Genomic DNA, 57671 nt, shown 5'->3' on the forward strand with positions numbered 1-57671 from the left:
CCAGCTTTTTCGCCTCCGCCCTAATATTGAGCTTGTGAATATCAGGGCTTTTTTCATATCTATAAATGAAGGAGGCGCCTTTATTGTTGCCTTTGTACTATGAAGCTTATGGTTTACGCTGGTTGAGTCAGATTCCGATGCCTGAGTTGCAGCGCGCAACTCTGACTGCTGAAACGCAGCAGGATGTCGCTGATGTACAGATCGAGTCTTTTGATCTGGCAGGGTTATGGGAGAAATGGGATGTTGGTAGCGACAACTTTGTGGCGCGAGACGGTTGTCTTTTTTTCAGAATCGAAGATACGGGTCTTTTTTTCATGGAGCATGGCAAACGAATCGTTGTCTCTCAAGTATCTGGTGCCGATCCGAAAAAAGTCAGGCTGTTTATCCTCGGGACATGCATGTCCGTGATTATGATGCAGCGTGGTATTCTTCCTCTGCACGGAAGCGCAGTTGTGATTGATGGTTGGGCCTACGCGTTCGTTGGGCATTCTGGCGCGGGAAAGTCTACCTTGTCAGCGGCACTGGCCTCACGCGGATATCCTCTTCTCACCGATGATGTGGTTGCCTTGACCTGGGATGCTGGAGGCAGAGCGATCGTATCCCCCGGATATCCCCAGCAGAAATTATGGCAGCCTAGTCTGGAAGGCTTCGGAATGAAGCAGCAGGATTATGCAACGGTGCATGCTGAAATTACGAAATACGCCATACCGGTTCAGCACTATTTTCACGAGAGGGCTGTTCCACTTGGGGGAATCTACGAACTTGTACCTGAGCCGGACCAGGAATCTGGTTCTGTGTATTTGCAGGAGGTAAGTGGTCTGGAACGTCTGCACTTGCTCTGCTCTCATACCTTTCGCGGTGGACTGGTGAATCGCCAAGGACTCGCTCAATGGTTGTTTGAAACAGCTTCAAGACTTTCAGCCAGTGTGGAGATTAACAGAATTAGCAGAACGGGGCACCATTTTACAGCATTTGAAATGGTGGATCGGATCATTAATCATATACGCAAAGGAGTGCAGATAGAAATATGACAGCAATTACACCTATCGATGCGAATGACGTCGTAATCCAGAAGGATGGCAACTTGGTCAGTGATATGGGTGGCGAAAAGGTGATGATGAGCATCAGTTCCGGGAAATATTACAATCTGGGAAGTACAGGCGGACGAATCTGGGAACTGATTGCAGAAGAGAGAACGCTGAATGAATTGATTGAGACGCTTGCTACAGAATATGACATTCAGGCAGAACAATGCCGTGATCAGGTTGTGGCTTTTTTGGAACACCTCTCACGTGAAGGTTTAATCAACATTTCGCGCGGAGTGTAGGAACATGTATCGTAAAGTGAAGTCCTATTTCTCGCTTCCAGGTACGATAAGGCGTTTGGTATGGGAAGCTTATATCCTGCTAGGATGGGCTAGAGTGCAAAAGACAAGGCCGTTTGCCAAAATTGCTCCGAGGCTTGGTACACCTATGATCGAAACACCTGTTACTGGATTGAATCGGACTCAAGTGGCGGAAATAAGAAACATATCGAAAGCCGTTATGATTGCTAGTAAATATACGTTTTGGGAAAGCCAATGTCTTGTTATGGCGATAGCTGCAATGAAAATGCTGGAACGGCGTAATATCGCGAGTACATTATATATGGGTACCGCAAGGAATAAGCAAGGACAACTGATGGCACACGCCTGGCTACGAAGTGGAAAACTGATCGTAACTGGAGCAGATACGATGGATCAATATACGGTCGTCGGCGTGTTTGGCAAACGATGTCCTGAGAAGGGATCTGGAGAGATTGTCTATGACGCATGAAACTGAACTGTATTCCACAGGGTTTCCGAAGGAGCTCAAGCTAATCTTGAGCCTGCTTAGAGATGATCTGGCAGATCTGACTTCCGAGGAGATCAAGGGCCGACTGCACGAGATGGATTGGCCACTTTTTTTACAACTTGTGGTCCATCATCGTCTGTATTCTGTTATTTATATGAAATTAAAAATGCTGGATCTGCGGTTTATTCCCGAAGCAGTTTTAGGGAGTTTGAAACAGCAGTATACGATTAATACTTTCCGTATGTTACATTTAACAGCCGAGATGGAGCAAGTGTGTGGCGCATTTCGGGAGCGTGGCATTCGCACGATTACACTGAAAGGGCCTGCTCTGGCTCATGATTTGTACGGAGATGTGTCCATGCGGACTTCGAAAGACCTGGATATTTTAATTCCAGTTCAGAATGTGGAGGAAGCAGGGCGTATTCTTGTCAACCTTGGTTACCAGTGCAAAGAAGGGGAAAGGGCGCTTACTGTTCGTAGCTGGAAGTGGCGGGAGCATCATATCTGTTATGTTCATCCGGTCAAACGTACTCAAGTGGAGATCCATTGGCGGCTTAACCCTGATTCTGGCCGGGAAACGGAGTTTGAACTGTTGTGGAAACGAAGCCGATTCAGTTCGTACACCCAGACACCTGTACGTATGCTTGAAAGAGAGGATTTATGGGTTTATTTAGTGACGCATGGTGCAAGACACGGTTGGTTCAGACTGCGGTGGTTACTGGATATCGATCAGATGATTCGTTCGATGCCGCTCGATATGAAAAAGGTAGAGCGTCGTTTGAAAGCAGAAGGACGTCTAGCCATCGGTTCCCAGACATTACATCTCGTTTCGGATCTGTTGCATACCCCGCTGGGCGATCCGTATTTATCGATTATGGCTACGCGTGAGCGTATGGGAAAGCGACTGGCGAGAGAAGGCGCGCTGTTTATGAACGAAATGTTAGACAGTCCAGAAGAGCTACACAACTATTCAACTTATTTATTCTCTCTTCGTAGTACGAGGCAAAAATGGTTTTTCTTTATTGAGCGGTTATATCCAAGTACTTGGGATGTGCATCAATTCCCGCTACCACGTTCTCTGTTTTTTCTGTATTTTCCGTTACGTCCATTTCTCTGGTTCTGGCGGCGCTTCAAAAAAAGCACGATGGCAGAGAGGGGAAAGGTATGATCGCCGAGTTAAATTATTTCATGCGAAAACTGCATCATATTTCTGGGCCTATTTTATATTGGAATCTGCTAGCTATGATCTTGATTGGTTTAATGGAAGGAATCGGCATCTACATGCTTGTTCCTATGTTAAGTTTAATTGGTGTTTTTGAGATGGGCTCTTCTGGTATACATATCCCCTGGTTAACGGAGCTACTCCACCGATTCTCGGAAAATGGTCAATTGCTACTTGTTTTACTGGCTTTTGTATTTATCCTCTCAGGACAGGCATGGATGCAGCGTCTTCAGACGATTCGCAATACCCGTATTCAGCAGCAATTCATACGAACGCTGCGCCTGGAAACCTACAGTGCACTACTTCGGGCACGGTGGTCTTTTTTTCTCCAAAAACGAAAATCCGATTTCAACCATATATTAACCACAGAACTTGCCAGGGTAAGTCAGGGAACAAGTCTAGTCCTGCAGATGGCAGCCTCGCTGATTTTTACAGCGATTCAGATTGGGCTGGCTTTCTGGTTATCCGCAAAGCTCACAACGCTTGTACTTGTCAGTGGTTTGTTGTTATTTGTATTACTAAGAAAGTTTGTTAGGCGTGCCAAACAGATTGGAGATCAGACTTCCGAATTCTCGCAGAGCTACTACTACGGGATCACGGAGCATTTCAACGGAATTAAGGATATTAAGAGCAATATGCTGGAAAGTTCGCATATCCGCTGGTTTGATCGCATATGCAGCCAAATTGAACGTAATGTGGTGCAGTTTAGTCAGTTAAATACAGGTACACAGCTCATTCATCGGGTGTCAGCGGCGATAATCATCGCGGCGTTTATTTACCTTTCTTTACAGGTGATGTCGGTGCCACCAGCCAACCTGTTATTAATTATTTTGATTTTTTCACGATTATGGCCAAGGTTTACAGCGATTCAGTCTAATCTGGAGTACATCAGTTCAATGTTGCCGGCATTTCGGATCGTGAGAGAGTTGAAGGATCAAACGGAGAAGAACTGTGAGATCCGTGAATCAAGGAAAGAGATAGGTACACCTGCTTCCCAGCCTATTGCTCCAATCGATCTGGTAAAAAGCATCGTGTGTGAGGATGTGGATTACCGTTATGAGGGAAGTGACACGTATGCATTAAAGAATGTGCAAGCATATATTCCTGCTCAAGGTATGACTGCTATTGTTGGGAAGTCGGGGGCTGGTAAAAGTACATTTGTTGATCTGATCATGGGTCTGGTGAAGCCTGAGAGTGGTCGTATCCTGATTGATGGAAAACCCTTGACTGAGGAACAGTTATTGAACTGGAGAAGTTCGATCGGGTATGTCTCACAAGATCCTTTTTTGTTCCATACCAGCATTCGTGAGAACTTACGTCTGGTTGATCCGGATGCAAGTGAAGAACAGATGTGGCGGGCACTCCAATTTTCTTCTTCCGCTTCATTTGTTCGCAAGCTTCCGCAAGGTCTGGATACCATTATAGGTGATCGTGGCATACGCCTGTCCGGTGGAGAGCGTCAGCGTCTTGTACTGGCTCGGACCATGCTTCGTAACCCTTCTGTATTAGTACTGGATGAAGCAACGAGTGCACTGGACAGTGAAAATGAACAGCAGATCCATGAAGCGCTGGAACGATTAAAAGGACATGTCACAATTATCGTCATTGCACATCGACTCTCCACGATCCGAACCGCAGACCGTGTCATTGTTTTGGAAGAAGGGCAGGTCATCCAAGAAGGCGGATATCAGCAATTATCTATGGATTCGTCAGGCACTTTCAGCAAACTGCTTCATATGCAAGCTGGTGCTGCTGGACAGTAAACCATAAGTTGTAGACTTATTAACGAAGTAAAGAGAAGCGAGTGTTACTAGAATGAAAAAAGGCGTGCCGCAGAGGGACGCCTTTCATATCTATTTCTTGAATTGAATTAATAAGTCAGAGATGAGTTGGTCTGTACAGGAAGATGTAAGGCACCGATTCGTTGCAGATGTTGCACAATTTCTTGAACAGCTTCCTCAATGTTGCATTGTTCGGTATCAATGACGAATGAAGGAGAGGTTGGGATATCGTAGGGAGCAGATATACCAGTAAAATGAGGGATTTCACCTTTGCGAGCTTTTTTGTAGAGTCCCTTGGGATCACGCCGCTCACATTCTTCAATAGAACAACGAACATAAACCTCGATGAAATCCTCCGGTTCAAACAGCTGCCTGACCATCTCCCGATCCTGTGCGTGGGGGGAGATGAATGCCGAAAGCACAAGTAGTCCCGCATCTACCATCAACTTGCTTACTTCTCCGATGCGACGCAGGTTTTCCTGCCGATCTGCAGCGGTGAAACCGAGATCCCGATTCAATCCATGCCGTACATTGTCACCATCAAGCACATAACAGCGAACACCTTGTTCATGCAGGGTTCTCTCCAGTGCAAATGCAATGGAGGATTTGCCCGCTCCGGATAAACCTGTAAACCATATCGTGCGACTGCGATGTCCGTTGTTATTCTCCCGATCCTGTCGATTTAGACTCGATGCTTGCCAAGTAATATGACGATCTTCCTTCGACATGTTATCCCACCTCTTTTCAACTAATCCTATGTATAATATTTTAACATATTTGCTAGATTATAGACCATGAAAATTATCCGTCAAAGAAGCGTGAACCGTCTGTATATCGGGTATAGATGTTATACACAGAGAGCAGGAGGACAAGATCATGAGTGACAACATTCAAAATATTCAGGTAGGGTTCATATGCCCTGATTGCGGGCAGGAAGTGAACACCTATTTTGTGCAGCAACAAGTGAACACAGTTCGCTGCGAAGGCTGCAATCGGGCTTATACACTCATGAAACCGACGATCGGAGATGAAATTTTGCTGGATTGGGAGCAGGAGGCTCTATATCATAAATTACGTGCTGAACGCTCTGAAAAGGACAATCATAACATGTCAGCACTCATCATCAAAGTGATAGAGCTTCTAACCTGGCGGGATCAAGGGGACGGTCAGACTCGTGCAATCCAGACGGTAAAAGATTGGCTGGCTACTAGCGGTAAACCTCAGACTTTACTTGAGCTTTTCCATCAACCAACGCAGTCCTCACGCGAGAATAAACGGATATAACGCTAATGATTACATAATATAGACGCTCTTGCGGCATATTACCTGAAGGTGTTTGTGACCATTAAACAAACTGAAATTTCAGGGACAGGAGCGGATAACATGAAGCGAACGGTGCTATATCTGCTGCTCGGCTTGTTCACCATTAGCATGCTGGCATCGCAGGCAGAAGCATCTCCCATTAATGGAGCATACCACTTTGGCTTTAAAAAAAGTCAGAATGGCGAACTGCCTTCCATTGATCAGGAAGGTTTCAAGTCTATTTTGGAGCATAATCATGCCATTTTCTTGGGGGATACCAAACAAAAGGAACTGTATCTGACTTTCGATAATGGGTATGAGAATGGGTTCACACCTGCAATACTGGATGTGTTGCGAGCGAAGAAGGTACCGGCAGCTTTCTTTGTTACAGGACATTATTTGAAGGATCAGCCGGATCTTGTCAAACGTATGGCTGCCGAAGGGCACATTGTCGGGAACCATTCCTGGAGTCATCCGGACATGACTCGAATTTCCAATACACAAATTAAAGAGGAACTGGAAAAAGTGAAATCTGAAGTGCGCCGTCTCACGGGGCAACAGGCTACATTTTTGCGGCCACCTCGCGGTATTTTCAACAATCGTACACTTGCTGAGAGTTATGCTCAGGGATATGTCAATGTGTTTTGGTCTGTAGCCTATAAGGATTGGGACACGAATGTACAGCGTGGTGCACAGTATGCTCATCAACAGGTGCTGAAACAGCTTCATCCGGGGGCTGTCATCTTGCTACATTCCGTTTCGAAAGACAATACGGAGGCACTTGGAGCAATCATTGATGAGGCACGCAAGCAAGGTTATGGATTCAAAAGTCTGGACGATCTGAAGACCAGAACCTATTAACGATCAAATCAAGCGGGCAAGACGAGCATGGATTAAGTTAGTTTTAGTTGAGGTCTGGGTATCAAAGAAAATAAGCTTATTTAGTTGTCATCCCCAACCCAATAAAGGACATGCCTAGCAATCTGCTGAGCATGCCCTTTATTTGTTGTTACCATTCGTCCTAATGAATCGTGTTATAGATTATTCCGGTCGTTTTGGGTCCGCAATGACTGCAAACGACGCAACCTGCCGTAGTTAATTCTACGCGCGCTCCGGTTTGCTCCTGCAGCGTCTTTTTCAGGTTTAACGCATCTTCCTCAGCCATGGTATGAACAACGATCACTAAATCCCGATCAATCTGTTCTTTATTGCTGAGCGTATTTTGCAACATTTGTTCCAGCGCCTTTTCTCGTTTACCGCGTACTTTGTAGGCGGGGGACATCTTACCATCGGTTACCCGAATGACGGGACGGATTTTAAGTAGGCTACCAATCAGATTTTGCATACCGGAGCAACGTCCGCCTTTATACAAGTATTCCAGAGTATCGATAACAAACTCTGTACGCACCGTTGGTTTCATGGCTTCAATCTGCTGCGTAATCTCGGCCAGCGTTTTTCCTTGTTCTGCTGCATACACAGCTTTCATTACCATCAAGCCAATGCCTGAGGAGAGATTTTTGGAATCCACTACAGAGATGCGCCCCTCTGGAAATTCAGAACTGGCGAGCAGAGCGTTCTGATAGGTTGAAGAAAGCTCAGAAGATAAGGAGATGTAAAAAATATCGTCGCCTTGTTCTATGTAAGGTTGAAATGCGGTCATGAAATCAGCGGGTGAAGGTGCTGCTGTTTTGGGCAGAGAACCATGGCGACTTACACGTTCGTACAATTGCTCTGGTTTGATCTCTTGTCCGTCCTTCAGGGATTCTTCACCAAACACCACATACAAAGGAATGATGCCGATTTCGTACTGCTGGATCCACTCCGGAGCCAGATCACTGGTGCTGTCCGCAAAAATTTTAATTCGTGGCATGTCAATCTCCTTTTGAATTCAAATATTTGGTCATTCATATGTTAAGTATAACGGGGCAAAGGTTAAGCCACCTAGCTTAATTATAAAGAACCGGGGCTCTCAAGGAAAGCATTACGTCAAGTATATACCGCCAAGTACAAGCACTGTGAAAAACAAAATAAGTAGTCCACTCAGAATCGTGCCAATAACGGCAAAGACTTTCTTGCGATTTTTGAGCGCTAATCCAATAATCCCAAGAATGAGGCCGATGAGATTAAAAACCAGGCAGACAAGAAAAGCCAAAGAACCTAGAACGAATGCCGGATGAATAGCGAGTTCTTCCCGGCTGATTGACGATCCGAGGAGTTCAATGGAGTTATTCAGTACAAGAGACATCAACACAAATGTTACGAGATGCCCTAGAAAACCAACCAGTCCAATAACAAAACTTGCGATCCCCGGCCCTGAATGTTTGAGAGGTATTCCATTGATTTCTGCTGATTCTGGCGGGAGTGTATAGTCATCTGAGTTTGGTGAATTGTAATTATTCATTAGGGCACGCTACCTCCTTAAAAGATATCATGATTTGTATAGAATACTGAATGTTTATTACCCTGTATAGTGTCCAGCGATTCTAGATTAGATATGCATAAGGCATTTCTTTTACTTTAGAGCTTGAATTCGCTACAATATATGGAGTAATGGCGTTCGAAACGAATCAAGGGAGAGAGTGGATATGCAACGGAGATGGATGATGCTTGGAGCCATATTAACGATGCTGTCGGTGGCTATTGGTGCATTCGGTGCACATATGCTTAAGGACAAAATTGGTGCAAGTGCAATTGCTACCTACGAAACAGGGGTACAATACCACATGATTCATGCGCTTGCTTTGCTAATTGTAGGATTAACTGCTGGGCAGCTCGGAGCATCAACGAAGCTGAAATGGGCAGCGCGTTTGCTTTTCGCGGGTATCATCATTTTTTCAGGAAGCCTCTATGTACTTAGCATCTCGGGTATCAAAATTTTAGGAGCGGTCACACCGATCGGTGGCGTAGCTTTTATTGCTGGCTGGCTGCTGTTTGCAATGGATGTCTGGCAACGGGGCAAGACCAGTCTGTAGCAGTCTTTGTTAAAGAATAATCGTATAACAAAAGCAACCTGTGCCCGAATGTTTACCGCATTCCAGATCAGGTTGCTTTTTTTGTTTGAATCTTTAAGGCTACAGTAAGAACTCATCTATTTCGTTTGTTCTGAATGTGTAAACTTGTTTTTCATCCACATGATAAATGCTAACCACATTGTTATCCCGATCAAAATTAAGTATTCGACAAGGAATGCTCTGATGCTTGCCATGTTTGTTGTTTACGACAATTCGGGTGAGACGATTTTCTTTAATTAAGGATTCAATCCAGGCATCGAACGAATTCGAATCAGCGACATGGGAAGTGTCTGCAGTAGACTTTTTCTTGTCAACTTTTGAATTTGATTCCTTGGCAACTGGTTCTTGTGGTTGTGATTTGGACGAAACCGAATCAACGATATGGTCTGACTTGTTGGAGTTTAACTGTGCGTTGGAAAATTGTGGTGAATCAAGGAAATTCTGATTAGAGTCAGTAGAAGCTGTTTTAGCCTGAGTCATAGCTTCAATGATTTGACCAAGCACAATTCCGGAGTGAATCCGAAAGTCCGCAATTTGTTCTTCTTTGTTTATGAACTCGATCAGGGACTGCAGTGCCAATGCATTTGAACGGCTCTTAATAAGTATATCGACATTAAATAAATAGCCGACGTCATCTTGATTGGATAAGGTTTGTTTCATTCATCCCAGCCCCGTTAAATAATGTGTAAGCACGTATGTACTCTAATATACTATAGCACTAATATGATGGAAATCATAGTACCAAAGACTTAGAAATCGGTTAATTTTAGAACTCAGAATGATCCTTTGTTTTCCTCATATATTCTTCTTTTTTCATCCCGTGATCAAACCCTTTGCAGGCTTCATGAACCTGACCTACAACTATAATTTAGTAATCAGGACAGGAAGAAGCAGGGGAATAGGGCATGAACATTTCATATCAGAATCGATTGAGATACGTATATAAGGTCACTTCGTCACGAATCCGCAAAGCGAATTATCATCTGAATTTAACGTACCATGACGCCTCGATAAACGGAGAACTAGCAGCAATTGGAAACCATCAGGTGTTTCGATTCATTGATCAGTTGCGTTCACAGAAAAGAATGGAAGAGCAGTGGATAGAGATTCAACATGAACTCCGACGCGTCAAAGCCTTGAAGACGACAGTTCAGCATAACTTTTCTCTTTTCACGGCAGGTGTCCACACGACGATTCACCAAGAGGCATACAATTATCGTGATCTGTTGAAGAGGAGGTGGATCGTGAGATTATGGTGACGATGGAGCCGATTGTGGTGGGAGAACACGTACTCGTTGGGGTAGAAGTGAAACTTCCCAAAACGACACTGTTAACGATTAATACATCCAAAGGGTACATCATGTGCGGCGCCCTTGATGTGGGGTTATTGAATGAGAAGCTGGGCGATCGCAAAATTGTGGCCGCACGGGCCGTGGGTGTGCGAACATTGGAGCAACTGCTTCATGCACCAATGGAATCGGTGACGACTGAGGCAGAGACTATGGGGATTACAGTAGGGATGACAGGTGTAGAAGCATTGTTAAAAATGATCTGAAGTACGTGCCGGTTTCATTCGGCACCATAGAAATAGAACAGAAAAAAGGGACGAAGTCGGAGGCATCCGTCTTGTCCCTTTTCTTTACAGACCCACAACAATGGTTGCTATATGGGTTATCTGATATATTTTTTTATTCCGCAAATAAAGCCGCGAGGTTCTCCTGGAAAGGCGCACGCACAATACCTTTTTCCGTAATAATTGCGGTAACATATTCGTTAGGGGTAACGTCAAAGGCTGGATTAAACACCTTAACGCCCTGCGGTGCAGTACGCTTCCCAAATCCTTCGGTCACTTCCTCAGCTGCACGTTCTTCGATTGGAATCAGATCGCCGGACGTTGTGGACAAGTCAATGGTTGATAATGGACTTGCTACATAAAAAGGAATATTATGCGCTTTGGCCAGTACAGCCAGGCTGTATGTACCAATTTTGTTGGCAACATCCCCGTTTGCTGCGACCCGATCCGTCCCCACAATGACAGCTTGTACCCAGCCTTTGGACATGACCATACCTGCCATGTTGTCACAGAGTAACGTTACGTCAATTCCGGCCTGTTGTAGCTCAAATGCAGTTAAACGGGCGCCTTGCAGAACGGGACGTGTCTCGTCAGCGAATACCTTCAGATGAATGCCGCGCTCTTGAGCTAGATACATCGGAGCGGTTGCCGTACCGTATTTCGCTGTCGCCAGACCTCCTGCGTTACAGTGTGTAAGTACACCCATTCCATCCTCAAATAAAGGCAGGGCATGTTCACCGATCATGCGGCATACTTCTTCGTCTTCCTTCTGAATTAACAACGCTTCTGCTTCAAGCGCATCTGTGCTTTCATCCAGACTTAGACCAGCTTCTACGACTTGGTTAGCCTTTTGCATCATGCGATCTAATGCCCAAAACAGATTAACCGCTGTTGGACGTGATGTTGCCAAATGTGCACAGACGGATTTGACATGATCCAGCCAGCCTTGGATAGCGATGCCATCATAGGCTTTGGCTCCGAGCACTACGCCGAAGGCTGCGGCAATACCAATGGCAGGTGCGCCGCGTACTTTCATGGAATGGATGGACTCCCATACTTCTTCAGGAGTGTAAAGTTTCAGCATCAGAATCGTTTCGGGCAACAGACGCTGATCGAGCATTTCAAGCTTGTCCTTTTTCCAATTGAGCGAAGACAGAGGCTGATGTTCAGGGGTTGTCATGAATGTTCCTCCGTTCAATAATGTTAGACTTTAACCGTTACGAGGGCAGAAGATACCAGATCTAGAACCTCACCGATTGTATTTACGTGCCGATTGTTCTTAATCAAGGCTTTACCAACGGCCAGTGCCTTGCGCTGTGCATGTTCACGTTCAGTAGCATCCGTAATGGTATCGATATCAGCGACGTGGGCAAGTCCTACGATGCGACGTACCATTTTAGCCCCGGCAAAACCGATCGTATCTCGAAAAAGCTGCTGTACATACAGGTTTTGATAACCTGGCGTTTTAGCCATTGGGTCAACGAGAGCGGTAGTCCACAGTGCGCGGAAACGAGTATCGAATTCAGTCCAGACATCACGTACCATGTCCAGTAACTCTGTTGCACGTTCATTCCGTGTAGACTGATCCTGATAACGGCCGGACAGCGAAACATAATGAAGAAGCAGGTTCGCCAGCACGGCGCCTACGTCAAAACCCATCGGCCCATAGAAAGCAAACTCCGGATCAATGACTTTGGTCGACTCGGAAGTTACAAAAATACTGCCTGTATGCAAGTCCCCGTGAAGAAGGGCTTGTCCATGGGTCAGGAATTTTTCCCTGAGCAGGGCGATCTCCAAATGCAGTGCTTCGTCGGTACGAAGAGCTTCCGCTTCATCTTCAATCGCTGTTTCATAGTTGTTATTTTGTGCAATCCGATACGGTTCATCAAAGATCAGGTCTTCTGTTATTTTACATTGGTCAGGGTTGACGAATCGTCCCTGCTGTTCTTTCTTCTGTTGTTGGTTCATGCCGAGGTCTGAAGTGAAGAAGAGGGTTCTCGCCATAAACTCTCCGATATGCTGAGCGAAAAGAGGGTAGGAAGCTCCGTCAATCAGACCCTTGCGCATAATAACATGGTCACTTAAGTCCTCCATGACCGTTAATGCAAGATCATCGTCATAATGATACACTTCGGGCACCATTCCAGGGCACAGACGATATTCTTCCTGCAAAATTTCACGTTCAATGCGAGCACGTACGAGGGAAAGCGGCCAGGATTCGCCAACCACTTTCGCATAAGGAAGCGCCTGTTTGATAATGATACTTTTATCGGAGTTCTGATCCGTGATATGGAAAACGAGATTCAGGTTGCCGTCACCGATCTCACGACAATCCAGATTCGCATCTGCCGTAAATGGACCCGGTAAAGTTTTGGCTAATTCGATCGCTTCTTGTGGGGTTAAAGGATGATATTGAGTCAAAGGTGCCACCTCCATATATATGAAGAAACAGGAAAACCCACTTCTTTGCTTGGTTTATGACAGTATATCGGATAAAGCACGTTTTTTGAACTTTTTTTTGAGACAAGTCTGGGTTGTGGTGATTCGAAGATCAGGCTCGCGGGTAAAAATGAATAGGCTGGACGGTTGAATAAAACCGCGCCCCATAACACTTCCGCGAAATTAGCGGGTTCTGAACTTGAACTCTCTGTCTTGCGTACAGGGGAACCTGAGATAACGTGGACAGACTACATTTTAAATTAAAGGATGGGATTGAATATGGCTACAAAAAACAAAACAGATCAAGCAAAATCCGTTGAACAAGTACTTAATCGTCAGGTGGCTAACCTGAACGTACTGTATGTCAAAATCCATAACTATCACTGGTATGTAAAAGGCCCGAACTTTTTCACACTGCATGTGAAATTTGAAGAGTTCTATAACGAAATTACAGTGCAAATGGATGAAATTGCTGAGCGTTTGCTTACACTGAAAGGCAGCCCTGCAGCAACGATGAAAGAATATCTTGAGATGGCTTCGATCCAGGAAGCTTCCGGCAAAGAAGATGCGAACGCTATGGTACAGAACCTGATTGAAGACTTCGCTACACTTTCCAATGAGTATCAGGAAGGTATTGATCTGGCCGATGCGGCTGAGGATCAGCCAACTGCTGATATGCTGACAGGCTTTAAAGCGGATTTGGAGAAACATATGTGGATGCTTCGTGCATACCTGGGCTAAACCGTTTCAGGACGGACTGAGATCCGTCTGTCTGTAACCCATTCGTGGTTGATGAGTTCATCCGTAAAGTGTTCAGTGTTGCCTGCTAAAAGTTGTCAGATAAGTGTGAAGCGTCTATACTGCTGTCAAGAGTGACAGGGGAGGACGAACACAATGTTAGACACAGGAGCGATACCGGCATTAAAAGAATGGGCTTCTGCAATTCAAGCTCTGGAAAACGGTCGCCAGATCATGGTGATGCGAAAAGGCGGGATTGTGGAGGAAACGAAACATTTTGAGTTGAAAAGTCCAGCGTTTTACCTGTATCCGGCTTATGAGCATCAGCGTAAAGAACTGATCAAGTCCTCGGATCAATCCTATGTTGAAGAGTCGCTGGCCGAATGGGCGCCTGAAGCTTCAACCGTCCGCATTACATCGTATGCTGAAGTAACGCAGGATTTGGAGATTCGAGATCAGGAGATGCTGGATCGACTTCTGGAATATCATATGTGGACAGCGGATTTTGCTGAATCCCGTTTGAAGTGGAAAAAGAAAGATCCGCTCCACGTGTTGATTTTACGTGTGTACCGTTTGCAGGAACCGATGGAAATTCCCGTATTGCCAGAATATAACGGTTGCCGTTCATGGATTTCCATTCCGAATGGTTTGGTGTCGCGCGAAATGACGCCGGTGCTGAACGTTGCGGATTTTGCCGACCAGGTACAGAAGATTAACGAGACACTCAGAATGTAATCTTTTTTATGTGCAAAAACTTGTGTAAATAAAGTGTAAAGGACTTGTCCGGAAATGGATAAGTCCTTTTTCATTTTGGTGTGCAAGCTGAACAAACTGTGAAATTTGTGATTTATATCACTGTCCGGCAAATGAAAAGTTGTTTTCTAATTTGATTCAAACAGTCATTTATTATAGAATCATAAGGAATGAAGTTTCCTGAGAAGGACAAGAATTAATAGGAAATGACTTGATAATCATTGAGAATCAGTTTAGAATTATTCTAAAGTGATTGTTGCTCTACAGCATGTGAAGAAAGTATGCCTGAGAGTGGCAAGAAGAAATTGCTTTACAGATGTATGATGAAACAGAGAAAGTCAGGGGAAGCCCTGTTCAGATATAATAGGCGCTTTTTCGTTTTCGACAGTAAACATCAATTTAATCAATGGAGGGAAACAATACACATGACTACGAATTTCGTCATTGAAGGTCTGAAAGCGACCATTGAAGGTAAAGAAATCCTGAAAGGCATCAACTTGGAAATGAAAGGTGGAGAAATCCACGCGATCATGGGACCGAACGGAACAGGTAAATCCACGTTGGCTTCTGCCTTGATGGGACACCCTAAATATGAAGTAACAGACGGTACAGTCACTCTCGATGGTGAAGATGTACTGGATATGGCTGTAGATGAGCGCGCACGTGCTGGTCTGTTCCTGGCTATGCAATACCCGAGCGAAATCGCGGGTGTAACTAACTCCGACTTCTTGCGCAGTGCAATCAACGCTCGTCGCGGTGAAGGTAACGAAATTTCCCTGATCAAGTTCATCCGTCAAATGGAAGGTAAAATGAAAGAACTCGATATGAACCCTGAGTTTGCACATCGTTACCTGAATGAAGGTTTCTCCGGTGGTGAGAAAAAACGGAATGAAATTCTGCAAATGATGCTGCTTGATCCTAAAATCGTCGTACTTGACGAGATCGACTCCGGTCTGGACATCGATGCTTTGAAGATTGTTGCAGAAGGTGTAAATGCAATGAAGAGCGAAGATCGCGGCTTCTTGATCATCACGCACTATCAACGCCTGCTTAACTACATCACTCCAGACTACGTACACGTAATGATGCAAGGTCGCATCGTGAAATCCGGTGGACCTGAGCTGGCTCAACGTCTCGAGGCTGAAGGTTATGATTGGGTAAAAGCGGAACTGGGAATTACAGACGAAACTGTAGGTCAAGAAGCGTAAGGACAAAACGGAGGAGGATAATAAATGACTACACAAACAATTCTTCCGGTTGAATCTGAAGCGCTTCGCGCCTTGTCGGAAAGTAACAATGAACCCGGCTGGTTGACTGAGCAGCGGCTCGAAGCTTTGAAGCTTGCGAGTGAGCTGGCGCTTCCCAAACTGGAAAAACAAAAAATTGAACGCTGGAGTATCAGCGAGTACGGCACATATAAGGCAGACGCAGCAATCTCTTCCCTGGAAGAAGTACCTGCATCCATCAAAGAGCTGGTTCAGGATCAAGCTGAAGGAAGCCTGGTAATCCAACGTAACTCTGGTGCAGTATATTCCAAATTGTCTGCTGATCTGGCAACACAAGGTGTCATCTTCACGGATTTGGCTACTGCTGTTCGTGAACATGCTGATCTAGTCAAGCCTTATCTGAACACAGCGGTCAAAGCCGATGAACATTCCATTGCCGCATTGCATGCAGCGTTGTGGAATGGCGGGGTGTTCCTGTACGTTCCGAAAAACGTGAACATTGAAGTTCCACTGCAAGCAGTATTGCTTACAGACGATGCTTCCGCAACATTTGCGCCTCACGTACTCGTTGTTGCCGAAGCAAACAGCTCGGTTACTTACGTGGACAACTACGTGTCTGGTGAGCTCTCTGCACCGGTATTCCATAACGGAGTTGTGGAAGTATTCGTAAAATCGGGTGCAAAAGTGCGCTTTGCAACGGTTCACCAACTGAACGTTAACGTAACGGATGTATCCTTCCGCCGTGCTGTTCTGGAAAATGACAGCTCCATTGAATGGATCGTTGGTGAAATGAACAATGGTGATACGGCAAGCAACACGATGAGTGTTTTGAAGGGGAATGGGTCCACTTCGGATTCCAAAGTGATTGCTGTGGGTTCCGGTTCACAGAAGATTAACTACACAACTGAAGCACGTCACTTCGGTAAAAATACGCCAAGCCAAATGATCACACGTGCGGTTATGCGTGAAGAGGCTTCGGCAATCATCAACGGTATCACGAAAATCGAGAAAGGCGCTACAAGAGCCGACGGACAGCAAACCGAGAAAGTATTGATGCTGAGTCCTAAAGCACGCGGAGACGCCAACCCGATCCTTCTGATTGATGAGGATGATGTAACAGCAGGTCACGCGGCTTCTGTAGGTCAAGTGAATGCGGAGCAAATCCATTACTTGATGTCTCGCGGGATTAACCGTACGGATGCGGAGCGCCTGATCATTTATGGCTTCCTTGCTCCGGTGGTGGCGGATATTCCTTTGGAAGCACTGCGTACCCAATTGCAGTCCCTGATTGAGAAGAAGCTGGGACAATGAACCCATCCATTCGCGAGCAGTTCCCGATCCTCCACCAGGAAATCAATGGACACCCGCTCGTATATCTAGACAGTGCTGCGACTTCGCAAAAGCCTCGTGCTGTGATTGACGCGGTTAAACATTATTATGAATATGAGAACTCCAATGTGCATCGCGGTGTGCATACACTCGGAAGCCGGGCAACGGACGCTTATGAAGGCGCTCGTGAGAAGGTTGCCAAGTTTATCAATGCTCGTCGCACGCAGGAGATCATCTTCACACGCGGTACAACGACAGCCCTGAATTTGGTGGCTTCGTCTTATGCTCGTGCCAACTGTAAAGAAGGCGATGAAATTGTTCTTACACAGATGGAGCATCACAGTAACCTGATCCCTTGGCAACAAGTCGCCAAGGAGACAGGGGCCACATTGAAATACATTCCGCTACAGCCAGACGGCCATATTGAGTTGTCTGATGTGGAGCAAACAATCACGAACAAAACTAAAGTTGTCGCGATTGCCTATGTATCTAATGTGATGGGACTCGTGCATCCCGTTAAACAAATCGCTGAAATCGCCCATCGCAATGGTGCAGTTATTGTTGTGGATGGCGCACAAAGCACACCGCATATGAAGGTGGATGTGCAAGATCTGGACTGTGATTTCTATGCGCTGTCTGGTCACAAAATGTGCGGACCGACCGGTATCGGTGCACTCTACGGCAAAAAGGCGCTGCTGGAGTCCATGGAACCAATTGAGTTCGGCGGTGAGATGATTAATGATGTGGGATTGTACGATTCCAATTGGAAAGAACTGCCGTGGAAATTTGAAGGCGGAACCCCGATTATTGCGGGAGCAGTAGGATTGGGCGCTGCCATTGATTTCCTTGAGCAGATCGGCATGGATGAAATTGCTCATCATGAAGGTGTACTGGCCGCTTACGCAACGGAACGCCTGTCAGAGATTGATGGACTCAGCATCTATGGACCAGCTAAACGTCACGTTGGTGTAGTTACCTTTAACTTGGGAGATGTACATCCACATGATGTCGCTACCGTGCTGGATGCGAGCGGTATAGCGATTCGTGCAGGACACCACTGCTGCCAACCGCTGATGCGCTGGCTTGAAGTAAGCTCTACGGCTCGTGCGAGCTTTTATCTATACAATAACGAACAAGATGTAGATCGGCTTGTTAGCGCCTTAATCCAGACAAAGGAGTATTTTGGCGATGCAACTTGATGATCTGTACCGTCGTGTTATAATGGACCATTACAAAAACCCGCGTAACCGCGGAACGTTTGACAATGACGTCGTCACGGTGAATTTGAACAATCCAACGTGCGGCGACCGGATTTCACTGCAGCTGATGCTGAATGACGGAATCGTTCAGGAAGCCAAGTATACGGGAGAAGGCTGTTCAATCAGCATGTCTTCGGCATCGATGATGACCGAGGCTGTCAAAGGCAAGACGATTGAACAGGCGCTCGATCTGGCTAACCGTTTCTCCTCATTGATGCAAGGGGAAGAAGTCGATTTCGATGATTATGAAGATCTCGAAGCCCTATCCGGTGTGAACAAGTTCCCTGCACGCATCAAATGTGCCACTCTGGCCTGGAATGCATTACGCAAAGGAATTGACGAAGAGGACAATGTACAATAACGATAGGGAGGTCGAGCAAGATGGCTAAAAAAGCACCAGAAATGGAAGAGTATAAATATGGTTTTCGCGATGAGCATAAATCCATCTTTCAAACCGGCAAAGGTCTGACAGCGGAAGTTGTAACGGAAATTTCTAAAATCAAAAACGAACCGGAGTGGATGCTGGAATTCCGTTTGAAATCCTTGAAACAGTTCGAGAAGATGGCCATGCCTAAATGGGGCGGCGATCTGGATGGACTGGATTTCAATGATATTCAATACTATGTTCGTCCTTCGGAAAAGCAAGGAAAAACATGGGAAGAAGTTCCTTCCGAAATCAAAGAAACATTTGATAAACTGGGTATTCCAGAAGCGGAGCAAAAGTTCCTTGCTGGGGTATCGGCTCAGTATGAGTCCGAGGTTGTGTACCACAATATGCAGAAGGAACTGGAAGACCAAGGCGTAATCTTCATGGATACCGATACGGCTCTGAGAGAGCACCCGGAAATTCTGCGTGAATATTTTGCTACTGTTATTCCGCCAGCAGATAACAAATTTGCTGCGCTGAACAGTGCGGTATGGTCTGGAGGAAGCTTCATCTACGTACCGAAAGGCGTAAAATGTGAAGTGCCTCTGCAAGCATATTTCCGGATTAACTCCGAAAATATGGGCCAATTCGAGCGTACATTGATCATTGCAGACGAAGACAGCTTCGTTCACTACGTAGAGGGTTGTACTGCTCCAATTTACAGCACAAATTCCCTGCACAGTGCGGTAGTTGAGATCATCTGTAAGAAAAATGCCCGCGTTCGTTACACAACGATCCAAAACTGGGCACCAAACATCTACAATCTCGTTACCAAACGTGCGGTTGCTGAAGAGAACGCAACGATGGAATGGGTCGATGGTAACATCGGTTCCAAACTGACGATGAAATATCCTGCAGTTGTACTGAAAGGCCGTGGAGCTAAAGGTTCCGTTCTGTCCATCGCTGTTGCAGGTAAAAACCAGCACCAGGATGCAGGCGCGAAAATGATTCACTTGGCTCCGGATACAACTTCAACGATTGTATCCAAATCGATTAGTAAACATGGTGGTAAAGTAACGTACCGTGGTCTGGCTTCCTTTGGACGCCAAGCTGAGGGCGCGAAATCCAACATCAAATGTGATACCCTCATTCTCGATAATGAGTCCACATCGGATACAATTCCTTACAACGAAATCATGAATGATAACATCATGCTGGAGCATGAAGCAACGGTTTCCAAAGTGTCCGAAGATCAACTCTTCTACCTGATGAGCCGTGGGCTGACTGAAGCTGAAGCTACACAGATGATCATCATGGGCTTCATTGAGCCGTTCACGAAAGAATTGCCAATGGAGTACGCGGTTGAGATGAATCGTCTCATCAAATTTGAGATGGAAGGTTCCATCGGTTAAGACATATGTACTGAAAAAAGACGAACCGTCATGGTTCGTCTTTTTTCTTATGCCATAAAGAGAGTAATCTTTGATTGAACATGTAAAAATAAGACTAATAGCACAAGCCAATTCATAGAGTTAAGCATTTAATGGTAGAAAAAGGATGTGAGTCTATGAATGCAAACCCTTTCGAAGGGTATCGGATTACTAGTTCATTCGGCTATCGAATTCATCCTATACATGGAGGCCAGACGTTTCATCGAGGGGTAGACCTGGTCACCGAGCCTTGGAATGGGCCTGTATCTGCTTTTCTTGAAGGAACGGTACGTTTTGCAACGGAAGGACGCACAGGCTCCGGTTTTGGCGGTTACGGGCTTACTGTGGCGCTGGAGGATCATCGTGGATACTTGCATTGTTACGCCCATCTCTCTCGAATTGCCGTTAAGGTTGGTCAGCGAGTGAGGAAAGGACAACTAATCGGTTACCAAGGCAGTACAGGACAGAGCACGGGGCCCCATGTGCATTATGAGATTCGAAAAACAAGCTCGCCTTCGTACGGGTATACTGCAAGTGAAGATGGTGTTGTGGAACCAACGGCGTATTTGTTAAACGAATACGGAACGATCTCTCAGGAGGAGGGTCCGCCAATGACAAGTCAGGAAAAGCAGTTGTTCACGCTTATGCAGAAGCAATTAGAGCTTCAAGGAAGCTGGATTCAAGAACAAAAGCGATTATCCAACATGAGTTGCCCTGACTGGGCGCAGGAGGCACTGGCTTATTATCGTCCCTATATTCAGGATGACACAGGAAGTTATGACTTTTGGAGAATACTTGTGATCATGTATCGGAAGGAAACGGGAATACTGGTGCCAAAAGAGGATTGAAACTTGAAGAGCAAGGTTGGTATTAGAGCGAAGGCCATTATAGGAGCGAAGGCCAGTATAAGTGCATACCACTCATATCTTATGGGCTATGAACCAAATTGCGAAGAATGCCGTTTCGCCCAGTTCCTCTGGCAGGGAAGCGTCATATGTTAGGGTATACCTGATAAAGAGGAGGCAATCACATGAGCGAAGTAGGTTACGGCTGTAAAGGCAACGTTGGTGGTGTAGGCGGTGTAGGTGGATACAATCCATGTACTTCGGTTGGCGCGATCTTGGTACTGTTCATCCTGTTGGTTATCATCACAAAAGCATTCTGTGTGTAACTCCATCGACCGAATATAAGCAAGAGGGATCAAAGGAAGCTCGATCGAGCTTCCTTTGATCCCTCTTTTCTCTTCAATCGTATTTATTGGACGTAAATTTCAACAATGGCAATATCTCTTTCTTTCGCTAAATCGATAAAGGCCGTAGAGGTCTGAACGAGTGGGCGGAAGTAGTCAGCTGGATTGTTCATTACAATGACACCAGTTTGTCCTGTTGTGAGAAGTACTTTTTTACCAATAAAATTCGGAAGCATATGTTTGATCAGCTCTTGAGTTGCTTCGCCATTCAACTGACCAAAACTGAGGCTGTATAGCTCGCATAGAACAGAAATTAGCTCCTGTTTGGTCTGATACACCCGATTTGTTGTCATAGCGCTGTAAACGTCGGCTACAGCAGTTATACGAGCATAGGGGTGAATCTCATCTCCTCGCAAACCATGCGGATAACCACTGCCATCCTCACGCTCATGATGTTGAAGAGCAACCATGGCGATGATTTCGTCCTCTGTTGAAGCTTTGATAATATCGTAACCATAAAAGGTATGTTTTTTCATTTCTGCGAATTCTTCTGTCGTTAGTTTGCCTGGTTTATGTAAAATTTCAGAAGGAATTTTGGACTTGCCAATATCATGAAGATATCCTGCCTTGGCTACCGTAATACATTCATCCGGGCTATAACCCATCCACCCAGCGATATAAAAAGCGAGCATGCCAACCTGTAAGGAATGATTGTAGGTGTAGTCAATGTCTCCATCCAGCATAAGTAACAGGGAGACAACATCCTTTTGTTTTTCAAGCTGTCCCGTTAAGGTGCCTAATATTTCGTCAACCTGTGATTCATCAATAAAGCCTTTTTCTATGGCTTGTTCGAACAGAGATTCTGTGCCTTTGATCGTGTCGTTAAACAGATTGGTTAACAGACGGGTCTGATCGGAAGGCAAGTTTTGTTCATTAGAGTGAAGGTCGGATGATTGTTCTACATCTGCGAAATCAATTCCATGCTGCAGCAGCTTAGATATATCATCTTCGCTGAGAACGGAACCTTTCATCAGCATGTGGAGACCTGAAGTATTGTAGATATCATTTTTTAGCAGGTCGCCGGGTTTAAGATCTGTAACATGCACTCTCACGTATAAACCACCTTTTCCTCGACTAATATCGACACATATCATTATAATAACAAGAAAAAAATGGGTTGACAACGACTTATTTACTGTTTATGCGCCTCTGTAAACAGCGAATAGACTCATTTTTTCTCGTCCATGGGGTTCCAGGGTCCTAGTTGATGGCCTTTCCATTCTGATCCGTCTTCCCAAATTTCTTTTTTCCAGATTGGTACGGTTTGCTTCAGTCTTTCAATAGCGTAACGGCTTGCATCATAACAATCGCTGCGATGAGGCGAGGATACCGCGATAACGACACTGATTTCGGCAACGTCAACTTTGCCGATTCGATGACTTATCGCACAAAGTACACCTGGCCAGCGTTCTGCTATCTCCTTGCCGATCGCAGCCATATGGGACAGCGCCATGGGGACGTATGCCTCGTATTCCAGATGAACCGTACGCTGTTCACCAGTCATTTCCCGTGTCGTGCCTACAAAAGTTAACGCAGCGCCATGATTAGCCGTAATGACCATGTCGGTCGTTGCCTCCACGGACAAGGGCGCATTGGTAATCAGAAACAGGCCGTCTTCAGTGCGATGCTCTTGTGTATAAGGTTGATCCTCGTCTTGGTTCGTCGAACCGTCACCTCCAGATACAGGAGGGATCAAAGCCAATTCATCATCCGTCTTAAGTAATGTATCGGCAGGAGCGTATCTCTGGTTAACTGCTAAAAATGATGAACGAATCTGTGTGGCAGCCTCAGGATAAGCCTGGCTCAATTGTTCTTTAAGCATAGCAGCAGTAAGCGTATCACCATCATACTCAAATTCAAGTTGGGATGTATTTAAACGTTCTGCAATACCTGCAAATAGTTGAATTGTCAATTTCATGGAATGAATCTCTCCTTTTTGATCTCTAAACCCTATAAATATATCATAACGACGTAGAAAATGTTATGCTTATCCATTAGAAGAATGTACGTTTAATGAACGGCAGGGGAGGCAGTGTAATGCGCAGCAGCGAGAAGCAAACATTAACCATTCTGCACACCAATGATATACACAGTCATTTCGGCTCTATGAGTGCGATCGCTGCTATGATCAATGAAGAACGTGCCCAAGGTGGACATCTGCTTGTCCTCGATATTGGAGACCATATGGATCGAATGGCTGTTGAAACGGAAGGCACACTCGGAATGGCCAACGTAGATGTGCTCAATCTGACAGGTTATGATGCCATTACGATTGGAAATAATGAGGGACTAACCTTTACGCCAGACCAACTCGCTCAGTCCTATACGGGACTCCTATGTCCGATTGTGTGCGGCAATGTGGTAGAACAGGATACAGGGCGTCCTCCAGCCTGGATGAAACCTTGGATTATTGTCGAAAAAGGACCATTTCGCATTGGTCTGCTAGGAGCAACAGCCCCGTTTAACACCTTCTATGAACTGTTAGGCTGGCAAGTGACGGACCCTGTAGAAACTTTAAGAGATCAGGTTGAGGTACTGCGTGAGCAAGTGGACGTGATCGTTGTTTTATCTCATCTGGGTCTTTCAACGGACAAAAGACTGGCGGAACAGGTTGAGGGCATTGATGTTGTCCTGGGCGGACACACCCATCATGTGCTGGAGGAACCCTTGCTGATTGGCAATACCGTGCTGGGAGCGGCAGGTAAATTCGGACAATGGCTCGGTAGAGTTGTGCTGGAAAGAGCAGGCCAAGCAGAGCCTGTTCAACTGGTGAGCAGCGGTTGTGTGCCAGTACACAGTAACATGCTGGAAGAGCAGGTGTCTCTGGCAATTGCTACGAACCGTAAGGAAGCTGAACGATTGCTGGATGAGACGGCCGTGATCACGGATCGAACCTTGCCCGTTTATTACGAGCGGGAATCTCCTTTTGCTAGCTTGCTTGCGCAAGCTGTACGCCACTTTACAAAAGCGGAAATATCGCTTGTGAATGCGGGTCAGTTACTCGGAAACCTGCCACAAGGCGACATTACGAAAGGAATGTTACATTCCCTATGTCCATCTCCAATAAATGCTTGTACAATATGTTTGAATGGTGATCAGATTCGTGAAGCGCTTGAACAGTCACTGTTGGAGGAATTCTTCTCTAAACCCATCGTGGGATTTGGCTTTCGGGGACGTATTCTCGGGACGTTATGTGTAGATGGAATAGAGGTTCTTTACGACCCTAGTGCGCCAGCGTATGATAAGATCCAATCCATTTATGTGAACGGTATACCTATGGATGGGAAGCGTGAATATGTGATTGGAACGCTTGATATGTTTACGTTTAATGTGGGATATCCTTCTTTGGCTCAAGGAATCAATATACAATATCACCTTCCGGAATTTATACGGGATTTGCTGGAAGAAGAATTAAAACGACCAGGGGCGCTGGAGGAGTGCCTGCGTAACCGCTGGTTATCAAGCTAAAAGCCAGAAGCTAGAAGCTAGAACGAGACTGCCTTCTGCTGATGCGGCGGCTAGTGTTCATTACATCTATGGAGCGGGAGAGGATAGGCTGTGCGTTTAGTACATATAAACTTATTGCAGCCTGGCATGAAGCTGGGGAAACGAATTTTTAGTGAGGAAGGTCTGGTTTTACTCAGTGAGGATGTAGAACTGACGAGTCGTTTAATCGGACGGTTGAAAGATCTTGGGATTGGATATGTATATATTCAGGATGCTGCGACAGAAGACATTATCGTGCCCGATATGTTACAGGAAGAGACCAAGCGAAGAGCACTTGTGGAGATCAAACAGCAATTTCAACATATGTCCGGCTTCAAAAGTAAAAACCAGATCACACATTTTGGTAAAGCGCTTAGTGGTGTAATGAACAGCATTCTTGAGGACATTGGTGGTCAAAAGGAAGCGATGATCATGTTAATGGACATGAACTCCAGCGATTTTGACCTGTATACTCACTCACTGAATGTTTGTGTATATACTCTTGTTCTCGGTGTGGCATCAGGTTATACACGTCAGCAACTTATGGAGATTGGTCTAGGCGCTCTGCTCCATGATATTGGGAAAACGCAGATTCCCTCCGACATTTTACATAAACCTTCACGTCTGAGTGATGAGGAATACAAGGTTATTCAACAGCATACCACGTATGGACACCGCATTCTCAAGGATGAACCCGGCATCCCTCTGCTCGCAGCACACTGTGCACTGCAGCATCATGAGCGAATTGATGGCAGTGGCTACCCTTTTGGTTTGAAAGGCAATGAAATCCATGAATATGCGAAGTGGATTGCTCTTGCCGATTCGTATGATGCCATGACGACCAATCGGGTTTATCGTCAAGCTTTATTGCCGCATCAAGCCGTAGAGGTACTGTATACAGGTTCTGGAACGCTTTATGAACAGTGGATGCTTGAAAAGTTTAGGGATTGTGTAGCGATCTATCCCGTAGGTATATCCGTAAAACTGAGCACTGGAGAAGTTGGCGTTGTCGCTGCCATTCAACCCCGCGTGCCACAACGGCCATTGATTCGTGTGATCAAGGATGCAGAAGGACAGGTTCTTGCAGCCCCCTACGAAATAAATCTTGCTACGAAGCTATCCGTCATGATTACAGGGGTGGAGGGTGCGGAAGATTCTGCTACACTTACGAAGCATGAACAGCTGAATAGTTAAGCTAACGAAGTATAGAGCAGGCGCTCAGTGGTCATATCGGGAACGTGAAGCTAGGCTGAATTTCCGATGATTCATGAGCGTTTTTTGTCATGTAATGGTCAGGGTTTGGCTGTGCAGGAAGATTCATAATTGTGCTATGATAAAAGATAACTCCCAAAAAAGTAATCTCGGATATGATGTAAATAAAACTTTTTAGGTTAATAAAAGGAATAAGGTGAAGAACAATGACCATGCTAAACTCAGGATCGGTACAACCGATGCCATTATCGCCAACGAATGATCCGTGGGATCCGATTGGCTCTCTGCGTGCATATGGCCGGCATGTGCTGACCAGTGTAGAAATGACAGTGACACATCTGTGCAATATGCGATGTGAGCATTGTGCCGTGGGGGATATGCTTACGATGCAAGAGGCACCTGCACTGCCACTCTCACTAATGTTGAAACGACTTGATGAGGTGGAGCATCTGCAGACTATCAGTTTGACAGGTGGTGAACCCAGCTTTAGCCAAAAGACGGTGGATGAGATGATCATTCCTCTGCTTAAATATGCGAAGGAACGCGGAATTCGCTCCCAGATCAATTCTAATCTGACACTGGATATCAGCCGTTATGAAAAACTTCTCCCGTATCTGGATGTGATGCACATCTCCTTTAATTATTTGAATGCAGATGATTTCCATCAGGTGGGATTTGCCAACAGCGGTAGACCGGTAAAACGTGAAGTCGCCGTGAAAATGTATGAAAAGATGATGGAAAACTCCCGCAAGCTAAGTGAGGCCGGAATGTTTATTTCCGCTGAGTCGATGATTAATTATCGGACGCATGATAAACTGGACGGCATTCACCAATTGATTCGGGAAATGGGTTGTGTACGGCACGAAGTACATCCGATGTACAACTCTAACTTTGCATCCTCTCTTCCAGTATTATCACTGGATCACATGAGGAATGCCATTCATCGCTTGCTTGATGTTCGTGACAAAGACATGTGGATGCTTTTTGGAACACTACCGTTCTTTGCATGCAGTGCAGCTGAGCAGGATCGTGAGCTTATTAATCGCTTGTACAGCGAACCGAATGTAACGGTTCGTAATGATCCGGACGGACGCAACCGTGTTAACGTCAACATGTTTACTGGCAACGTGTACGTGACTGATTTTGCCGATATCCCTGCATTCGGCAATATCCATGATCGGAAGCTGGATGATGTATTCCATGAATGGTCTGCGGAGCATCCGCTCAATCAGACCGTAAATTGCCATTGTGATGCTGCATCGTGTTGCGGGCCAAATCTTCTTGTGGCCGATATGTATTATAAAGGCGTGGACTTCAAATCTAGAAAAGCTATTTTACGTTAATATTCCAGGTGCATTCCTGAAATAGACAGAGAAGGGGAGTTACATCTTGGGCATTCATACCGAATTTCATCTTGGACAGCTGGTATTTAATCTGGTCTGTGTCTTTTTGCTCGTATTTTTGAATGGTGTATTTGTCGCAGCAGAGTTCTCTCTCGTCAAAGTAAGACAGACACGCCTGACACAATTGCAGAGTGAGGGAAACCGTCTGGCTGGTTACGCCCTGAAGGTGAACGGTAAACTGGATGCCTATCTGTCGGCAACGCAGTTCGGGATTACACTGACATCTCTCGGACTGGGATGGTTGGGGGAACCTGCGATCTCCAAACTGCTTGTGGAACCGCTGATGTTTAAGCTTGGCGTTTCCGATACAGGTCTGATTACAACGGTATCCGTTATTATCGGATTCTGTATCATTACGTTTCTGCACATTGTACTTGGCGAGCTGGCCCCAAAGTCGCTGGCGATTCAAAAAACAGATGGAGTGGCGTTGCTTTTATCGGCACCGTTACTATTATTTTATAAAATTTTCTTTCCGTTCATCTGGGTTCTTAACGCATCAGCGAATGCTTTATTACGTTTGGCTGGTATTGAACCCGCGAGTGAAAGCGAGGCCCATTCCGAAGATGAGCTCCGCATCCTGATGAAACAGAGTGCCAAAAGCGGAGTTATCGACAAGGATGAGATCAAACTGATGGATAATATCTTTGATTTCTCCGATATGCTGGCTCGCGAAGTTATGTTACCTCGTACAGATATGGACTGTTTGTATACCCATCTGTCCCTGGAGGAAAATCTAAAGATCATCAACGCAACGAAGCATTCCCGTTACCCGGTTGCCGTAGAAGATAAGGACGAGATTATCGGATTTATTCATATTACGGACTTGCTTCTGGCAGAACCGGAGCAACAACAGGATCTGGCTTCAATGGTACGTCCGATTCTGAACGTTCCCGAGTCGATGGAGATCAGTCATGTGTTACGTTTAATGCAGAAAAAGCACTCCCAGATGACGCTCGTTGTCGATGAATATGGAGGGACTGCAGGCTTGCTGACGGCTGAAGAAATTTTGGAAGAGATCGTTGGGGATCTGTATGATGAATTCGAGGATGAGCGGCCACATATGGAACGAATCGGTGAGGCTTTCTCGATTGACGGACGTTCGTTGATTGAGGAAGTTCATGAATGGACCGGAGCGATCATTGAGGATGAAGAGGTAGATACCATTGGCGGCTGGCTCTTCAAAGAACTGGAAGGCAGTCCGGCTAAGGGGAGAACACGTGAACGGAACGGCTATGTTTTTGAAGTCGAAGAGTCTACACGTCTACGAATTAACCGGGTCAAAGTGTACAAGCAATTGAAAGAACAAGAAGAACCTCTCGAAGAGGATCAGTGATCTTCTGTTGTCTCCGGATGATAATCGATGTGAACAATAGCGGATAAACAAGATTTTTAAGTAAGACCTTTGAGCTGGTGTTATGACACCTTTCAAAGGTCTTTTTTTGCATGTCGGGAATAAGTGAGCTTGCTCTGCAATGGCAAAATCCTTCTTATAGTTTCTGTAAAAAGGGATTATCTTGATCATCTCGACATATGGTTATAAGGACAGGAAATGATGGGGATGTACTGTATGCCTTGTGAAGTAATGCCCAGAATGCAGAATGCATGTGATTGCATGATAAAGGAGGCGTTTCGATTGAAAGATCCTCTTAAAGATCCTCTGAAAGATCCTCAGGTTCGGGCTTATGTTCCTTTTGTGGGTCCATTTGATCCGTGTAAACCTCTAGGTATTCGTACGTATCTGGTTCCACCGCAATTATTTATTCCTTTTCAGCCGATGGGGTGGCCGCAATACAGTCCGGCTGAAGCTTTAAGGCTCGGCACATTGTGGCCGGCGCTGTACAGTCCGTATACCTCGAAGAAAACGAAGGAAAGGGCGGTGGTGAACGATGGAGAAGGAACAGCCGAAAGCCTGTGACGCCAAATATTACGAACTGCTGGAGGAACTACAGGCGCTGGATTTTGTTCTGGTTGAGCTGAATTTGTATTTGGATACACATCCGGGAGATTTTCAAAGCATCGAACAGTATAACAAGTTCAGCCAGGAACGGATGCGCGTTGCACATGAATTTCAGCAGTTATACGGTCCGCTGACGAATTTTGGTCATGCCTTTTCCAAATATCCGTGGGAGTGGTCCCAGACACCTTGGCCTTGGCAAGTATAAAATCGAAGGAGGCGTCCTGTGCATGTGGGTATATGAAAAAAAATTGCAATATCCAGTTCGGGTGAGTAAATGTGATCCGCATATGGCGAAGCTGTTGATGGAACAATATGGCGGTGCAGACGGAGAACTGGCAGCAGCCTTGCGATACCTGAATCAACGTTATACGATTCCTGACAAAATCATCGGTCTATTGAATGACATCGCAACGGAGGAATTTTCTCACTTGGAGATGATTGCAACGATGATTTACAAACTCACCAAGGATGCCACGATTGAGCAATTGGAGCTGGCCGGGTTGGATGCCCATTATGCGGCACATGACAGAGCACTCTTTTACAATAACGCTGCTGGAGTACCCTTTACCGCCACCTATATTCAAGCGAAGGGTGATCCGATCGCGGATTTGTACGAAGATATCGCAGCCGAAGAGAAAGCTCGGGCTACATATCAATGGTTAATTGATTTAACGGATGACGTGGATTTGCAGGACAGTCTGAAATTTTTGCGGGAACGCGAGATTGTGCACTCACTGCGGTTCCGGGAGGCCGTTGAAATTCTGAAGGATGATCGGGAAACGAAGAAAATATTTTGACGATGAGCCAATCAGCAACAGATGTAGCGTAAGGGATAAAGGGCAGTCCAGGTGGGCTGCTTTTTATATTCAGGTACAATAATATAAGTTGAACTGTTCTTTTACACGTTAACGGAGAGGACAGAAAAAACCTGGAAAAGCGAAGCGGTCGCCTTTATCACCGGATTTTTCCCTTTGGAAAAGGGAATTCAAAAAAATCTGGGGATAACAGCGAATGGAAGGTTCTTCTGTTATCGGAGTGGACTGTGTAAAATTTTTAGTTGAACTTATATAGATTGAAAAAATAAGATCAAAAAAAGGACGATGAATGAAGAGTTGTTCCTCAAGGTCGTCCTGCAGATTGAACATATAAGTTTGTAGAAGTGCTTTTGCCCTTAGTATTCCACGACCATGGCAACATTTTGCCACCCGGCTCCAACGGTCCAGAACAACACTTTGTCACCGCGCTGCAGCTCTCCGGAGCTAATGGCTCGATGCATGGCTATAAACGGGCTGCTTGTCGAGGTGTAACCAAATTCGTCGCCAATATATACAGCAATGTCATCAGCAATGCCGATGTTTTCGGACACTGCACGAATGTTAGCAATGGACAGCTGAGAGAAACAGGCGGCTTTAATCTCATCCGGCTTGATTTCATTCCGTGTCAGCAACGTACGAATGGACTCTGAAGCTGCATCGACACAGATTGAATCGTCAAACGGTGTGAATTTCACATGAAAAGCTCCTGCATCAACACCCGTGCTTCCGAGCTTCGCGAGTCCTTCGGCTGGAAAGAGTGAATTTTGATATACGCAGGTATCCGTCTGGTAGATTGAATCGATAAACCCAACGGCATGTTCATCCCGTTCTACAATTACAGCTGCGGCCGCATCTCCGAAATTCGCAAAATAAACCGGATCATCCGGACTGGCATGAGGAGCAACATAGTCTGAGCCGATGATCAGCGCACGCTTGATTCTTGGATTACCAAGCATCTGCCGACTGACCTGTTCAAAAGCTGCGGTCATGCCTGCACAGTTGGCATTGCTATCAATACAGATGGTGTGGGCTGCTCCGCTAATCAGATGATGAATCATTAAGGAATTCGTAGGAAAAATATATTCCGGTGTTTGGCTTGCATACGCAATCAAGTCGATATCTTGTCCGGTTAAACCGGTTTTAGCGAGTAGCTTTCGGGTGGCCTCGAAGGCCATGGTCAGTGAGTTTTCGTCCTCCTGATCAATTTTGTAACGTGACTCACGCCCGAGTGCTTTTAACAAACCACGAATATCGACCCCTCTGGCATCAAAATGTTCAATATAAAAATCATTGTGCACCTTGGTTTCAGGGTGATACATATCGATATCTACAATACGAATTCCAGCCATCGTCATCCTCCTCTTAAGTGGAAAGGCAGAGCTGTCATTAAAGCATCATACAAATCAGGGAGCTACGCCGAAATAATTTCGAGATTGTCCAGCCCTACCGTCCGACCAAGTCTGGCAAGCTGCATTTTCAGAATGGCATTGTTCTCCAAGGTTAACACCACTTTTTTGTATTCGTCCTTTTTAAACATGGCCAGGCATCCCTCCAGAAGAGGTACAATCTCGGGAGCAGTAACATTCAACTTTTTGCAGTCAATATCCAGGTTAAACTCCTTGGTGTTGATGGCAGATATCGTATCCTGATAAGCCGAGATCGAACGAAGACCATCCTCTTGAGAAAAAGAACCTTCCAATTCAATGTGCAACACCTTGTTTGAAGCATCCGTTTGTAGATTAAACTTTCCCATTGCGCGTTCTCTCTCCTTTGTAAAAAATGAGTGAAAACTATCCTCTATGGAATGAATGGAGCAGTCCAATAGCCCCTAAAGTGAGCGGTACCAGGTTGTAAGGCTGGGAGGATAATTTACCCATATTATAAAGGTAATAATGTAAAAAGATCAATAAAAAGGTCGAATAATGTATAAAAATGTAGAACGTTGAATTACTGGATTTCCTCAAGCGTGGCAAGCAATACATTAAATGCACTGATAATACGTGGAGCACCGACACACGGTGCCAGATGAAGCAATACTCCCTTAAGTTCATCAACGGTAATACCCACACTTAAGGCCATGGCATAATGCACACCAAGCTGTTCGAATTGTCCCTGTGTAATTAATGACGAAATAATGGCGATTTCTTTCCACTGATCTGTAATGGTTGTCCGCTGAAAGATATCACCATATGCCGTTCCCATTATAAATTCGGACAGTTCGGGAAAATGCTCCTTAATCGGAGCAAGTGCCTTCGCACCATATTCCCCGGAAAGCTTGGCAAAACGATCTAACCCTTGGGTCACTTGGTCACTCATGACTCGTACCTCCTAATCTAGATTGACAACCCGATGAGCCGTTGGTGGGATCTCGTCCCGGTCGGTCAACAGCTCGATGACAGCAACTTGATTTAATTCCAAAGCGGCTTCCAGTGCGGTTGAGAACTGCGGTAACGTTTCTGCACGGAAAGCCTTAGCTCCAAGAGACTCGGCAAACTTGACTGCATCCATGGGAACCTCGAAAAGTGTGCCATCGATGCGTCCCGTCGTTTTTTCCATGCCTTTCAAGGCCATATCCAGCTGTTTGTTGTTGACAACGATAAAAATGACAGGAAGATCCTTGCATACGGCTGTATTGATTTCTGTGCCCAGCATCATAAAACATCCGTCTCCGGTGATACATAAAACCGTTTCTTCAGGTGAAGCCGCTTTGGCACCAATAGCCATGCCGATGGCATTCCCCATGCAGGCAAAGTAGGCATCAAATATGAAACTGCCGGGTTTCTTCACTTTGTAACGCTGGACGGCATGAAAGCCGTGGCTTCCATCATCAACAAACAGTTTGTGGTCATAGGGAAGCAGTTCGCTCATCTGATCGAGTACGGCAGCAAGTGACAGATGCGGCAGATCTGGTAATGGAGTTTGATATTCAAAGGACTCGAAGGCACCTGTAGAAGCAGATGTAAGAGAAGATGGCAAGATGCTGAGCAGATATTGCAGATTGTCTTTGATATCCCCTGTGATATGTAAGGTCTGAGATTGAAGGATTTTGCCTACGAAAGTTGGATCGGTATCGATTTGAATCAGCTGTGCCGGATGATTATGCGGCTTGAGATTACAGAGCGTCATATCACTCAGTCTGGAGCCGAGGACAATATACAGATCACTTTGATTCAACATTTCGTCGCCGTGTGGGAATCCGCCAACACCACAGGGACCATGATATAAGGGGTGATCCCATGTTATGGCTCCTTTACCGCCGGGAGTTGTCACGACTGGAATATTAAATGTTTCGGCTAATTGCCTTAGTTCCTCATGCGCCCCGGCACGAGTTACACCTTTGCCTGCAATGATTAATGGACGCTCGGCTTGATGCAGTAAAGGCAGGATTCGATTCAAACTAGAGAGGCTCAGCAATGGCTCAGGTTCTGGAATAACAATACGACATATTGGAAGTTGCTCCGTTTGCACGTCAAAAGGCAGGCAGAGATGGACAGGACCTTTGTTTGGGCCAAGTGCAATAGAAAGGGCATGATTCAAGATGGTTCCGAAGTGATCTCCACGTTCGACCAGTTTGCTGAATAGTGTGGCAGGTTTGAACATTTCGGCCAGATCAGCCAAATACGAAGAGGAATCCTGACACTGGGGTATGCCCAGTTCCTGAATAGATTGATGGCCGGTAAGAAATAAAACGGGAAGATTATTCGCTTTGGCATGGGCCGCTGCGGTGAGCAGATTAGTTCCTCCAGGGCCAGAGGTGGCGAAGGCTACGCCCAAACGGCCTGTCTGCAATGCATAACCCGACGCGGCAAAGCCTGAACTGGCTTCGTGACGACCTGGGATAAATTCCAAACCGTAATCTACCATTTTCAGAAGAGCGGGACAGATGGATTTTCCGATAATACCAAATACATGAGTGACACCCAGATTGCGTAGCGTTTCTGCTAAGTAGTCCGCAACAGTTCTCACGCGTGGACACCTCGTTTCAAAGTAGTAGGTTTTAAGAACCAGGCGGCTTATCCAATTGTGCATGTTGGTATTTGTCTAAGGTTGTAAGAAGAAGAATTACTTGGTACTAGAAATGGTATCTTTTTTTGTGGTTTTTTGTCAATCCTTTTCCTGATTCCAATGACCCGAGGCTATTTACCTATACATATTGACGCGATGAAGCGATATCGGGATAACGCAATGCATGATCAACGGTTCTAATCCACGATTTCTGCTATACTGAAATTGAATTGGAGGGAATGCAATGACATCATTGAAAATGGCTGTAATCGGCCTGGGTAAGATGGGTTTACATATGATTCATCAAGCGGAAAATACTCAAATGGATATCTCCGTTGAGATTACTGCGGTCTGTGATGCGAATGAGCAAAGCTTACAGGAATTTGCAGCAACCCGTCCATCGGTGAAAACATATCGTGATTATAAACAGCTACTGGATGAACAGCAGATTGACCTCGTCTACATTGCTGTACCGCCGAAATATCATTATCCGGTGGTTATGGACGCTCTGGACCGTCGAATTCATGTGTTCTGTGAAAAGCCGCTCGCTAACAGTTTAGAAGAAGCGCGCAAAATGGTCGAAGCTGCTGAGCAAGCTGGTGTGGTTCACGCCGTTCATTTTTCGATGCCGCATGAGTCAGCTGTGTTGAAGTTGCAAGAGATGGTTAAACAACAGGCAGTGGGTGACATTCGCAAAATTGACCTGATTCTGCAGTTCCCGCAGTGGCCGCGCTCATGGCAGCAGAATGAATGGATCACAAGCCGGGATCAGGGAGGTTTTATCCTCGAAGTTGGCATTCACTGGATTCATATGATCCAAAATGTATTCGGGCGTCTACGTGTACTGAATGCTCAAGTAACTTATCCTGCCGATCAACCTGATGCTTGTGAACAGGAAGTGCAGGCTGTACTTGAAGTACAGGACGGAACTCGGGTTCATCTGCAGGGGATTTCTCATTTTGCTGGCGAGGAGCGTGTGTCCATGGTTGTATATGGCACCGAGGGCACCATTGCGCTGGAAAATTGGGAGGAATTGATGAGTGGCAAGATCGGACAGCCGTTGTCCCCCGTGGAAGTGCTGGAATCTTCCAGCGAACTGCCTGTGTTGAAACATGTCATTGCCCGTATTCAGGAAAAACCGGGCAGGATTTATACGTTCCACGATGGGTACGAGGCGCAACAGGTGCTTGAAGCGCTTCGGAACAGTAATTCATCTACAAATTAACCAATTTCACTCCGAAAGGAATTTTGCATATGACCAATATATCGGGTTTACGTAAACCGGAAGCGATGATTTTTGATATGGATGGCACGTTGTTTCAGACAGAGACCTTGCTTTTGCCTGCGTATCATCAGTTATTTGATACGTTGCGTGCAGAGGGGCATTATGAAGGAGAAACCCCGCCGGAAGAGCGGATGCTCGGAAGTCTGGGCATGTTGCTTGAAGATATCTGGAAAGTCGTTATGCCTGAAGCATCCGAAGCAGCTCATCGTCGTGCCGATGAATTATTGCTGCAACTTGAGATCGAAGGACTCGATGGAGGCGACTCCAAACTGTATCCCGGTGTCAAAGAAACATTGACAGCACTGAAAGCCCAAGGTATTCGTCTGTTTGTTGCCAGCAATGGGCTTGAGGATTATGTCAAGGGGGTTGCGTTCGCACACGAAATCATGCCGCTATTTGAAGGGGTATATAGTGCAGGTCAGTACAAGACACCTTCCAAAATTAACTTGGTACAGATTTTGCTGCAGAAACACCGGATTCAGGATGCCTGGATGGTAGGTGATCGTTCTTCGGACGTCGAAGCGGGCAAAATGAATAACCAGACCGTTATCGGCTGTGCTTATGCCGGATTCGGGAGGGATGAAGAACTTGCCGGTTCCGATGCACTGATCTCGGATTTCACTGATTTGCTCCGTCTATATGAAGAAGCAGAATAAGTGTTTTAACACTGCATGATCATGACAACACCCCCTGACAAACTCAAAGCTACCTGGCCTCCGTAGGGTATGTCTGGTTATCAATAAACAGCACATGAGCAACAGCCTTATCAACGATTTACAGCTTTTTATCACACACCTGTATGGGCCTTTTTGCGCCTATGCAGGTTTTTTGCGTTTTTGCACGCAGTCACATTCTCCCCTGTAGAAAGTTGATTTCCCTATCCCGCATATGATGTAAATCCCTCTATACTTTCATTCAAAAGCTATAGGGGGTCTGATTCTGATGAAACCATCCAAACTGAACGCCTACATCTTCATCATCCCAAGTCTCTTTCTCACACTGGTATTCGGAATCTATCCGTTGTTATGGGCTCTGCGCTACATGTTCTATGATTATCAGGGCATCGGGAAGCCGATCTTCATCGGACTTGATAACTTTGCACGGATTATTCGTGATGGACAGTTCTGGGATTCGGTAAAAAATACGGGGATATATGCACTTGGTAAACTCGTCATCACCATTCCGCTATCTCTGATTCTGGCGATTATCCTGAATCGCAAGTGGCGTGGCCGCTCTTTGTTCAGAGCGGTTTTCTATCTTCCAACCATTTTTAGTGCATCTGTCATGGCGATTGTTTTTTTCATCATTTTCAATTCATATAACGGCATTTTGAATCAGCTGCTGATGAAGTATCACATCATATCCTCGCCAATTGGTTGGCTGGATGCGAATCATGCGATGCTGACAACGATCATTATTGCGATCTGGGGTGCTGTCGGAAACTATATGTTGTTGTTCATTGCGGGTCTGCAAAGCATTCCGGAGGAGCTGTATGAGGCAGCATCACTGGATGGAGCAAGCGAATTCCAAAAATTACGCAATGTAACGATTCCGCTACTCGGACCAGTAATGCAGATGATCATTATGCTAGCGATCACGACAGCACTTAAGGGGTACGAAAGCATTATGGTCTTAACCGAGGGTGGGCCTTATGGCAAAACAGAGGTTATGTATCTGTACCTGTTCAAACTGTTGTTCCCTGTTTCGGCGGACACACAATCTTTGCAACAGCTTGGTTACGGAAGTGCAGTTGGATTCACAACAGCTCTTATTGTAGGGGCAGTGACGCTCATTTACTTCCAGATTTCCAAAAAGCTTAATGATGTCTACTAATCATGATTAGGAGGGAACGATGATGACTCAAACCGTTCTTGCACCTGCATCTTCGAATTCAAGTTCATTCCGCTGGACTCGCTGGACGAAGCGAACCATTCTCTTTATATTTTTGCTGATCATTGCGATCTTGTCCCTGTTCCCGATCATCCTCGTGTTACTAGGATCGTTCAAAACCAACCAGGAACTTACCGGAGGAGCAACAATCTGGCCGAAGATATGGCAGTTCACGAACTACAGCCAGGCTTGGAAGACAGCAAATTTTTCCGGATTTACGATTAACAGCATTTTTGTAAGTATTGCCACAACGGTAGGAACACTGCTGGTATCGTCCATGGCTGCTTATGCGGTGGATCGGGTGAATTTTAAAGGTAAAAAAGCGTATACGCTGCTCATGGCATCCACACTGTTTATTTCGATCGGTGCTGTGGTACTTAGACCACAATTTGATCTCATGGTCAAGCTGGGTCTGAATAATTCGCTGTGGGGTGTCATCATCATATTAATCAGTGCCCATGCGGCAACCTATTTTATTCTCGTTGGGTTCTTTAAGAGTATCCCCCGTGAATTGGACGAGGCTGCGATGATTGATGGCTGTAACTTCTTTACCACCTACTGGCGGATTATTCTGCCACTCTTGCGTCCGGGTCTGGCTGTTGCGGGACTGGGTGTTTTCCAGAACTCATGGAATGAATATATTCTTCCGTTCGTATTCACGATGAGCAATCCCAAGTTGCAAACCTTGCCGGTTGGTCTGGCGAACCTTCGCTACGGCATCGGGGCTGCAGCTGAGGTGCAATTAATGATGGCTGGAGCTTGTCTGTCGATTTTGCCACTGCTGGTTGTATACATTTTTGCAAATAAATCATTCATGCAAGTTACGCTGGGTGCTGTCAAAGGTTAGGGCGGTAAAGCTGAGGAAGAGATTTCGGGGAACGGTATTCCGTGCAGATTCCGCTGTGCTATACTCTTTTTAATTACAGCGGACAGGGCCAGCCCTTGTTCAAGGAGCGACCGCCTATGAAGTCAACTTTCTACAAAATGTCTCTGAAAAAACGGATACAGCTCATCTACATTTTTCTCGTTGTTTTGTGTATCAGTGTGACGGGCATTTTCTCTTATCTCTTCGCTGCCAAAAGTATAGAGCGGAACGCGCTTGAATTAAAGAAGAGCATTCTGAACAAGTCCGTACAGGTCATGGACGAGCATCTGCGTCATATTGTCGTTTCATCTTATTCGTTCATGCTGAGTGACACGTTCACACAGGTGATGAAGGATGTGCGTAATCACAATGATGGGCGTTATTATCAGAATCTCTCTCTGCTTCAGACCACATTTGCCCAGTTGAAGCTGGTAGAGCCGCTGATTGATACCGCATATTTGAAGACACCGATCGGCAATTTTTTCTCGACAAAAGACTTCCCGAATCAAAGCAATGCGTTTGACAAGGAATATGGAGAAGTTGTCAAACGGCCCGGCTGGAATACGATGTGGTTTGGTTCACATCCCAGCGAATTATTCCAATCCCGGGGTAATGTGCTGTCACTGTTGCTTAAACCCATTGTGATCGATAACCATACCTTTTCGGAGGTATACATGGTCGTTAACATGAGGGAAGCAGCCATGCGAGATATTTTAAATCAGGATCTGATGAACAGTCAGGTACAATTGTTTTTACTTCATAAAAATGGAAGTGAGGTCATTCGTCCGGGAGCAGGCACTTTTGATCTGGTAACAGAGCCTGGATTTGCACAACGATTAGATCGCGGGTCAGGTGATTTCACGTATACCAACGGACAGGGACAAGATATGTTGGTGAATTACTCGGCTCTATCGATGAATGAGGACTGGGTTATGGTCAGTGTTCAGTCCAAGGCCGATTTATTATCTCCACTGAAGAAGATTCGCTGGCTGGTCATCCTGATTATGCTGTTCTGCATCCTGCTGGCGCTCGCGTTGTCCGACCTATTATCCTCTGCGCTGCTGAAACCGCTGAACAAATTGCGGCGGCTCATGGTCGAGGTGGAGTACAACGACTTGGACGTACGCTTTCGCAGCAAATATGACGATGAGGTCAGTGCCGTAGGACATCGATTTAATCGGATGCTCGATCAGATTCAGGTTTTGTTTGAAGAGGTGCGAGCAACGGAACAGGACAAGCGGCGGCTGGAAGTGAAGGCGCTTCAAGCTCAGGTTGATCCTCATTTTCTATACAATACGTTAAATACGATGTTCTGGAAAAGCGAGAGTGGGGAGAAGAAGGATGTCAGCGCCATGATTGTCTCTCTTTCTCTGCTGTTCAGACTCGGGTTAAATGATGGAAAAGACATGACCACCGTAAAGCAAGAGATCAAACACGTCGAGCAGTATATGCAGTTACAGCAGCAATGTTACGAAGACTTGTTTGAATACCGGATTGAGGCAGAGGAATCTTGCAAAGGAATCGAAATTCTAAAAATTTTGCTTCAGCCTCTGGTGGAAAATTCGATCCTGCATGGTTTTAATGATAAGGAAGATTTAGGACGCATTCTGATCCGGATTCATCGTCTTGAAGATACGCTCCGTTTGGAGGTCAAGGACAATGGATGCGGCATGGATGTAGCGAAAATGAATGCGGAAGAAACAATAGAGGGGAACCGGAAAGGATATGCTATATCCAATCTGGTTGATCGATTAAATCTACAGTACGGTGAGCAAGCCTCGCTTGTGTTCCGTAGTGAAATAAACGTGGGGACTACGGTAGTCATCACCATTCCGATTAGCTAGGAGGGAGCGTACGTATGGAGCAACTGACGATGTGTGTTATGGATGATATTCAGGCTGTGGTCAAGGGCATCGTTTCCACCATTCCGTGGGAGGATCATGAGGTGCGGATTGTCGGCACAGCGAACAATGGAGAGCAAGGCTGGTCGCTTCTGACTGAACAGCAGCCGGACATTGTCATTACGGATATCAAAATGCCTCGGCTCAGCGGACTCGAACTCATGAAGCGGGCAATGGATGCTGGACTGCGCTCCAAGTTTATTTTTATTAGCGGATACTCCGATTTTCAATACGCCCAGGAAGCGATCAAGCTCGGAGCCTTCGATTATCTGCTCAAACCGTTTACGCCTGAGGAGATTTTGGGTGCGGTGCTAAAAGTGAGACAGGTTATCGAGAGTGAACAAGCGAAGTCGCAGCAACTTCAAAAGCTGAAACAGAAAGCGGTTAGCAGCAGTGAGTACGAACGTCACAGTTATCTTCTAGGTCTGCTTCGGCATGAGATTGGCGGATTTCTGAATGAAAGCCGGTGGGACGAGCTTGACATTGAGCTCGATTCTTCCAATCTTAATGTCATGGTCATTGAGGTGGATGGTTATACACGGTACGGATCAACGATGCACCTGGATGCAGAGATCGTTCCGTTTGCGGTTCAGAATATCGTCAGCGAGACATTGAATCGGTATACGAGAAGTGTTGTACTGCGTGAAAATCGTTACCGCCTGGCCGCTATATTTAATACATCCGAACAGATTGATTTATCCGATCTTATGGAGCAATGCCGCCACAATGTGGAGCAATATAGCAAAAAGACTATATCCATTGGAGTCGGAACGATCGCTCGCAGACCACAAGAAATCTGGATATCTTATGCCAATGCGGACAAGGCGATATCTTATCGTTTTTACAGTGAAGGAAACTGCATCTTCCAGTATGCAGAACTGGAGAATCAGGATGTGGTTGCTCCCGTCTATCCTTTGGAAAAGGAAAAGGAGTTATTTTACGCATTGAAATGTGGCAATGAAAGCTCTTGTCACCGAATTATCGATGATATTTTGGAAGTCTGGCAGAACGCCAAAGGTTTTCCCGAACCACTGACGATGATCCGTCTGTTGTCAGGACTCGCATTTGCGATCTACCGGGCGTTCTGTGATGAGATCACAGAAGAAGAACGGCTTCGTCTGGAAGCAGACTTGACCGTGCTTGAAGCGATGCGCTCGTTGACGTTTGAGGGCTGGGGAGCCTACATCAAGCATTTCAGCAGTATGGGATGCGAGATCATGGATAAGAAAAGGCTTACGGATGTCAAACAGGCGATTAGCAAATCCCAAGAGTTTATCAGCATGAATTTGTCCGAAAATCTCACATTGCAGACTTGTGCCCAGTCGGTCCACTTAAGTCCAAGTTATTTTGCGAATGCGTTCAAGAAGGAAACGGGCATGACGCTTATTCAATATATTACGAAGTTAAGAATGGAAAAGGCGAAGGAACTGCTGGTTGCGGGTGTACAGGTACAGGAAATATGCCAGATGCTGGGGTATGAGGACAGACCGTATTTCAGTGGCCTTTTCAAAAAGTATTGTGGCATGACCCCTACACATTTTCGGCAGATGTATGAGAACGGCTAAGACAGAGATCGTCATTTTTCCCACCTTGCATAGTCAGAATGTCCCTCACTTCGACATAAGTGGAACGTTTATCATTACGTTAACGGGGAACCAAACAGGTTGTCCAGACAAGCATAAGGGGGCATTTCAATGGTTAAGAAGTGGATGATGACTACACTAAGTGCTGTGCTTGCATTAACGGTAGCTGGTTGTTCGACAGACAGTGGAACGACAAAGGGCAGCGGGGCTGCTGCTGGCGGCGGAGAACAGAGTAGTGGCAAAACGAAAGTGGTCTATTGGACTCCGGATCGACACGATGCTGATTTTATGAAATCCAAGATTGAGCAGTTCAACCAGACCAACAAAGACAACATTGAAGTAGAAATGACCGTCATGGGTGATAATTATCCGCAGGCCGTTGATATCGCATTTGCGAGTAAACAAGCTCCTGATGTGTTTCAAATCGACGATTTCCAAACGTACTATCAAAAGGGGTACCTTGCTCCAATCGACGGATATATGAGCGATGCCATGAAGGCAACGTTCAAGGACAGCCTGATCGAAAATAAAAATACGATTGATGGAAAAGTCTATACCCTTCCGAATACAGGCCAGATCTGGAGACTGGTGTACAATAAAGATATTTTCCAAAAAGCAGGCATTGCTTCTCCGCCTAAAACCATTGCTGAGATGGTAGCAGACGCAAAGAAAATTACCGAAGCAGGTAAAAGTGAAGGTATCTATGGCTTCGCCAGCCCATTCAAAAGTGGTAGCGGTTTCTGGAGAGCGGCGAACACCATTGCCGGTGCAAGCACGAACGAAGGTATCGACGGCTTTAACTACAAGACAGGTCAGTTTGACTTCAACATGTACAAGTCGATTGCCCAGGCACTTCGTCAGATGAATCAAGATGGCAGCATGCTTCCGGGTGTGGAAAGCTTGGATATTGACCCACTGAGAGCACAATTTGCACAAGGCAAAATCGGGATGTACATCAATCACTCCGGTGAGCCAGGTGTCTACAAAGATCAATTCCCGACCAAAGAAAATTGGGGTGCTGCTCCTGTGCCAACAGATGATGGTACGATTAAAGGGGCTTCGCAAGTTATTGGTGGTTCCTATATCGGCATCAATGCTGACTCGAAAAACAAAGAAGCAGCTTGGAAGTTCATGGAGTACGTATACAGCACGGATCTGCAAAGTGAATATTATGAAAAAGGTTACGGTATCTCTCTGATTCCTGCTGTACTCAGCTCCGATAAAAAACCTAGCATTCCAGGTATCGAAGGTTTCTTACCTAAGAAGTATGACGCGATCTTCCCTGCCAATCCAAGTGTGATTACAGAGAGCTCGCTGGAAGGCATGAAATGGGCTGAAGCTTTCTCAGCTTACGTATTCACTGGTGGTGATTTGGATGGCGTGATCAAGGATCTGAACACACGGTATAATGCAGCACTTGAGAAAAGCAAAGCGGCAGGCCTGACTAAAATTGCGGCAGATCCATCGTTTGATTCATCCAAGCTTCAAGGTAAACTGTCCAAAGAAGAGTAAAATCTAAACATGGCGGCCGTTGTATTCATACTTCGGTCGCTTCACTTTACTGAAACTTTCAAAATTATCTTGCCTTGGAGAGGGGAATATCCAATGATTATTGACCAGAATTCCGTAAAACCACATATCATTAACGAAACAAGTTCGCGCAAAATTTTGGGGATGGGTGGAACACTCATGATGGTCGAAGTTACCTTTGCCAAAGGTGGGATCGGCGAAGTTCACTCCCATGATGCGCACGAGCAAGTCAGTTATATTGTAAAGGGTAGCTTTGAGGTTCAAGTAGGCGAAGAGACCAAGGTTCTCCAAGCGGGAGACAGTTTCTATGCAGGCTTGAATGTGCCGCACGGGGTAAAAGCGCTGGAAGATGCGATTATACTGGATGTGTTTACGCCATTCCGTCAGGATTTTCTTGAGGCAGACCAATGAGTGATTTTTACCTTTCAGCAGACGAACTGCAGCAGGCAGCGCTATATTACCAGGAGCATTTTCCAGAGGAAGCCCGCAATTCAGTGACGATTGCCAACCGTGCTATTCTGAACGAATTTATTGTGCCATATACGAACGATCTAACCAACTGGATTCCACTGGGGACGCCGGTGGACTGGCTTCACAATCCGACCAATGATCTGGAGTTCACGTGGGGCATTAACAGGCACTGGCATATGCTTGATTTGGGTAAAGCTTATCTGATGAAAGGCAACCCGTTATATGTGACTACCTTTATCGATCACTATCGTACATGGAGAGCACAGAATCCGGTGCCAGTTCATCTGGCATATGATGAAGCAGTTTTTTTTCAGAAACCAGGTCCTTGGCGTTTGCTTGAAACAGGTCTGCGTGTGCAATCCTGGATTGCCGCGTACAAATATATGGAATCCAGTCGGCAATTGGACGATGCCTTTCGGGCCGAATTTCTGCAAGGGCTGGAGGAGCATGCGGAATTCCTGACGCATTATCTTGGCAGTACGGAAATTAATCATGCCATTATGCATATGCAGGGTTTGTTTATGATTGCGGCTTTTTACAAGGAGCATCCACGCAGTCCATTCTGGCGTCAAGTGGCTACCGAACGGCTGGAGCTGTGTCTGCTGCATCAGTTGAATGAAGAGGGAATCCAGGTCGAATTGAACACCCACTATCATAACGCGAGTATTGAGATGTTTAGTACACCGTATCTGCTGGCAGGTATTTCGGGACATCCGTTCTCGGCGTGGTATGGGGAATGTTTACGGAATATGGCCGCGTTCACCGAAGCGATGATCAGACCGGATCATCAATCGACGGGCATTGGAGATTCGGACTGGCTTAGTGATGGACGACAACGGTTGACACTGTTAGGTGCAATTCTGGGAGACGAGGATCTCATGGCTCGCGGAACCGACAGTTCAGAATGCCTATGGCTGGTGGGTGTGGCAAAATACGAGCAGTGTGTTAGGCTGCAGGCTGGTGCATCCCGTTCATTGACGAGCCGCATTTTTCCACAGACCGGATATTATGTGATGAGGGATGAGCAACAATATTTGTTCTTTGATGCAGCTCCGATGGGTGGTGCTCACGGTCATGCAGATGCTTTGAACATCGAATGGATGTGGAATAATCGGCTGTTCTTTACGGATACGGGACGTTATACGTATGAAGAAGGGCAGTGGCGTCATTATTTCAAAAGCACGCGGGCACATAATACGATTACCATAGACGGGACAGATCAGACACCTTATGTATCCACTCAGCAATGGGGTGAGCCTGAGGCAGAAGTGACAACACATCGCTATGAGAGTCAAGGCAGCTATCACTTTATGGATGCTTCACAAGATGGATATACACATCTTCCCGATCCGGTTAGCCATCGTCGGTGGGTGCTTGCAGGCAAAAGCGTACCTCTGCTTCTGGTGGTGGACTGGCTGGATGCTGAAAAGACACACTCGTTGGAGCAACGGTTCCATTTGCATCCGGATGCACTGCTTGTATTACGCAAGGAAGATCAAGCGAAACAGCGAGCAGGCATTCGATTTGACGATTCCTCCACGAAGCTGTGCATTAAATTTTTGATGGCGGGGGATGGCAGTGAAACGTTTGAGTTGACAGAACAGGTGGGCTGGGTATCTGAAATCTACGGCTCGAAATCGGAAACGGCTGTTATTCAAGGCAAAGCTGAATTTTCTGGCAAAGTGGGCGTTGTAGCCATAGGCCTACCGGCTGACGAATCAGAAGAAGCTGTGAAAGTGACAGGATGTGCACTGGAGCCGGAACAAATGAGGTTCACGCTAGATTACGAGTACCGCGGTCAGGAAGCGCGGATTGTGATCGACGAACATCAGGTGGACTGGAAGTAGTTAGAACCTGTGTGCATATGCTGAAATTTATAAAATGATAAGCTCCATGCTTACAGCTAGATAGGATGGATGGTGTGGAACCGTAAAAGGATTGCAGGCTCAGCTTATTACTGAACCTGCAATCCTTTTTACTTTGCCCAGCCTAGTGTTACGATGTATGATCAGCTAGCTGGTTACTTCACTCTCCGGCCCCGCTTCACTCTCGTTGCTTTAGAAGTAACGGGCCTGGGAGAGGGAGGTTTTTTAACCGTTTGAGTAGGGCGGTTGCGGTATACCCACAAAGCATATTCCAGCGGCTGTGTGATCGCTTTATAATAAATGCTTCGTTCACCAATTCGGGCAAAGACTTCACGGGCAGGTTTGGGGTTGACCTCAAGCAGGTAGATTTGCCCACTTTTGTCTATTGCCAAATCCAGTGCAAGCTCACATAGATCGCCATACGTATCCTCAAGGAACGAAGCTACATCAATGCCAAATTTTGCTGCCGTTGCTGTCACTTCTTCTCGCAGTTCTTCTTCGGGAATCCATTGTTTCATCAAACGCTGCATGGCTATGGCCTGCCCGCCTCCATGAAGGTTCGAGGTTACACTTTTCTCAGCGCCCATGCGCCCTGCGCATCCTGTGAGTTCCCATTCGCCTTCTCCGTTTTTCTGAACCAGCATACGGTAGTCATGTACTCTGCCGTTAGGAAGCTGGAGCTGAATCCCTTTTTGCACCAGATATTTATCTTTCATGTTCCAGTGCTGGAGCAGGGGGCCGAGCCTGGATAGATGAACCTTGCGCGGTGTAATGATGCGGCGCTTCTGATCGCGGCCTTGAACGAGTACTGTACTGGGTTCCTTGCTGCTACGTTCTACGCGCAAAATGCCCCGTCCGCCTGTGCCGTTGATCGGTTTCAGATAGATCAGCGGGGACACCTTGAGCATTCGGTTTACATCGGACATGTCCTGAAATAAAATCGTTTCCGGCAAATGCTGCCGGAAGGCGGATTGCTCGGACAGGGTTTGATGAATGGTCCATTTATTGCGTAAAGGTCGATTCAGAAAGAGCAGATGTCCGTATTTTTCACGAAAGGCAAGGAGCTGCTGGAAACGATGGTTTCGCTGAATGCGACACCGATCAAAAATCAGATCCGGGAATGCGCGCCATTCCCTGGACCAGCCATTCTTTTCGTCATACACCATCGCTTCGATCTGCCTGCCGCCGGAATGGACATCAGCAGGTGTGAATACATAAATATCAAGTCCCCGTTTGCGCCCCTCCAGAATCATTCGGCGGTAGATGCTTCGTTCTTCCAGAGCGCGGTGTTCATTCAGATACAATGTCATAATGCCCAGAACAGGTGAGGACACAAACAATCACCTTCTTTGTATGCAGTATTCCTGCCATTCATCGTACAGACTGACGGGCAAGATAGGCGCTGTACTGGAAAATGCGTTCCAGAGAACGCCGCCTGATCTGTGGTTCATCAAATTTCATCGGTTTTGCATTGGCTTCAAAAAACCAGATCTCCCCCAGATCATCCACGCCAAGATCCATCGACATTTCACCAAGTGTATGTCCCGAACCGCGCTCAACCTGCCTGGCAATCATTAAGGAGGTAGACTTTACCCGTTTCATTAGAGTTGTAGTCATTTCTTCCCCAAATAGCTCGGTGAGCAGCTTCTCCGGGTCTTCTACACTTCCGCCTCGAGGCACGTGAGTTGTAATGCTGCGTGAGCCTGCCAGTCGTGCACCGATGCCAGTCACACTCCATTGCCCTTTGCCATTTTTCTGCACAAGCACACGAAGGTCGAAAGGTCGTTTGTGAGAAGAAGCGAGCTCGATGCCTTGTTGCATGATATAGGGCGTATGTCCGGTTTCTTTGCGAATTCGGGCCCATAACTTGGATAACGTGGCTGCCTTGTATGTCATACTTTTTCGAGTGTTTTGTATTTTAAGTCGGTAAGGCAGCTTTTCTTTTTCTTGAAATTTGAGCATCATGATGCCTTTGCCAGCTTTGCCGCTCTCCGGTTTCAGGTACAAATAAGGATAGGTGCGAAGTACCGTACCAAGTGAAGATGCGCTGCGCATCCGCCGGGTATGAGGAATCAATTGCTGCGTGGACTTGGATTTTTTGAGCCATTCGAACAGATTCCATTTATTGAAAAAATACGGGTTATACAGTTCAATACCGGATTGCAGACATTCTTCAATTTTACGTTGAACCGAGGGTTTGCGTTCATCTTCCCGGTTAGGAATACGGTTATAGAGCACATGAGGGAGAGGGAACGGCTTTGAAGTCCATTTGCCGCTCCCTTTGTTGTACGTATATCCTTTCACGGTAGGTCCAGTCATATTAAGATCGCGGACTGTCACGATATAAACGACGTAGCCCATGCTTTCACCTGTTTGCAAAATATCCTGAAAATTTTGATGATTCCCTCTGAACATCCGCTGTTGATCATGCATGGTGAGTACAGCGATCACAGGTTTGAAATCATCATGAAGGCTCATCAAATGCTGTCCTTCTTCCGGAATTTGCTCAAATACAGGCAATGCTCCAAAATGTGTTCCACCGACGATTTGCCCTCCACCCGGAGTGAAGGGTGACGGAAGATGGAGCGCCCGGGTTTGGCGTTCGCTTCGAACATCCATACATGTTCCTCCTGATCAATGCCCAGATCAAAGCCAATCTCACCAATCAGATGCTGGTGCTGGGATTCAATCGCCTGGGCCAGTGTAATAGCGACGGATTTCGCCTGTTGCAGAACCTCGCCCGCACGTTCCCCGAAATTGCGACTGAGCGCCTGTTCAGGGGTCATTAGAGAGCCGCCATTTTTGATGTGAGTTGTTACACTTCCACGTCCGGCTTTTTTGGCACCAATGCCAACAACAACCCACTGATTGTTCCCGTTCTTATGCATGTGGAAACGAAAGTCAATAGGGCATTCGTCAATCTCAATCAGCCGTATTCCCTGTTGAACGACATAGCCGCGTAACTGCTTGCCATGTCTGCCTTGAAGCATGCGCATCAGGCTATTAAATGAACCAAAGCGCAACAGGGCGTTACCTCCTTTTTTGCGATAACGTGCAAAATATCCACGTTTAGGTGAGTAGGTTAAGCGGTAGATCCCGTTGCCAAGGCTGCCAGCGGTGGGTTTGTAATAAACGAACTGATGCCGCTCAAGCATTTCCCTCATCTGGTCAATTGTAGGATTGGTGATGGATTCCGGGATATAACGTCCTGCGGTGGGTTCGTTCTCCAGCAACTTGTAAATATCCGACTTATTGAAGAAGCTCCAGTTGAAAAAAGGAATTTTACGGCGGATAAATCGTTCCCGCAGCTGATTGATCGCTGGTGAGAAGTCGGAGCGGCGGCTCGGCAAACGATTGTAAACCACATCGGGCAGAGGCACCGTCCTGCGGAAGAAGCTTCCGCTCTCATTGAGAAAGTACCCGGAAACGGTCTCGTTCTGCCAGTTGATATCTCGCGGAGTGAAGGCATAGATATACGATTTACGGCTTCCTTCACGGAGCAACTGCTTGATGAAACCAGTACGTGAGCCGAACGGATTCGAGCTTGAAGAAGAACCGTCGGACAGCACCCCGATGAGCGGTCCCAGCTGCACTTCATCATTCTGGAGGTTGCGAAGATAAATGCTGCCACGTTTGGGAACGTTCATTAAGTTGCGGATGCCTGATGCCAGATACAGATGTTTCCCCGCTTTGCGAATCGGTTTGATGGTGGCTGGCACGCGATCACGCCCGAACCGCAGATGTATCGTTTTTTTGCCGGACAGATTAAGGCTTTTCATTAAAGCATTAGATACGTACACCACTTTTTCGGGTTTTTGGGTGAAATGCAGATTGCAAAAGGTCAAACTCATGATTTATCCTCCTATCCTGAAAAAGATCCTTGTGCTCCATGGCAAGCAGGCATTACAGGCCTCAGCTACCTGGAATCGGGATGCGTTTCAGGCCAGCTTTGCTGGATGAATTCGGCATTTTCATTGGACGTGAGACGTCCGCGAGAACATGTTGTTGCAGCAGATAACGGGCATAAGCAAGTGGTTGTGTATACGTCAGGGCATGCATGTGTTTGTCATCTGATTCCGCAAATGAGGCGCGGCCTGGTTTTGAATTTACTTCAATCAACCACAGCCTGCCGTCTACATCAGCTCCAAAATCAAGACCAAGTTCCGCAAGTCGGCCGAAACGGCTCTCCAGCGTCGAAGGAATGAGAGCGGCAGCATGTTTGATCTGTAGCAACAACGATGAAGCTTTGTCTTTGCCATATCGCTCTGTAAGGTATGCATCAGCAGGATAAGCGTTACCCCCGCCGTGAAGATTCGAGGTCAGAGAGCCTTCAGCTCCTTCCCGAATCATACAACCCGTCAGCGTCCAGCGCCCTTGCCCGTTTTTTTGTACCAGTGCCCTTATATCAAATGCTCTTCCGTGATGGCTAAGCTCCAGATAAGGCTGCACAATCATGTTTTGTACAGCCTGATGTGATTCCAGCCAGGAAGATACATCCGTTGCTTGATAAAATGACTTGACATAGTGTTCGTTGCCTCTATTACGACCCTCCACAATCCAGGGGAATGGCAATTCTCCTGTGGATAAGCGGAAGGTGTTTTTGCCATGAGTTCCTGAGGCGGGTTTGAAAAATAAACCTTTGGGCCAGCGGGCAAGCCATATTTCCCAGGGAATAGTCGACCTAACCCGAGTGGTTGGAGCAAGTAGTCCTCGAAGGGTGGTTGACTTCGATAGAGCACGATGAACTTCCCATTTGCCAGGAAGTGCACTTGACCAAGAACGCTGACGAAGACTGGAGGTATGAGGTAGATATTGTTCCAACTGCTGCCTGGTATTTCTGGAAAGTGGATTCAGGCATCGGTTCATCACCAGATCGATCATAGGCATACGAATAGCTTTCCATTTCTTTTGATGATAAGTGTATGCTCTCTGAAGAATGCCTTCGGTATATTGGGCAGGAATCGGGATGACGATAATTCGTAACCCGTACCTGAAACTTTCCACGCAAAGCCTGCGGCAGAAGCGTTCATCTGCAAAAGGAGGTGAGCCTTCTGCTTCACGGACGAGTATAGCCATGGTATTGTTTTGCGGCGATGTAAACATGTTGCTACACCTCCTTCATGAGATCAAACTTCAGAATCCGGCAAGATATGTGGAGTATTCAAGCATGGCTTTGACCGACGGGCGAATTTTGCTCTCGCTCAGCGGGGTATTATCGTTTTTGGATGGTTTCGAATTCACCTCAAGTAGCCATACGCGTCCACTTGTATCTAGCGCGAGGTCGATACCGAGCTCACCAAAATGGGCGGGGATCGCACTCTCAATCCCTTTGGCGATATCGAGTGCTGCTGTATGCAGTCCGGCATAGGCCGAGGCTTTGGCAGAACTGGACAGCTGCGTTTTGGCTACGGCTTCTTTGACGGTACTGAGGCTTCCGCCTCTCGCCAGATTGGAGACGTAATGACTGCCCCCTGCAATACGGGCAACGATGGAAGTTACACTCCACTTTCCTGTCTTGTTTTTCTGTACGAGTGCGCGGAAATCAACAGGCCTGCCGCTGTTGTCAATCAAGGTCAGTCCCTGCTGAATCTGATAACGCGTTGTTTTCATTTTTCCGGACATACTGGCATAGAGTTTATCCAGAGAAGCATAAGATTGTTTGCGGGTACCTCCGACACTTGTCGCCAGAGTTAGATATCCTCCTTCTGGCTGACGGGAGACCCGGATAATGCCTTTGCCCAGTGAACCACGGACCGGCTTCAGAAAGATGACCGGATAACGTTGGCACATTGCTTTGAGAGTCGCTGATGTTTTGAGTAAATGGGACTCGGGCAGCACCCGTTTGAGTGTCGGAATCGACTTAAGTGCGTCAAACACCTCATTTTTGTCCAAGAACTTTTCGTTAAAGGTGTGTGTACCGTATAGCGATTTTACTTCTTTCATAAAATGCTGTACGCTAGGTTTGTTCTCGAGTTTGCGGGACGTCAGCCGGTTATTGACCACATCTGCCACAGGCAGAACGGTCTTTTTCCAGCCGTCATCATATACCCAGCCTTGCATGTGACCAGTTACTGCTCCGATGTCCTCCGGTGTGAAAAAGGATACATAGGCGCCCTGCTTTCGGCAGGCATGCACTAATTCCTGGCAGAACATCGTAATCGAGCCAAAGGGCCGATCAGGTTGATCGGGGTAATCCTGACTGACCATAACGCTGATGTAGGGTCCCAGGCGAAGCGTATGGCTGGAAGCACGGTAAGATACCCTCAGGACTGAACGGGGCACAAGGCCGGTTTTGCTGGCTACCGTCTGATTGAGTCTTAATCCGTCATACCGGGGAACCGGAATAACTGTAACTTCACGGCGGTACGAACCGAATTGCAGTTGAAGAGGTCTTCCCGAAGGAATCTTGAGTGCTTTGAGAACCCCTTCGCCCAGCATGATGACGTCGTCCTGCAGGATGCCCGAGCCGGTAACCTGTATCGTTACTTTTTTAGTGGACATCACGGATCTCCTTCCGGGCGGCAGCTTGATGTCTGATCTTGAAGTTGAACGGCATCTGAACATGGCATGTGCTTCATCATATGAGGACATATACCCCTTGGTGATTGACCCAGCCGGATTTAAATGTGTTTGATTTGGGGCGTTTTTGGGCGGCCTGATCCAGAACCTTTATTTGAGAGCATAGAATGCGTGTTCTTACACGGATGAACAACCAATTTAGAGGAGGAATTATAATGAATATTTATGACAAAGCCAATGATTTGGCAAAAGCACTAAGAGAAAGTAGCGAGGTTGAGGAGATTACCTCTGCGATGAAATTGATTGAAGCTGATCCAGAGGCTAAAGCGATGCTGGACAACTTCCGTAACCAACAGATGGAATTGCAACAACGCATGATGAGTGGAGATATGCCAGCACCGGATGAGATGGAAAAGATGGAGAAACTCTTTGAAGTATTGAGTCTGAACCTGAACATCCGCCGCCTGTTCGATGCAGAGCGTCGCCTTAGTGTAATTATCGAGGATGTAAACAAAATTATTGCAGATAGCCTTGCTCATCTGTACGGCGGAGCAGAAGCTTAAGCTATAAGCTCAATAAGACACACTTGTCTGTTTTTTTCTCTGATCCTCTCATATTCCCTCTGAACCGTTCATAGACTAGCTATATATGGAACGAAGGAGCTGTGAATAGTGAAGAGGTTGAAAAAAACAAAACATGTCATCTATCTGCTGATTGCATTGTCAATGCTGGTTATCGCGCTTCCGCGCATTTCCTTTGCTGGCGGAATGGACTGGGTTAATATTTTCGGTATCGTGTGGGTGCTGTTCTCGCTGTTAATTGTAGGCGCACACCTGCATTTCATTCTTGGCGTAGATGAGGAGAAGAAACGTGCGCTGGAGGCTGTACGCCGGGCGAAGTTACGGCAGTGGGAGATGAAACTGCTGGACAAGCAGGAGCGTAGCGAATCCGTATAAATGAGTTTTAGATAGACCGGAATCCTGAAGTGTGTGGGGTTTCGGTCTTATTTGTGTGTTCAAGCAAAGTATATAGGATCAGACCATGTAGGATAACATTGAGAAGTTTTTTTGTAGGTCAGGACTCTATGTCAGATGGGGTTATTTCCCTAAGGTCGTGTTATAATAGATACAGTATAGTACAGATGCAACCTCGGGGGTGGTACAGTTGGACGGACAAGAAGAAAACGTCACGAAGCATGAACAGCTTCTACAGCATATTGAACAATTGAAGGTGGGCAGCAAAATCTCGGTGCGCGGGCTTGCACGTGAACTGGGGGTAAGTGAGGGAACCGCTTATCGTGCCGTTAAAGAGGCGGAGAACTTCGGACTGGTCGTGACGAAAGAGAGAATCGGAACGGTGCGGATCGAAAAAAGACCTCGGGGCATGTCGGAGCAACTGACCTTTGCCGACGTGGTCACGATTGTGGAGGGACATGTGCTTGGCGGTAATGAAGGACTAGCCAAGCCATTGCACAAGTATGTGATTGGTGCGATGAAGGAGCAGGCGATGGCGCGGTACATCGATGCTGGCAGTCTGCTTATTGTCGGTAACAGGGAAGATGCTCATTCTTTGGCATTGGAACAAGGAGCTGGCGTATTGATTACGGGTGGCTTTGGTACAAGCAGGGATGTAAGAATTATGGCAGATGAACTGGGACTGCCGATTATCTCCTCCAGACATGATACCTTTACCGTGGCCTCTATGATTAACCGTGCGATCTTTGACAGGCTGATCAAGAAAAAAATCATGCTGGTGGAGGATATTATCGGCCAGAAACCCCGTCTGCAAGTGCTCAAGGTGACGAGTTCGGCCGCGGATTTCCATTCGCTGGTGTCGGAGACAGGGGAGCACCGCTTTCCGGTTGTAGATGAATGGAACCGGGTCATCGGTATTGTGAGTCTGAAGGATGTCAGTGAACTGCAACCGGATCAAAGCATTGAAAAGTGTGTCGTTCGCCGTCCGATTACAGCATCGTTACAGACCTCCCTTGCTTCTGCTGCGCAGATAATGACCTGGGAAGGCATTGATTTCCTACCCATCGTTGATCGTAACCGTAAGCTTATTGCTTCCGTTACACGTAAGGAAGTACTGCAAGCCATGCGTGATGCGCAGAAGCAACCCCAGCTTGGCGAGACCTTTGATCATCTGATCTGGAACGGATTCGCAGAAGAACGTGGGGAACAGAACGAACTCTTGTTCCACGGCTTCATTATTCCCCAGATGGCCACGGATTTGGGGACGATCTCGGAAGGTGTGTTACTGAATGTTATGACACAAGCTGCCCGAAGAGCAGCGTGGGACGTCACAGGTAATGACCATGTGGTTGATAACGTAACGACTTATTTTGTCCGCCCTGTGCAGATTGAGGATCAGATTATGGTGCGCCCCATGATTCTGGAAACGAGCCGCAGGACATGCAAAATGGATATTGTCATTACCCGTGAGGGCAGTGTGGTGTGCAAGGCAGTCATGACGTTGCAGTCCATAGACCATGCTTAGAATAAATGCATAATACGTAATCGAAAGCGATTGTCTGGAAACATATCCAGGCACATAAAAAGAGAGCGATTGCCCGTCAGGGGAAGACGTGAACCATGGATTCTGCTATGCGGCATGTGCACTTTGATATGTACGGATCAGCATGTACGATCACAGCAATGCAGCAAAGTGCATACGGCTTACTCGATTCACCTCAAGATTGTTCGGGAGTGCTCTCTTTTTTTTGCTGATATGTTGTCCAAACCTGACTTGTAGCGAAACGCTTCGGCATGTGCAATGTTTAACCCTAAGCGGTTGTATTGCTGGAATGCTGTTTAAGTCTGGCGTAGTAACTGCGATTACGGAGACCGGCAAACACATTGTAAGCTCCCATGATCAGGAAAAGCGCTTCCACAATGACAGATAACGTAGAACCGGTAAAAACAAACATCAAGATCAGTGCGAGAATGATAAGCATGCAGCCCATCCAGATATTCGTCCAGGAGCGATACAAACCGGCAACATGTTGGTCAGTTGTCCGGCGTGAACGAATGCTGTTCATGGCAGAACAGATCATAGCGATGGCGAAGAGGGCGATCAGGATATACTTGAATACTTCGATCAACACGCAGAAGCAACTCCTTTTTTGAAAAACATAGACTGCCCTTATTGTAGCATGTGACCATGCAGACCAGGGCAGTTTTTTGCATTTTTCGGAGATTATGCTGGAACGTGAATGCGGATCTGTACCCAGACTTGTAAAACGCCCTCCATGACAAGCATCGTTTTGACCTGAACGGAATATTCTTTTTCCCTGACTTTATATATTTTCTGGTTAAGCATGATGCGTGTCATTTTGCTATATTCGTCGATGTTATACACATCTCTTCCACGCAAAACTTCAAGCTCATCCCCGAGTTTCTGTAACATTAGTTTTAGTGAGGCCTCGTCAGGGCCTTTATCGGATTCTTCGGCGCGAACTTTGATCTCTTTGATCACCGTTTGGCGCTTGCTGTATTTTTTCAGCGTTTTTATATCCTCCTCGTTCTGGTGTAGTTGAAGTTGCAGCTCCTGATTGTTTAGCCACAGTTTGTTGTAACTGAGATGAAACACGCCGTTATACACAACACATCCAGCGATCATTCCGAGTACAAATACGGCAGTCATACGCATCAACGGGCGGTAGCGGGAGAAGGGGGGAAGTCTCATACAGGGTCATCACGGGTCATCTAACCCCGACCTCCGCCGCACACCCATTTCACCAGTTCCGTTCCCATATGTGCCCCCATAAAGGCTGAGATCAGGTATAGGATTTGTTTCACTGCTGGTGACAGGTTGCCATCCAGAAAATTACTCTCAATGACTCGCATCGGATCGATCGTACCACCCACAGCGGCAGCGAGTGCCCAGATTTTTATTTTGCCAGAAATATCGAGCATGGTTTGTGTGGGAGGCTGAAGGGAAATGACAGCACCTATACCTCCAATCATCGCGCCGCCCAGCACGATCCCGAATGCAATAAAGAAATCAAGAATGGCTTTGGATAAAAAAGTGCTCACCCACAACACCCCTTTCAGACCAGCAGCATCCCGCCTGTTTTAGGTTTGTACAACAGGGGAGCAGCTTGTACTTCTATTGTATGGGCGAGCCCCCTGACGTTATGATAAAATAGAATAATAAACTCTTTTATTTAGATAGAGAATTCAATTTTAACGGTAACATTCATATAAGTGCATATTTACGCGGATTTCGACGATTCGGATTTTGCGCATTATAAAGTACACTACGGCGGCACACAGCATCAATGATGAGAGCTGCCACTGTAAGCGGGGAAAGGAAGTAAAAAGACATGAGTTCTTTTGTGCATTTGCATGTTCACAGTGAATATAGTTTGCTGGACGGCGCTGCGCGTATTCCGGATCTCGTGGATAAAGCCGCAGATCTGGGGATGACGACACTTGCGCTGACCGATCATGGCGTCATGTATGGGGCTATCCCATTTTATAAAGCCTGCGCCCAGCGGGGAATCAAACCGATTATCGGCTGTGAAGCATATATGACGGCAGGTTCTCGCAAAGAACGGGGAAGCCGGAAGGATCAACCGATCTATCATTTGATTTTGCTGGCGAAAAATATGACCGGTTATCGGAACCTGATGAAGCTGTGTTCCATTGGACATCTGGAGGGTTTCCACTATAAACCGCGTATCGACATGGAGAGTTTGGCGGCACATCATGAAGGAATTATTTGTCTCAGCGCTTGTCTCGGCGGCGAAGTTCCTCAGCATTTGTTGCATGGGCGTGAAGAAGAGGCGCGCCGTGCCGCGCTACGTTACAAAAACATCTTTGGCTCCGACTTTTATCTGGAACTACAGGATCACGGACTGGCTGAGCAAAAAAGAGTCAATCCGCAGCTGATCAAACTCGCTGCTGAATTGGAAATCCAGCTTGTGGCAACGAATGATGCTCATTATCTGTCCGAAGAGGATGCAGAACTGCAAGATGTCCTGATCTGTATCGGGACAGGTAAAACGGTAGAGGATGAGACTCGTTTGCGGATCGGAACGAACCAATTGTATTTGAAGAGCGGCAAGCAGATGGCTCGTCTGTTCCCTCATGTGCCGGAGGCCATCGCTAATACAGTCCGCATCGCCGATTCTTGCGAACTGGAGCTGGAATTTGGCAAATCCATTTTACCGGAATACCGTCCGCTCCCTGAAGGTTTGAGTCCGTCTGCATATCTTCGTCAGTTGTGTGAAGAGGGTTTGAATACCCGGTATGCAGACTCCAATCGGTGGAACGATATGGCGCTTCGTACAGAGCTGGAGCAACGGCTGGACTATGAGTTGCGGGTTATTGACAGCATGGGATTCTCGGATTATTTCCTGATCGTGTG

At 46.4% G+C, this 57671-nt stretch carries 59 protein-coding genes (1 of these 59 only partly in view); 39 read left to right on the forward strand and 20 right to left on the reverse strand.

What is annotated here, in order from left to right; genetic code table 11:
- Positions 1-86 precede the first annotated feature (86 nt).
- From ACT89M_RS09315 to ACT89M_RS09335, 5 genes are read left to right on the forward strand one after another with little or no spacing between them, the layout of a single operon-like run.
- Positions 87-1031: a phosphoenolpyruvate carboxykinase (ATP) gene (locus tag ACT89M_RS09315; RefSeq protein WP_154886806.1), complete on the forward strand. Its 945-nt coding sequence runs from the start codon at positions 87-89 to the stop codon at positions 1029-1031.
- Positions 1028-1327, forward strand: a complete 300-nt coding sequence (locus ACT89M_RS09320; RefSeq protein WP_090919998.1) for a lasso peptide biosynthesis PqqD family chaperone — start codon at positions 1028-1030, stop codon at positions 1325-1327. The genes ACT89M_RS09315 and ACT89M_RS09320 overlap by 4 nt, the downstream gene beginning before the upstream one ends.
- Positions 1328-1331: 4 nt before the next feature.
- Complete coding sequence (locus ACT89M_RS09325) at positions 1332-1814, forward strand: lasso peptide biosynthesis B2 protein (RefSeq protein WP_154886804.1); 483 nt, start codon at positions 1332-1334, stop codon at positions 1812-1814.
- Positions 1804-3000, forward strand: coding sequence for a nucleotidyltransferase domain-containing protein (locus tag ACT89M_RS09330; RefSeq protein ID WP_154886802.1), 1197 nt, complete (start codon positions 1804-1806; stop codon positions 2998-3000). Before ACT89M_RS09325 ends, ACT89M_RS09330 begins: the two co-directional genes overlap by 11 nt.
- A 20-nt stretch (positions 3001-3020) precedes the next feature.
- Positions 3021-4817 (forward strand): ABC transporter ATP-binding protein, encoded by a 1797-nt coding sequence (locus ACT89M_RS09335; protein ID WP_487345211.1) that lies wholly within the window; start codon positions 3021-3023, stop codon positions 4815-4817.
- 107 nt (positions 4818-4924) lie between these two features.
- On the opposite strand, the gene cysC is transcribed toward ACT89M_RS09335, so the two are convergent.
- The gene (gene cysC, locus ACT89M_RS09340; protein ID WP_090920009.1) at positions 4925-5563 is read right to left on the reverse strand and encodes an adenylyl-sulfate kinase; all 639 of its coding nucleotides are present in this window, start codon (positions 5561-5563) and stop codon (positions 4925-4927) included.
- Between the two features lie 148 nt (positions 5564-5711).
- Between cysC and ACT89M_RS09345 the strand changes: the two genes are divergently transcribed.
- Positions 5712-6119 carry a hypothetical protein gene (locus tag ACT89M_RS09345; protein ID WP_090920012.1) on the forward strand — a complete coding sequence of 136 codons (408 nt, stop codon included), beginning with the start codon at positions 5712-5714 and terminating at the stop codon, positions 6117-6119.
- A gap of 99 nt (positions 6120-6218) precedes the next feature.
- Positions 6219-6998, forward strand: a complete 780-nt coding sequence (gene pdaA, locus ACT89M_RS09350) for a delta-lactam-biosynthetic de-N-acetylase (protein WP_308722129.1) — start codon at positions 6219-6221, stop codon at positions 6996-6998.
- A gap of 160 nt (positions 6999-7158) precedes the next feature.
- On the opposite strand, the gene ACT89M_RS09355 is transcribed toward pdaA, so the two are convergent.
- Together ACT89M_RS09355 and ACT89M_RS09360 are read right to left on the reverse strand one after the other, a co-directional pair.
- Positions 7159-8007, reverse strand: a complete 849-nt coding sequence (locus ACT89M_RS09355) for a DegV family protein (RefSeq protein ID WP_154886796.1) — start codon at positions 8005-8007, stop codon at positions 7159-7161.
- A gap of 111 nt (positions 8008-8118) precedes the next feature.
- Positions 8119-8538 (reverse strand): hypothetical protein, encoded by a 420-nt coding sequence (locus ACT89M_RS09360; RefSeq protein WP_154958219.1) that lies wholly within the window; start codon positions 8536-8538, stop codon positions 8119-8121.
- A gap of 184 nt (positions 8539-8722) precedes the next feature.
- Here ACT89M_RS09360 and ACT89M_RS09365 point away from each other — a divergent pair, with 184 nt between their 5' ends.
- Positions 8723-9109 carry a DUF423 domain-containing protein gene (locus ACT89M_RS09365; protein ID WP_154886792.1) on the forward strand — a complete coding sequence of 129 codons (387 nt, stop codon included), beginning with the start codon at positions 8723-8725 and terminating at the stop codon, positions 9107-9109.
- Positions 9110-9208: 99 nt separating this feature from the next.
- On the opposite strand, the gene ACT89M_RS09370 is transcribed toward ACT89M_RS09365, so the two are convergent.
- Positions 9209-9808, reverse strand: coding sequence for a hypothetical protein (locus ACT89M_RS09370; protein WP_221786440.1), 600 nt, complete (start codon positions 9806-9808; stop codon positions 9209-9211).
- 245 nt (positions 9809-10053) lie between these two features.
- Between ACT89M_RS09370 and ACT89M_RS09375 the strand changes: the two genes are divergently transcribed.
- Positions 10054-10407 (forward strand): hypothetical protein, encoded by a 354-nt coding sequence (locus ACT89M_RS09375; protein ID WP_154886788.1) that lies wholly within the window; start codon positions 10054-10056, stop codon positions 10405-10407.
- Positions 10401-10703 carry a YunC family protein gene (locus ACT89M_RS09380; RefSeq protein ID WP_154887430.1) on the forward strand — a complete coding sequence of 101 codons (303 nt, stop codon included), beginning with the start codon at positions 10401-10403 and terminating at the stop codon, positions 10701-10703. The genes ACT89M_RS09375 and ACT89M_RS09380 overlap by 7 nt, the downstream gene beginning before the upstream one ends.
- Positions 10704-10836: 133 nt before the next feature.
- On the opposite strand, the gene mtnA is transcribed toward ACT89M_RS09380, so the two are convergent.
- Together mtnA and mtnK are read right to left on the reverse strand one after the other, a co-directional pair.
- On the reverse strand, positions 10837-11901 hold the full coding sequence (mtnA, locus tag ACT89M_RS09385) for an S-methyl-5-thioribose-1-phosphate isomerase (RefSeq protein WP_123064994.1): 1065 nt from the start codon (positions 11899-11901) through the stop codon (positions 10837-10839).
- 23 nt (positions 11902-11924) lie between these two features.
- Positions 11925-13142 carry an S-methyl-5-thioribose kinase gene (gene mtnK, locus ACT89M_RS09390; RefSeq protein WP_308722128.1) on the reverse strand — a complete coding sequence of 406 codons (1218 nt, stop codon included), beginning with the start codon at positions 13140-13142 and terminating at the stop codon, positions 11925-11927.
- A gap of 297 nt (positions 13143-13439) precedes the next feature.
- Here mtnK and ACT89M_RS09395 point away from each other — a divergent pair, with 297 nt between their 5' ends.
- The 9 genes from ACT89M_RS09395 (at position 13440) to ACT89M_RS09435 (ending at position 21433) form a co-directional block, all read left to right on the forward strand.
- Positions 13440-13901 (forward strand): Dps family protein, encoded by a 462-nt coding sequence (locus tag ACT89M_RS09395; RefSeq protein ID WP_090920097.1) that lies wholly within the window; start codon positions 13440-13442, stop codon positions 13899-13901.
- A 153-nt stretch (positions 13902-14054) separates the two neighbouring features.
- Positions 14055-14633 carry a DUF1802 family protein gene (locus ACT89M_RS09400; protein WP_308722127.1) on the forward strand — a complete coding sequence of 193 codons (579 nt, stop codon included), beginning with the start codon at positions 14055-14057 and terminating at the stop codon, positions 14631-14633.
- A gap of 443 nt (positions 14634-15076) precedes the next feature.
- The gene (gene sufC / locus ACT89M_RS09405; protein ID WP_090920103.1) at positions 15077-15859 is read left to right on the forward strand and encodes a Fe-S cluster assembly ATPase SufC; all 783 of its coding nucleotides are present in this window, start codon (positions 15077-15079) and stop codon (positions 15857-15859) included.
- Between the two features lie 24 nt (positions 15860-15883).
- Entirely contained in the window at positions 15884-17188 is a 1305-nt protein-coding gene (gene sufD / locus ACT89M_RS09410; RefSeq protein ID WP_308722126.1) for a Fe-S cluster assembly protein SufD, read from the forward strand.
- The gene (locus ACT89M_RS09415) at positions 17185-18405 is read left to right on the forward strand and encodes a cysteine desulfurase (RefSeq protein ID WP_090920108.1); all 1221 of its coding nucleotides are present in this window, start codon (positions 17185-17187) and stop codon (positions 18403-18405) included. Before sufD ends, ACT89M_RS09415 begins: the two co-directional genes overlap by 4 nt.
- Positions 18395-18826, forward strand: coding sequence for a Fe-S cluster assembly sulfur transfer protein SufU (gene sufU / locus ACT89M_RS09420; RefSeq protein WP_090920111.1), 432 nt, complete (start codon positions 18395-18397; stop codon positions 18824-18826). Before ACT89M_RS09415 ends, sufU begins: the two co-directional genes overlap by 11 nt.
- Positions 18827-18846: 20 nt before the next feature.
- Positions 18847-20244, forward strand: a complete 1398-nt coding sequence (sufB, locus tag ACT89M_RS09425; protein ID WP_090920114.1) for a Fe-S cluster assembly protein SufB — start codon at positions 18847-18849, stop codon at positions 20242-20244.
- A gap of 155 nt (positions 20245-20399) precedes the next feature.
- Positions 20400-21110, forward strand: coding sequence for a M23 family metallopeptidase (locus ACT89M_RS09430; RefSeq protein WP_186809564.1), 711 nt, complete (start codon positions 20400-20402; stop codon positions 21108-21110).
- 182 nt (positions 21111-21292) lie between these two features.
- Positions 21293-21433 (forward strand): hypothetical protein, encoded by a 141-nt coding sequence (locus ACT89M_RS09435; protein WP_167375722.1) that lies wholly within the window; start codon positions 21293-21295, stop codon positions 21431-21433.
- A gap of 83 nt (positions 21434-21516) precedes the next feature.
- Here ACT89M_RS09435 and ACT89M_RS09440 read toward each other — a convergent pair whose 3' ends face one another.
- Together ACT89M_RS09440 and ACT89M_RS09445 are read right to left on the reverse strand one after the other, a co-directional pair.
- Positions 21517-22563 carry an HD-GYP domain-containing protein gene (locus tag ACT89M_RS09440; protein ID WP_090920120.1) on the reverse strand — a complete coding sequence of 349 codons (1047 nt, stop codon included), beginning with the start codon at positions 22561-22563 and terminating at the stop codon, positions 21517-21519.
- 116 nt (positions 22564-22679) lie between these two features.
- Entirely contained in the window at positions 22680-23429 is a 750-nt protein-coding gene (locus ACT89M_RS09445; protein ID WP_308722125.1) for a molybdenum cofactor biosynthesis protein, read from the reverse strand.
- A 119-nt stretch (positions 23430-23548) separates the two neighbouring features.
- Between ACT89M_RS09445 and ACT89M_RS09450 the strand changes: the two genes are divergently transcribed.
- From ACT89M_RS09450 to ACT89M_RS09480, 7 genes are all read left to right on the forward strand, one after another.
- Positions 23549-24979: a bifunctional metallophosphatase/5'-nucleotidase gene (locus tag ACT89M_RS09450; RefSeq protein WP_308722124.1), complete on the forward strand. Its 1431-nt coding sequence runs from the start codon at positions 23549-23551 to the stop codon at positions 24977-24979.
- A 126-nt stretch (positions 24980-25105) separates the two neighbouring features.
- Complete coding sequence (locus tag ACT89M_RS09455; protein WP_308722123.1) at positions 25106-26191, forward strand: HD-GYP domain-containing protein; 1086 nt, start codon at positions 25106-25108, stop codon at positions 26189-26191.
- Between the two features lie 224 nt (positions 26192-26415).
- A complete protein-coding gene (gene yfkAB / locus ACT89M_RS09460; protein ID WP_145329119.1) occupies positions 26416-27552 on the forward strand; it encodes a radical SAM/CxCxxxxC motif protein YfkAB in 1137 nt (378 codons plus the stop codon).
- Positions 27553-27604: 52 nt separating this feature from the next.
- Positions 27605-28945, forward strand: coding sequence for a hemolysin family protein (locus tag ACT89M_RS09465; protein WP_373323210.1), 1341 nt, complete (start codon positions 27605-27607; stop codon positions 28943-28945).
- Between the two features lie 279 nt (positions 28946-29224).
- Positions 29225-29527: a spore coat associated protein CotJA gene (locus ACT89M_RS09470; protein ID WP_308722121.1), complete on the forward strand. Its 303-nt coding sequence runs from the start codon at positions 29225-29227 to the stop codon at positions 29525-29527.
- The gene (locus ACT89M_RS09475) at positions 29499-29774 is read left to right on the forward strand and encodes a spore coat protein CotJB (protein WP_090920142.1); all 276 of its coding nucleotides are present in this window, start codon (positions 29499-29501) and stop codon (positions 29772-29774) included. The genes ACT89M_RS09470 and ACT89M_RS09475 overlap by 29 nt, the downstream gene beginning before the upstream one ends.
- A 22-nt stretch (positions 29775-29796) precedes the next feature.
- Positions 29797-30366, forward strand: a complete 570-nt coding sequence (locus tag ACT89M_RS09480) for a manganese catalase family protein (protein ID WP_090920145.1) — start codon at positions 29797-29799, stop codon at positions 30364-30366.
- Positions 30367-30740: 374 nt separating this feature from the next.
- Here ACT89M_RS09480 and ACT89M_RS09485 read toward each other — a convergent pair whose 3' ends face one another.
- The 4 genes from ACT89M_RS09485 to ACT89M_RS09500 form a co-directional block, all read right to left on the reverse strand.
- A complete protein-coding gene (locus ACT89M_RS09485) occupies positions 30741-31733 on the reverse strand; it encodes a 3-oxoacyl-[acyl-carrier-protein] synthase III C-terminal domain-containing protein (RefSeq protein ID WP_308722120.1) in 993 nt (330 codons plus the stop codon).
- A 62-nt stretch (positions 31734-31795) separates the two neighbouring features.
- Positions 31796-32137 carry a hypothetical protein gene (locus ACT89M_RS09490; protein ID WP_154886770.1) on the reverse strand — a complete coding sequence of 114 codons (342 nt, stop codon included), beginning with the start codon at positions 32135-32137 and terminating at the stop codon, positions 31796-31798.
- 194 nt (positions 32138-32331) lie between these two features.
- A complete protein-coding gene (locus ACT89M_RS09495) occupies positions 32332-32700 on the reverse strand; it encodes a carboxymuconolactone decarboxylase family protein (protein ID WP_090920153.1) in 369 nt (122 codons plus the stop codon).
- A 12-nt stretch (positions 32701-32712) separates the two neighbouring features.
- Positions 32713-34350 (reverse strand): thiamine pyrophosphate-binding protein, encoded by a 1638-nt coding sequence (locus tag ACT89M_RS09500; protein WP_308722119.1) that lies wholly within the window; start codon positions 34348-34350, stop codon positions 32713-32715.
- 283 nt (positions 34351-34633) lie between these two features.
- On the opposite strand from ACT89M_RS09500, the gene ACT89M_RS09505 reads away from it, so the two are divergent.
- The 9 genes from ACT89M_RS09505 (at position 34634) to ACT89M_RS09545 (ending at position 45761) form a co-directional block, all read left to right on the forward strand.
- Positions 34634-35614: a Gfo/Idh/MocA family protein gene (locus tag ACT89M_RS09505; protein ID WP_308722118.1), complete on the forward strand. Its 981-nt coding sequence runs from the start codon at positions 34634-34636 to the stop codon at positions 35612-35614.
- Positions 35615-35643: 29 nt separating this feature from the next.
- Positions 35644-36330, forward strand: coding sequence for an HAD family hydrolase (locus ACT89M_RS09510; protein WP_308722117.1), 687 nt, complete (start codon positions 35644-35646; stop codon positions 36328-36330).
- Positions 36331-36616: 286 nt separating this feature from the next.
- On the forward strand, positions 36617-37507 hold the full coding sequence (locus ACT89M_RS09515) for a carbohydrate ABC transporter permease (RefSeq protein ID WP_221786449.1): 891 nt from the start codon (positions 36617-36619) through the stop codon (positions 37505-37507).
- Positions 37508-37529: 22 nt separating this feature from the next.
- Complete coding sequence (locus ACT89M_RS09520) at positions 37530-38411, forward strand: carbohydrate ABC transporter permease (RefSeq protein WP_090920169.1); 882 nt, start codon at positions 37530-37532, stop codon at positions 38409-38411.
- A gap of 116 nt (positions 38412-38527) precedes the next feature.
- Positions 38528-40273 carry a sensor histidine kinase gene (locus ACT89M_RS09525; protein WP_341181835.1) on the forward strand — a complete coding sequence of 582 codons (1746 nt, stop codon included), beginning with the start codon at positions 38528-38530 and terminating at the stop codon, positions 40271-40273.
- Positions 40274-40287: 14 nt separating this feature from the next.
- Positions 40288-41895, forward strand: coding sequence for a response regulator (locus tag ACT89M_RS09530; RefSeq protein ID WP_341181836.1), 1608 nt, complete (start codon positions 40288-40290; stop codon positions 41893-41895).
- Between the two features lie 129 nt (positions 41896-42024).
- The gene (locus ACT89M_RS09535; RefSeq protein ID WP_221786452.1) at positions 42025-43425 is read left to right on the forward strand and encodes an ABC transporter substrate-binding protein; all 1401 of its coding nucleotides are present in this window, start codon (positions 42025-42027) and stop codon (positions 43423-43425) included.
- Positions 43426-43518: 93 nt separating this feature from the next.
- A complete protein-coding gene (locus ACT89M_RS09540) occupies positions 43519-43854 on the forward strand; it encodes a cupin domain-containing protein (RefSeq protein WP_154958190.1) in 336 nt (111 codons plus the stop codon).
- On the forward strand, positions 43851-45761 hold the full coding sequence (locus tag ACT89M_RS09545) for an alginate lyase family protein (RefSeq protein WP_487345212.1): 1911 nt from the start codon (positions 43851-43853) through the stop codon (positions 45759-45761). The genes ACT89M_RS09540 and ACT89M_RS09545 overlap by 4 nt, the downstream gene beginning before the upstream one ends.
- A 173-nt stretch (positions 45762-45934) precedes the next feature.
- Here ACT89M_RS09545 and ACT89M_RS09550 read toward each other — a convergent pair whose 3' ends face one another.
- The 5 genes from ACT89M_RS09550 to ACT89M_RS09570 form a co-directional block, all read right to left on the reverse strand.
- Positions 45935-47113, reverse strand: coding sequence for a YheC/YheD family endospore coat-associated protein (locus ACT89M_RS09550; RefSeq protein ID WP_090920186.1), 1179 nt, complete (start codon positions 47111-47113; stop codon positions 45935-45937).
- Positions 47114-47150: 37 nt separating this feature from the next.
- On the reverse strand, positions 47151-48257 hold the full coding sequence (locus ACT89M_RS09555; RefSeq protein ID WP_341181956.1) for a YheC/YheD family endospore coat-associated protein: 1107 nt from the start codon (positions 48255-48257) through the stop codon (positions 47151-47153).
- A complete protein-coding gene (locus tag ACT89M_RS09560; RefSeq protein ID WP_090920191.1) occupies positions 48257-49630 on the reverse strand; it encodes a YheC/YheD family endospore coat-associated protein in 1374 nt (457 codons plus the stop codon). Before ACT89M_RS09560 ends, ACT89M_RS09555 begins: the two co-directional genes overlap by 1 nt.
- Positions 49631-49691: 61 nt before the next feature.
- Positions 49692-50882: a YheC/YheD family protein gene (locus tag ACT89M_RS09565; RefSeq protein WP_154886745.1), complete on the reverse strand. Its 1191-nt coding sequence runs from the start codon at positions 50880-50882 to the stop codon at positions 49692-49694.
- A gap of 30 nt (positions 50883-50912) precedes the next feature.
- Complete coding sequence (locus ACT89M_RS09570) at positions 50913-52280, reverse strand: YheC/YheD family endospore coat-associated protein (protein WP_154886743.1); 1368 nt, start codon at positions 52278-52280, stop codon at positions 50913-50915.
- Positions 52281-52513: 233 nt separating this feature from the next.
- On the opposite strand from ACT89M_RS09570, the gene ACT89M_RS09575 reads away from it, so the two are divergent.
- The 3 genes from ACT89M_RS09575 to ACT89M_RS09585 all read left to right on the forward strand — a co-directional run bounded on the left by ACT89M_RS09575 (position 52514) and on the right by ACT89M_RS09585 (position 54797).
- Positions 52514-52861, forward strand: coding sequence for a YlbF/YmcA family competence regulator (locus ACT89M_RS09575; protein ID WP_090920200.1), 348 nt, complete (start codon positions 52514-52516; stop codon positions 52859-52861).
- Between the two features lie 108 nt (positions 52862-52969).
- A complete protein-coding gene (locus ACT89M_RS09580; protein ID WP_090920203.1) occupies positions 52970-53254 on the forward strand; it encodes a hypothetical protein in 285 nt (94 codons plus the stop codon).
- Between the two features lie 208 nt (positions 53255-53462).
- Positions 53463-54797, forward strand: coding sequence for a DRTGG domain-containing protein (locus ACT89M_RS09585; RefSeq protein ID WP_090920206.1), 1335 nt, complete (start codon positions 53463-53465; stop codon positions 54795-54797).
- A gap of 286 nt (positions 54798-55083) precedes the next feature.
- On the opposite strand, the gene ACT89M_RS09590 is transcribed toward ACT89M_RS09585, so the two are convergent.
- The 3 genes from ACT89M_RS09590 to ACT89M_RS09600 form a co-directional block, all read right to left on the reverse strand.
- Positions 55084-55404 carry a YtpI family protein gene (locus ACT89M_RS09590; protein ID WP_090920209.1) on the reverse strand — a complete coding sequence of 107 codons (321 nt, stop codon included), beginning with the start codon at positions 55402-55404 and terminating at the stop codon, positions 55084-55086.
- A gap of 92 nt (positions 55405-55496) precedes the next feature.
- On the reverse strand, positions 55497-55985 hold the full coding sequence (locus ACT89M_RS09595) for a sporulation membrane protein YtrI (RefSeq protein WP_090920211.1): 489 nt from the start codon (positions 55983-55985) through the stop codon (positions 55497-55499).
- A gap of 20 nt (positions 55986-56005) precedes the next feature.
- Positions 56006-56335 (reverse strand): YtrH family sporulation protein, encoded by a 330-nt coding sequence (locus ACT89M_RS09600; RefSeq protein WP_090920214.1) that lies wholly within the window; start codon positions 56333-56335, stop codon positions 56006-56008.
- A 290-nt stretch (positions 56336-56625) separates the two neighbouring features.
- Here ACT89M_RS09600 and ACT89M_RS09605 point away from each other — a divergent pair, with 290 nt between their 5' ends.
- Positions 56626-57671, forward strand: the 5' portion of a protein-coding gene (locus ACT89M_RS09605) for a DNA polymerase III subunit alpha (protein ID WP_487345213.1). 3136 nt of this gene lie beyond the right edge of the window; only the first 1046 of its 4182 coding nucleotides appear in the window; it begins with the start codon at positions 56626-56628; its stop codon lies beyond the right edge, outside the window.

This window comes from Paenibacillus sp. NN59, assembly GCF_057597225.1.

Bases quoted from the DNA above. Each gene is read 5' to 3' on its own strand.
- ACT89M_RS09455 (WP_308722123.1), top strand. From the start codon at position 25,106: ATGAAGCTGGGGAAACGAATTTTTAGTGAGGAAGGTCTGGTTTTACTC.
- ACT89M_RS09430 (WP_186809564.1), top strand. From the start codon at position 20,400: ATGAATGCAAACCCTTTCGAAGGGTATCGGATTACTAGTTCATTCGGC.
- ACT89M_RS09510 (WP_308722117.1), top strand. From the start codon at position 35,644: ATGACCAATATATCGGGTTTACGTAAACCGGAAGCGATGATTTTTGAT.
- ACT89M_RS09595 (WP_090920211.1), bottom strand. From the start codon at position 55,985: ATGAGACTTCCCCCCTTCTCCCGCTACCGCCCGTTGATGCGTATGACT.
- ACT89M_RS09525 (WP_341181835.1), top strand. From the start codon at position 38,528: ATGAAGTCAACTTTCTACAAAATGTCTCTGAAAAAACGGATACAGCTC.
- ACT89M_RS09480 (WP_090920145.1), top strand. From the start codon at position 29,797: ATGTGGGTATATGAAAAAAAATTGCAATATCCAGTTCGGGTGAGTAAA.
- ACT89M_RS09570 (WP_154886743.1), bottom strand. From the start codon at position 52,280: ATGTCCACTAAAAAAGTAACGATACAGGTTACCGGCTCGGGCATCCTG.
- mtnA (WP_123064994.1), bottom strand. From the start codon at position 11,901: ATGACAACCCCTGAACATCAGCCTCTGTCTTCGCTCAATTGGAAAAAG.
- ACT89M_RS09435 (WP_167375722.1), top strand. From the start codon at position 21,293: ATGAGCGAAGTAGGTTACGGCTGTAAAGGCAACGTTGGTGGTGTAGGC.
- ACT89M_RS09515 (WP_221786449.1), top strand. From the start codon at position 36,617: ATGAAACCATCCAAACTGAACGCCTACATCTTCATCATCCCAAGTCTC.
- ACT89M_RS09450 (WP_308722124.1), top strand. From the start codon at position 23,549: ATGCGCAGCAGCGAGAAGCAAACATTAACCATTCTGCACACCAATGAT.
- ACT89M_RS09545 (WP_487345212.1), top strand. From the start codon at position 43,851: ATGAGTGATTTTTACCTTTCAGCAGACGAACTGCAGCAGGCAGCGCTA.
- ACT89M_RS09395 (WP_090920097.1), top strand. From the start codon at position 13,440: ATGGCTACAAAAAACAAAACAGATCAAGCAAAATCCGTTGAACAAGTA.
- ACT89M_RS09355 (WP_154886796.1), bottom strand. From the start codon at position 8,007: ATGCCACGAATTAAAATTTTTGCGGACAGCACCAGTGATCTGGCTCCG.
- ACT89M_RS09540 (WP_154958190.1), top strand. From the start codon at position 43,519: ATGATTATTGACCAGAATTCCGTAAAACCACATATCATTAACGAAACA.
- ACT89M_RS09360 (WP_154958219.1), bottom strand. From the start codon at position 8,538: ATGAATAATTACAATTCACCAAACTCAGATGACTATACACTCCCGCCA.
- ACT89M_RS09560 (WP_090920191.1), bottom strand. From the start codon at position 49,630: ATGAGTTTGACCTTTTGCAATCTGCATTTCACCCAAAAACCCGAAAAA.
- pdaA (WP_308722129.1), top strand. From the start codon at position 6,219: ATGAAGCGAACGGTGCTATATCTGCTGCTCGGCTTGTTCACCATTAGC.
- ACT89M_RS09375 (WP_154886788.1), top strand. From the start codon at position 10,054: ATGAACATTTCATATCAGAATCGATTGAGATACGTATATAAGGTCACT.
- ACT89M_RS09475 (WP_090920142.1), top strand. From the start codon at position 29,499: ATGGAGAAGGAACAGCCGAAAGCCTGTGACGCCAAATATTACGAACTG.
- yfkAB (WP_145329119.1), top strand. From the start codon at position 26,416: ATGACCATGCTAAACTCAGGATCGGTACAACCGATGCCATTATCGCCA.
- ACT89M_RS09495 (WP_090920153.1), bottom strand. From the start codon at position 32,700: ATGAGTGACCAAGTGACCCAAGGGTTAGATCGTTTTGCCAAGCTTTCC.
- ACT89M_RS09335 (WP_487345211.1), top strand. From the start codon at position 3,021: ATGCGAAAACTGCATCATATTTCTGGGCCTATTTTATATTGGAATCTG.
- sufD (WP_308722126.1), top strand. From the start codon at position 15,884: ATGACTACACAAACAATTCTTCCGGTTGAATCTGAAGCGCTTCGCGCC.
- sufC (WP_090920103.1), top strand. From the start codon at position 15,077: ATGACTACGAATTTCGTCATTGAAGGTCTGAAAGCGACCATTGAAGGT.
- ACT89M_RS09365 (WP_154886792.1), top strand. From the start codon at position 8,723: ATGCAACGGAGATGGATGATGCTTGGAGCCATATTAACGATGCTGTCG.
- sufU (WP_090920111.1), top strand. From the start codon at position 18,395: ATGCAACTTGATGATCTGTACCGTCGTGTTATAATGGACCATTACAAA.
- ACT89M_RS09530 (WP_341181836.1), top strand. From the start codon at position 40,288: ATGGAGCAACTGACGATGTGTGTTATGGATGATATTCAGGCTGTGGTC.
- ACT89M_RS09370 (WP_221786440.1), bottom strand. From the start codon at position 9,808: ATGAAACAAACCTTATCCAATCAAGATGACGTCGGCTATTTATTTAAT.
- cysC (WP_090920009.1), bottom strand. From the start codon at position 5,563: ATGTCGAAGGAAGATCGTCATATTACTTGGCAAGCATCGAGTCTAAAT.
- ACT89M_RS09565 (WP_154886745.1), bottom strand. From the start codon at position 50,882: ATGTTTACATCGCCGCAAAACAATACCATGGCTATACTCGTCCGTGAA.
- ACT89M_RS09505 (WP_308722118.1), top strand. From the start codon at position 34,634: ATGACATCATTGAAAATGGCTGTAATCGGCCTGGGTAAGATGGGTTTA.
- ACT89M_RS09470 (WP_308722121.1), top strand. From the start codon at position 29,225: ATGATAAAGGAGGCGTTTCGATTGAAAGATCCTCTTAAAGATCCTCTG.
- ACT89M_RS09575 (WP_090920200.1), top strand. From the start codon at position 52,514: ATGAATATTTATGACAAAGCCAATGATTTGGCAAAAGCACTAAGAGAA.
- ACT89M_RS09520 (WP_090920169.1), top strand. From the start codon at position 37,530: ATGACTCAAACCGTTCTTGCACCTGCATCTTCGAATTCAAGTTCATTC.
- ACT89M_RS09330 (WP_154886802.1), top strand. From the start codon at position 1,804: ATGACGCATGAAACTGAACTGTATTCCACAGGGTTTCCGAAGGAGCTC.
- ACT89M_RS09555 (WP_341181956.1), bottom strand. From the start codon at position 48,257: ATGAGCCTTCATGATGATTTCAAACCTGTGATCGCTGTACTCACCATG.
- ACT89M_RS09320 (WP_090919998.1), top strand. From the start codon at position 1,028: ATGACAGCAATTACACCTATCGATGCGAATGACGTCGTAATCCAGAAG.
- ACT89M_RS09535 (WP_221786452.1), top strand. From the start codon at position 42,025: ATGGTTAAGAAGTGGATGATGACTACACTAAGTGCTGTGCTTGCATTA.
- sufB (WP_090920114.1), top strand. From the start codon at position 18,847: ATGGCTAAAAAAGCACCAGAAATGGAAGAGTATAAATATGGTTTTCGC.
- ACT89M_RS09380 (WP_154887430.1), top strand. From the start codon at position 10,401: ATGGTGACGATGGAGCCGATTGTGGTGGGAGAACACGTACTCGTTGGG.
- ACT89M_RS09415 (WP_090920108.1), top strand. From the start codon at position 17,185: ATGAACCCATCCATTCGCGAGCAGTTCCCGATCCTCCACCAGGAAATC.
- ACT89M_RS09485 (WP_308722120.1), bottom strand. From the start codon at position 31,733: ATGGCTGGAATTCGTATTGTAGATATCGATATGTATCACCCTGAAACC.
- ACT89M_RS09490 (WP_154886770.1), bottom strand. From the start codon at position 32,137: ATGGGAAAGTTTAATCTACAAACGGATGCTTCAAACAAGGTGTTGCAC.
- ACT89M_RS09345 (WP_090920012.1), top strand. From the start codon at position 5,712: ATGAGTGACAACATTCAAAATATTCAGGTAGGGTTCATATGCCCTGAT.
- ACT89M_RS09445 (WP_308722125.1), bottom strand. From the start codon at position 23,429: ATGAAATTGACAATTCAACTATTTGCAGGTATTGCAGAACGTTTAAAT.
- ACT89M_RS09400 (WP_308722127.1), top strand. From the start codon at position 14,055: ATGTTAGACACAGGAGCGATACCGGCATTAAAAGAATGGGCTTCTGCA.
- ACT89M_RS09325 (WP_154886804.1), top strand. From the start codon at position 1,332: ATGTATCGTAAAGTGAAGTCCTATTTCTCGCTTCCAGGTACGATAAGG.